The sequence below is a fragment of the Stakelama flava genome (genome assembly GCF_019351405.1).
Lineage (GTDB): Bacteria > Pseudomonadota > Alphaproteobacteria > Sphingomonadales > Sphingomonadaceae > Sphingomonas > Sphingomonas flava_A.
Genome location: NZ_JAHWZX010000003.1, coordinates 284,238 through 329,687 on the forward strand (window position 1 = coordinate 284,238; position 45,450 = coordinate 329,687).

The window sequence follows — 45,450 nt, forward strand, 5'->3', positions numbered from 1 at the left end:
GAATTGGGATAGCAATGCAGATGGCGGGATAAGCCTTGCGGCGGCGATTGTTAACCGACGGCGCTGGGCTGGCGCTATCGCCGGAGAATATAGAGTGTCGAGGAACAGGCCCACCCGGACGCGCCAAGTCATTCCCGGTTGTGTGAAAGGCAGTCGTCATGACGAAATTTCCCCGCGTCGAAGCATATCGCGCACGGATACGCCAAAGGGACTTCACACCGCTGACCGATGACGAATTGCGCGCAATGGTGCAGGCGGACCGGTCCGCGCGCCACAATGCGGCGATCGAGGGCTTGGCAATGGGCAGGGAAGACAGCGCGTTCAGCGATATGCTGCTCGCCGAGCGGGTTCCCGCCGCGCTCGCCTCGGAATTGATGCTGCATTTCGTGAAGGACGGCCTCGCCGGTTGACGCCGGAGCAGGCAGCGTCGTGTTTTCACCCACGCCGCCGCTACCGTTCCGTGCGCTATTGCGGGCACTCGCAGCATTGCCGGTCCTTGCGGATCACCGGGGCGAGCAGCTTATGGTCATATGCCTCCACCCGCTCGATGATTTCATCGCCGCTGCGCACCGTTTCCAGCTTGTAGATATGCGGCGTGAACGAATAGCCGATTTCGGGCAATCGCGCCGGATCGTCGGTGCCGCTTTGAAGCACGGTATAGGTCCGGCATCCTTCGTAGCGGATCATCTTCAGCCCGCGGCCATAGCCGGGGATCGTGACCGGCCGGGTGATGCGGCGGGGCGTGCCGTCGACATTCCACACCCGGCCATCGACGAACTTGCCATCGGACGAATATTCGAAACGGCGCAGCAGCCGTCCGTTCGTCTTGCTCCACAGCGCCTGTATGCCGACCCGTTTGCCCATGGCGTAGCGTTTGATGCTGAACGCCTTTCCCGAGGGGAGATATTCGATCACCGGGCCGTCGGCATATCCCGCGCGATACCGGCCGCGCTCGATCATGTGCCCGGCCTTGTCATAATCGGCATAGTCGCCGTCGCGCTTGCCGTCGCGCCAATGGGCGATGGCCGCGGGGCGTCCGTTGGGATGATAGACGCGATAAACGCCCTCAAGCCCATGCGGGCCATAGGTCCATGCTTCCTTGAGCGTTCCGTCGGGATACCAGCTGCGATAGCGGCCGCTCAGTGCACCCGCTTTCCAGTGGCGTTCCATGGCGAGCGTGCCGTTGCGGTGAAACTGGCGGTCGCGCCCGTCCTTTTCCCCGTCGACGCATGCCACCTGCCGCATCAGCGTGCGATCGTCGCGGCGAAGCTCGACCATGCCGGTATAGCCGGGCCTGCCGGGCACATGGCACAGATCGCTTTCCGCCACCTGTTCGTGATTTTTGATCTCGACGCTTTGCGACGCGGCCGAAGTGGCGAGGAGCGCGCCCAGCGTGGCGATCGGCAGCGTCATGGCGATCAGCGCCGGCGTTCGCGCACGAAGAAGCTAGCGATCATCAGCACCAGGCTCACCCCGCCCACGGTTCCGCCCAGCGACCACAGGGTGCGGGCGTCATCGGGCGTCATGCTGGCGAAGAAGAATGGTGCAGCGAAACACGCCGCCGCGATCACCAGCCCGATGATACCGAAATAGCGAAAGAGGAATTTTCTGAGGTTTCGAACCATGCGAGCGGCTCTACGCACGCGCGGTAAGCCGAAGCAACCGCGCGATCCCACTCCGACGCGGCATCGGCACGGGATATCGCGGGGGTGGGGTGAGGTTGGCCCGCGCCATCACGGGCGGCATTCAGACGGTGAACGCTAGGATGCGGCGCCTGATCCGGATACAGCGATGGGTGATCGGGATCGTCGCGATTGAACTGCTCGTCATCGAAATCGCCCGCATCGCACCGCTGTTTCGATAGACGCCGAAAGCGTGGCGGATTTTGCACGGTGCAAAATCTGCCAGCCCCGATCATGCCGCTTTGAGCATGAAATCGACATGGACGGCATCATAGGGGAAGACGATGCCATCGTCGGTGCGATCAATCACCCCAGCCTGGATCAGCGCCTGAACGTCGCCATGCACCGCCTTCACGTCGCGGCCGACGCGGCGCGCGGCCTCGCGGATCGACATGGCGTCTTGCCCCGTCATCGCATGCAGCAGTTCCCAGCGCTTGCGGGTGAGCGTCTGCCAGAGCAGCTCGGCCGAGGCGAACGAGATATGCGCGCCCTGGTCCTTGCCGTCGAAAGCAGCCAGCGCGCGAGCGGTCAGATCGTCGCGTGAGGCGACGGAAAGCGTCACCGTGGTCATTCAGGCCTCCATTGGTCCACATCGTTCCAGAAGTCCGCCAGCAACCTCTCTGGGGTCGAGAAGGTATAATCCGTCTCGATCGTGCCCAGGTGCCGGTGATCGCCCTTGCCGGCCTCGTTGTCGTAGCGCAGCACGCAGACGCCGGCGACGACATAGGCGAGGGCGTATTTGAGATCATGGCCTGATCCCCGCACCGGCTCGGGCACCCGCCATATTCGCATCTCGACAAACGCATCGACCGCGAGCTGGTGACGTTCGTGAAGCAGCAGGCTCGCCTTCATGGTGGAGTATATGCCAACATGACGCGCTGTTGTCAATCAGTCCAACAATCCCCGCGCAATCTTTGCATGGTGTAAAGGTTCGGCCACCATAATAAATAACGCCTTAAAAATTATAGGGGGGCCCTGTCCCCACCTCTCAATCGTTCTGAACCGCTTGTCGAAAATTCGCCGCCGCATCCACCCACCTCGCGTCCAGAAAAGGACGCGACATGACCACACCAGCAGGAGTGAACAATGCGAACATCGGACGGTTACCCATGATGAAGCGTAAGGCAAGATAAAAGGAGTGGCTCCCCCTATGGGTTAACCCCTTGTCTGCACGTCGAAATTTAGGGAGGCAGACGGCACTGGTGGGGAGACTCATGGTGCCGTTAGCGTATCAAGCTCTTGATCTTATTGGCGAACCACCGGTGCCATGTGTCTCGCGGGTACAATCTGGCTTGGGCTTCGCGGTAGCAGCGGCCGAGCCGCCAGTGGCGACGGCGCAGGCGATATCGGGCACAGGCGGCACGCCAGATCAGCAACTCTCCGCGCACCCGCATGGCGATCGTGACATGGCCGTTGAGCGCGCGGCCGATGCCGAACAGAGCGTCGGCGAGGCGCAGCTGAACCTCGGCAGTATCGATGCCGCAGCGCCAAGCGATATCTGCATAAGCCAGGTCATCGACGCGGGAGAGCAGGAACACCGCGCGCGTAAGGGGCGGCAGCAGGTCGAGGGCGTTATTGTAGCGCCGGTTGAGATCGTCATCCACGGCGTGTTGCCCGGCGCTGCCACATGGCACGTTCGCGGCGGCCGAGCGGCGCGTCGCGCTTGGCGCGGTAGAGGGTGATGCCGGCTTCGAGGCGATCGAGGATGTAGGTGTCGCGCGTCGCCCTGGCGGTGCGGATATCCTGGCGAGAATAGACCGTCAGCGAGACCGCGCAGCGGCGACCGACTTCGCGCGCGATGAACGCCTCGACCGGCTCCCACAGCGCTGTGTCGGTGAACAGCGGGTGGTTGACGACGATCCAGAACTCGTAATCGGCGTGATCGAGCGTGTCGCGGTCCTCGATCCAGCTGCGCCGCGCATAGGGCCCGATCAGCACGATCCGGATGATCCTCGCCGGCTCGGGCGCGAGCGCGCCGGTGCCGGTGAAGGCGGCGCGGATGATGCGGGTGATCTTCTCGATCTCTTGCTGCTTGCGCCGGATGAGATGGCCGACCCGGGCCATCACCACTTCGCGGGCGTAAATATCGTCGTAGAGCGTGTCGTCCATGATCGCCTCCATCGCTTGGCAAGCGGGAGACGGCAGGTCCGAACTCCCGCGCGCTGGGCGCGGGAGCCGCCGGAGCTGGTAACATGCCAGTGACATGCGCCGCCATCTTTAGCCCGAAGGCCTGGACATGCACGACGGCACCCCGGAGCCCCGAGGGGCATCCGAGTTCTTCACTGGCGGGATTACCAGTCCCGGCGCTGCCGTTTGCGCAGCGCGGGGCAATATTATCACGGGGGAAGTCGACCGCCAAGCAGAGGGCCTTGAGGGGCCGCGGCGCGGACACGGAAATCTGGATAGAGAGCTGCTGAAACGCTGCCCCCAAGGAAGCGGCTGCGGCCGTCCTCGATCAGGTGGTGACGATGGTCTTCGCCGATGCGGCGGCGCGGGTCAGTCGGCGTGTTGCGGACGATTTGGGCATTGGACTGTCGACGTTGACCCGCTGGGTGAGTTTATATCGCAGGAGGGATTTGCCCGCCAGCGCCGATACCGATCTGGCACGCGAGAAGAGTAGCTTCGCCGGGAGAACCGTATCCTCAAGGAGGAGAGGAATATTCTAAAAACGGTCGCGGGTTTGGCCCGCCTGTGCGCGGTAAAAACGGGACGTGACCGGGAAAGGCATGCCCCGGATCGGCAGCGAACTCCTTCACCCATTTGTGCAGCACGTTCTCGTGTAAATCCAGGTCCCGGGTTGCCTGGGCGATCGTTACGCTGCGCTCCCGGACCAATCGCACCGCCTCAAGCTTGAACTCGCGAGCGAACTTCCTTCTTTGCATTGATGACCTCCGATAGGTGAAAACACCTTATCTCGGTGTCCATAAACTGGCAGCAGGCCACGCCTCGGTCAGGCTGGCGCGGCTATCGGTATAGAGCGCGACGGTTGAGGCTTGATATATTCGGCCTCCCATCGCGTGTGGCCTCAACCTTTGTTCATCGCTGAAGAAACACGGGGCGGGCCACCTCAACCACCGCACATTCCCCGCATACGCGCCAGTTCGCGGTAGACGGTGGAGCGGCCCAGCCCGAGTTGCTTCGCCACTTGCGCCGGACGAACGCCTGCTTCGACCAGCTTGAGCGCTGATGCGCGGGTTTCTGCGTCCAGTGGCGGCCGTCCCGGGACCTTGCCACGGGCGCGTGCCGCCGCGATGCCGTCCTGTGTGCGCTCGACGATCAGGCGACGCTCAAAATGTGCAATCGCACCGAAGACATGGAAAACCAGCTCGCCCGCCGCCGATCCGGTATCGAGCCCCTCCTCAAGCGACCGAAACCCCAGACCGCGCGATTTGAACAGGTCGATCGTCTCGAGCAACTCCTTGAGCGAGCGGCCGAGGCGATCGAGCCGAACGACGCAAATCGTATCCCCCGCCCGGCTGAATTCGAGCAACCCTGCCAGCCCGGGCCGGTCGAAGCGTTTGCCGGAGATGGTGTCCTCAAACACCCGGATCGCTCCGCCCTCCTGCACAAGCCGCCGCCGCTGCGCTTCCAGATCCTGATCGCGGGTCGATACCCGGGCATAGCCAAGCATGTCGGGCATTCATGGTCTCCGTCCATAATCCGTTCGGTTTATGGACGAACCGGGAGCGAGCGTCAAAATTGCAGGTCACCCGTCTATAAATAGTGTCCACGAATTACTCGCGTCCCAATATGCCTTGCGATATTTTCTGGACGAATTTTGGGTCGCAACGGATCACAATGCCATTACGCCGTAATGTCCGCCGAACCATCGGAAGAAAATCGAACAGAAAGCTGCGTGGATTATGCGGTGTCGGAAGCGTCCTGCCTTCCGTGGCAAGCGCAAGCATGCCCTGCTGTGAGGGCGGTGCAGTGGCGTCTGACCGTCCAAGCCGGCATGCGGACGCATATGATAGAATTTGGCAATAGCGACGGCCAGCCAGCGCCCGGCTCTGCGAGCGTGAGGCACGAAGCCTTGTCGCTGTCATAATGCTCGCGCTGCAGCACGTTGGAAAAGCTGGTGCTAAGGAGGGCATGAACCAGTCCATCAACGTCCCGATCACTCGTTCCACGACGCCGCCGACCTGCGGTCGTCCGAGCGGCTGCTATTGGATGGCAATGTCGTGCTGTGCGCATCCTCGCTCCAGCACTTCGGAATGAAATTCGGCTGCGTTGTCCACCCCGATGCGGCGGGGAAGTCCCATCACCGGCCATTCTGCGTCAACGCCGATGCTGCCGAGCCAGCCTTGCTGACCGGCACTCGTCGCGACCGGCCAAGTCTCGCGCAAGCCCTCGCTGCCGTTCGCGCTGGCGACACACTGGTGACACCCAAAACTCGACCGATTGGCAAGGTCGGTCCCTGACGCTCGCGCGATTGCGGCTGAGCTGGAGGAGCGGGGCGTCAGTCTTGCGCTTGGCCGACAGATTCACGACCCCGGCGATCCTATGGGCAAGATGTTCTTCAACATCCTCGCCACCTTCGCGGAATTCGAAGCCGACCTGATCGGGATGCGGACGCGGGAAGGAATGAAGATCGCGAAGGCAAAGGGAAAGCTGAAAGGCAAGCCTCCGAAACTGACGGTCCGTCAGCAACGTCACCTCTACGACCTTCATCAGGCCGGCGAGCATTCTATCAGAGAATTGGGCGAACTGTTTTCGGTTTCGCGACCGACGGTCTATCGAACGATCGCGCGCATGGAGCGGGTTCAGCATGTTCAGGAAGGGGGCGGAACAAGCCAACAGCCACATAAAATCGGTTGAAAACCGTACATATTGACGCTATATACCGTCATTAATGATGGAGTTCGGGCAATGACGGTATCCACATATGCAGAGCAGGGCCTGTTCGCACCGCGCAAGATGACGGCCGCACTACGCACCACCAGCGACGAGCTGGCGCGCTCGCTCGGGCTCGGCAAAGACGCGATCCAGCGCAAGGACCGAATCGCCTCGGATCGGACGCAGCGCCGCCTGCGTCAAATGGCCGAGGTGCTGAACAAGGTGGAGCCGCGCTTCGGTTCGGCACTGCTTGCCTATGCCTGGTATCGGTCGGAACCGCTCCCCGGTTTCTCGGGACAGACAGCCATGCAGCTCGTTCAGGCCAACCGAGCCGATGATGTGCTGACCTATATCGATGCGATCGATGCCGGGGTTTACGCCTGATCCATGCGCTTTACGGGGCTGCTATATCGGGCCCTGAACCCGGTTTATGCGCGTGAGCCGCTGTCGGGCGAGGGCGCCGCGCGCTTCGGCGGTCGCTTCAACCGGATCGGGCGGCCAGCGCTGTATACGTCGCTCGATGCGGATACCGCGCTGCGTGAGGCAAATCAGGTCGGCACGCTGCAGCCGACAACGCTGGTTGCGTATCGGGCAGATATCGGCCCGCTTCTCAACGGATGTGATCCCGATGCGCTCGAACTATTCGCGATGACGCTCGCAGCCTTGGCCGATTCCTGCTGGCGAGATCATATGCTTGCGCGCGCGTCGGTTCCGACGCAGGAACTGGCTGAGAAAGCGGTCGCCAAAGGGTTTGCGGGTATTCTCGTTTCCAGCTTTGCGCGAGGTGCGGCAGCAGATGCGCGCAACCTCGTGCTCTGGCAGTGGAACGATGCGCTTATGGTGGTCGACGACGATAATCGGCTAGGATTACGGCCGTCCTGACCGGGCATCGTTATCGGGTGACGCATCAGATGTTGAATAGCGAAATCTATATTCTGCTAATTTCTGACTGACATGATTTCCAGCGGTTGCTCAAACAAGGATTGTTCGGTGCCTGAGGGCGATGCTTACGCGCAGCGTGAAAGGGCCGTATGGCACGGATTCTGGTTACAGGAGGGGCCGGGTTTATCGGCTCGGCCCTGGTCCGCCACCTTGTCGCGGCGGCGGGCATGATGAGCTCATTTCGATGCGCTGACCTATGCAGGCACGCGCTGCCATCGAGGATGGTCTGGGCGCGAGCGCTGTCCGAGATGTCTGCAGGCGTCAGGTTGATCATCAGTAGCCGCCCATCGGTATCGACGACGATGTGTCGCTTGCGGCCGGCAATCTTCTTTACTGCGTCAAACCCGCGCTTTTCTGCCGATGGCGCCTTGACCGACTGACCATCGATAACTGCAGCGCTCGGACCGGCTTCCCGCCCCCGGGGCTCGCGATCGAGCATCAGTTGGATGTCGTGGATTGTCTGGAACAGGAACCGGCGCGCCAGTTCCCGGAACCAGCCATAGACCGTCTGCCATGCCCCGAAATGGATGGGCAGCATGCGCCCAATCACAGCCAAACGCCGCCCTTTGCGCAACCCCGTTCGCCGATTTTCCAAACAGCCTCTAAGAATTTTGTACCAAAGCAAAAACCGGGTATTCACTCGATAAAAGATTGGCCGAATTGTTCAGTATTTCGTGGCCCCGGCATAATCGAGTTCTGAAGGAGACCGAATGATGCGCAGCAAAATTGCAATGGGCTTTCTGCTGGCAACGACTGCGTGCAGCGGCGGCAATGATGATGGTGGCGTGGTGGTTCCGTCCCCAACCCCGACCCCAACCAACGCTGCGCCGGTATTTTCGTCGTCTTCCGCGGCCAGCATTGCCGAAAACAGCAACGCTGTCTTTTATACTGCCGCGGCTTCCGATCCTGAGGGCGCTGCAGTAACATATTCGCTGGTCGGCGGCGCGGATGAAGCGCAGTTTGAGATCGCGTCCGATGGCGCGTTACGGTTCATTTCTCCGCCCGATTTCCGCGATCCCACCGATGCCGATGCGAACAATGTGTACGAGGTTGCAATTGGCGCCAGCGACGGGGCCGGCACCACCGCGCTGCAACTGAACGTCACCGTCACCATGGGTAATGACGTACCGCCACCGACGCTGCGGGCGTCCGGTTTTACCGAACCAGTTCAGGTTATCACTGACGGTGACGGTCGCGGAGACTACGACATTGTTTTCGAACGTAATGGACGGGTTACCAGAGTTTATTCTCCCGCAGGGTTCCCCGCCCCCCGGGAGACGATACTTGATATTTCTTCTACCATATCGACCGAAGGTGAGGGCGGACTGCTTGGCGCGGCCGTAGGCGAGTACGCGCAGGTGATCGTCAATGGCCGACCAACAACGTGCCATCCCTTTTACCTCTTCGTGACCAACCTCGACGGCGATATTGAGATCCGCCGCTATTGCCCTTTTGCAGATCCCTCCAATCGCTCGCTAAATACCGTACTTCTGCGCATTCCCCATCGCGGAAGCAATGTGAACTATGGAGGCTGGATCCAACTAAGGGATAAACAAATTAATCACGATGTACTTTATATTGGCACTGGCGATGGCAGCAGTGCGGGAAACCCGGCAACAGTAGCGCAGGATCCGTCGTCGCTGCTGGGCAAAATCTTGCGTATCGACGTGGGACGTGATGATTTCCCTGACGATCCGGATCGGAACTATGGTATTCCCGCAGGCAATCCTTTTGCGCAATCGGGAGGTGCTCCGGAAGTCTGGGCGCTCGGCCTGCGCAATCCTGCGCAGGGCAGCTTAGGCCCATATAGGGATTCCTCTGATTTGAACGGGGATGGCTTCGTGGCCGATCATGGCGAAGCGCGCGAAGAGTTGAATTTCGTGCTGAATGACCGGCCGGGCGTGAATTATGGCTGGCCGCTGTTCGACGGGACCCGGCCCTATCGCGGAAATGATGCGACGGGCCTGATGCCACCGGCGACGGAATATGCGCATGGGACAGGCCGGCGCGAGGGAGCGTATGTCATCCCGGGCGTCCCTTACCGCTATCTTGAAAACCAATTCGTTTTTGCGGATGCGCAAACGGGGGCATTCTGGACGATCCCGACAGCCAGATTCGTGCCCGGACAGACGGTGCCCAGTACGGATTACATCCTGCGCCGCACCGATTTCATACCATACAGCGGAACGTTGAACGGCGCTGTCTCGTTCTTCCAGATTTATTACGGCGGCCTAAAAATCCTCGATCGCGACGGGGATCTTTATGAGATGCCAAGCTGACGCGTCGGGTTCAGGCCCGCGCGCCGTTCGCCACGCGCAGCGTGTCCGAAGCGCTGGCGTCAAGAAATGCGGCATAGGCATCGGCCAGTCCGTCGCGTAGCGATATCGATGGCTTCCATCCAAGAGCGTTGAGACGCGCCGAATCCATCAGCTTGCGCGGCGTGCCGTCGGGTTTGCTCTGGTCGAGTTCGATCGCGCCTTCGAAGCCCACCACTTCGCAGACCATCTGCGCCGCCTCGAAAATGGTGACGTCGCTGCCAAAGCCGACATTGACATGAGGGGCGTCTGAATAACGCTGAAGGAGAAACACCGAAGCGTCGGCCATATCGTCGACATGCAGGAATTCTCGCCGCGGCGTTCCGCTGCCCCAGAGCGTAATCGCATCCGCACCGGCAAGCTTCGCCTCATGTGTCTTGCGGATCAGTGCAGGCAACACGTGACTGCCGTTCAGATCATAATTGTCGCCCGGACCGTAAAGGTTAGTCGGCATGGCGGAGATATAGTCGCGACCATATTGTCGGCGGAACGCTTCGGCCAGCTTGATGCCGGCGATCTTGGCGATCGCATACCATTCGTTGGTGGGTTCCAGCGGGCCGGTTAGCAGCGCATCCTCGGGTATCGGCTGCGGTGCGAATTTGGGATAAATGCAACTCGATCCCAGAAACAGCAGGCGATCGACGTCGGCGCTATGCGCACCACCGATGATCGCGGTTTCAATCAACAGATTATCGTACAGAAAATCTGCCGGATAGGTGGCATTGGCCAAGATCCCGCCGACTTTCGCCGCTGCCAGGACTATCGCATCGGGGCAATTGTCGCTGATCCAGCGTGCAACCGCCGCACCGTCGCGCAGATCGAGCGAGGAACGGTCCACTGTCAATACGGTGCAATCTTCGCGTGCGAGGCGTCGGACGATTGCCGAGCCCACCATTCCCCGGTGCCCGGCAACCCAGATGCGTTTTCCCGACAACGTAAACATCAGGCCCCCTTGCCGATCGGCGCAGTGCGCATCGTTTCGAGGTCCGCCTGAACCATTTCGCGTGCGAGGTCGCGGGGCGACGTTTCGTACTTCCAGCCCAGCTTTTCCTGCGCCTTTGTCGGGTCACCGATCAGCAGTTCGACTTCGGTCGGGCGGAAATAGCGCGGATCGACTGCCACCAGCAGTTTACCGGTTTCGCGGCAATAGCCCTTTTCATCAACGCCTTCGCCTTCCCAGCGTAGCGGAATGCCAGCGTCTTCGAACGCCCATTCGACGAAGGTGCGTACTGGCGTCGTTTCGCCGGTGGCGAGGACATAATCATCGGGCTCGTCGGCCTGCAGCATCAGCCACATGCCGCGCACATATTCACGCGCATGACCCCAGTCGCGCCGGGCATCGAGATTGCCAAGGTACAACATGTCCTGACGTCCCAATGCGATCGCAGCTGCGGCGCGGGTGATCTTGCGCGTGACGAAGGTTTCTCCGCGCAGCGGACTTTCATGGTTGAACAGAATGCCGTTCGACGCATGCATGCCATAGGCTTCGCGATAATTGACTACGATCCAATAGGCATAGAGCTTGGCGGCGGCATAGGGGCTGCGTGGATAGAAGGGAGTAGTTTCCTTCTGCGGAACCTCTTGTACCAATCCATAAAGTTCGGATGTCGAGGCCTGATAGAAACGCGTGGTCTTCTCCATACCGAGGATGCGCATTGCCTCCAGCAGCCTGAGCGTGCCGATGCCGTCGGCGTTGGCGGTATATTCGGGGGTTTCGAAACTCACCTGCACATGGCTTTGCGCGGCGAGATTGTAGATTTCGTCGGGCTGGGTTTCCTGCACCAGACGGATCAGGTTGGTGCTGTCGGTCATGTCGCCATAATGCAGCGAGAAGCGAGGATCATCGACATGGGGGTCTTCATAGATATTCTCGATCCGCCCCGTGTTGAACGAGGATGAACGGCGTTTCAGGCCGTGAACGCGATACCCCTTGTCCAGCAGCAATTGCGCCAGATAGGCACCATCCTGCCCGGTAACTCCCGTAATCAGTGCCGTCTTAGTCATTCCGTTCCTCAGTAAACTGCAAATCTATGCCCGTCGCGATGCGTTTGGGCGTCCATAACGCGATCGCCTATCATGAAAACGGGTTATCTGCGCGGCAATAGCGGTGAGCGCCTACAAAAAGCGCGGTAAGGCTGGACAATTCCGACGATGCTGTCGGATAGGGTGCGAATGCAAAGCGTCCGAACCGGATTTGATATACGCGCCTGCGCGCGGCAGCTTAGAGCGGTTTTGCCGCAACCGCGAATAGAAACTGACTGGGTGGTAGAGCGGTGAAGGTCGCGCACGTTATCACTGGCTTTTCGCTCGGCGGGGCTGAGCAGGTGGCCGAGGATTTGTCGCTGCGTTTCCGTGCGCGGGGCATCAATGTCCACATGGTCGGGCTCGTGAAGCCCGATCCAGCGCTGATCGATTTTTCTGCTGGCATGAAGCAGCGCTTGGCGGATGCCGGTGTTCCCTGTCATGAGCTGGGTGCGACGGATAAACGAATTGGACTGATCCGCAGACTGCCGGCGCTGGCCGCACTGCTTCGACGCGAACGATTTGATCTGGTCCATGCGCATGTCGACCATGCCGAATTCGCCGTTTCGATGGTGCGCCGAACGCACCGCCTCACCCTGGCGCGCACCATTCACAATGTTGTGCTCTGGCCGGGACATCGCTTGCTGGGAAAGATCAGCGAACGGGGCTGGAACGACGATCTGGTGATCGCGGTGTCCCCTGCTGCGATGGATGCGCACGTCGAATTGCGACGCTCGCTGGGGCTTGAGCTCAGCGAACACCGGCAGACGATCCTGAATGGCGTTCCCTTTCGTGGCGACGATAGCGCGAAGGTGCGGACGGGGTTGTTGCAGGCAGCGTTCTTCGGAAGATCCACTCCGCAAAAGGGTCTTGATGTGCTGATCGCAGCATTGCGTGCGCTGCAGGATAGCGCGGCAGCTTTCCACCTGACGATCTACTCCGATGCAGTGCACGACGACGGTTTCCGACAGGCGGTTGCTGATATGACCAACGTTACGCTGTTGCCCCCGGTGACGGACGCGCGCCAGCGAATTTCCGATTTCGATCTTCTCATCATGCCCTCTCGTTTCGAAGGGCTCCCTTTGGTTGCACTTGAGGCATTTGCATCCGGCACGCCGGTACTCGCTACAGACGCGCCGGGACTGCGCGCAGTGTTGCCGCCGGACTGGCCGCTGCGCGCCCCCAACGAGGATGCCCCGGCACTTGCCTGCAAACTTGCCGAAGCGGCCGCTGACGTCGACGGTACGCGCCGCCTGCGAGCGGTAGCCGCTGAACACGGCCGGCAATTTTCGGTCGACCGGATGTGCGAGCGCTATCTCGATGCCTATGACGCCTATCTCAGCACGGCGTCCTCACATCGCCGAAACGGGTAGCGCTTCAGCGCCTTCTCAGCTTCCAGGATTCGCGAGCGACCCGGATGACGAACTGCGGCGCCATGATAAGATAGCGCCGCCACAGCCGGCGCGGCTCGCTTGCCAGGCGATGTGCCCATTCCAGTCCTCGGGCACGCATCCACACCGGCGCACGGTTGATCATACCCGCGTGGAAGTCAAACGCCGCACCCACGCCGAGCAGCGTGACCCCCGGTAGTTTCGTGACATGGTCGCGCATCCAGAGCTCCTGCTTGGGCGTGCTGATGCCGACCCAGACGATCTTGGCCCCGCTTTCCCTGATCTGCGCGGTGATCATGGCATCCTCTTCGGGCGTCAGCGGGCGGAAGGGCGGGCAATAGTGGCCCGCCACGGTCATCCCCGGAAACCGCTGCGTCAATGCGGCGATGAGGGCTTCCGCGACACCTTCGCGTCCACCGTAGAAGAAATGCCCGATGCCGGTGTGCCGGGTTGCCTCGCACAGCGCTTCCATCAGATCGGCTCCGCATACCCGGTCAATGTCATCATAGCCCCGCGCTCTGGCCACCCAGACAAGCGGCATCCCATCGGGCGTCACCAGTCCTGCCTCGCGCTGAATTTCCATCATCTCGGGGTCTCTGAGCGCGTGCATCACGCCATGAACGTCACGCACGCAGATATATTGCGATTGTTCATTGTCGATCGCACCGCGGATCAGGGCGATAGCGCGCGGGATCGTGATGCGGCTAACCGGTACGCCCAGGATGTCGGCGATCGGCGCCAGCTGCCGCGCGGGCGCGCGCACGTTAGAGCTGTTCCTGTTTCGGGGAGCTTGAATCTCGCTTGTCATATTTTCGCGCTCGTTTTTGCGTACTTGCTGGTTTGCGGCCCTAAGTCCGAACTGTTTACCCGGGGTAACGTAGCAATTTTCGTTTCGTCCGAGGTCCTCCACGACGTTCCCGTAGCCTAAACGGAATTTTCGCTAGTTTCTCGCAAGAGGTGTGGCAAGAGCGCGATTCATGCTTGGTGCTTTCCAAAGCTGCCCTTACCGATTAAAGGGCGGTGTGTTGCGCTGCATGGGAAATGCGCGATACGGACGCACATGGTTGCGACGGTTGCTTGCTTGCGCCAATAGACTGGAATGCCGGCTGCCTTCGGTTGGCGATTTTTGCGGCGACCGATTCCGGAATGGCTACGACATTGAACTCTTCTTCTCGCAGCGCGGAAAGATCCGCCCTTCCGGTCGAAATCCAGATCGGCTGCTTTGCCGTATCGTTCCTTTACGCGATCTTCTTCCAAGAGACCCGTGCACTGGGTGCCCCCGGCTTGGCCATCGCTTTCGCCTGCATTATTGTTATATGGCTGCCAATGATGCGCTGGTATGTGCAGCGGCCGCTGTGGTGGCTGACGGCATTGGCCGCGTTGTACACGCTCATTTCGATGATCGGGTGGCTGCATTGGAACACGTTGCTGTTCGACCGCAGCGTGATCATCCAGCAGGCCAGTTATGCGTTTCTGTTACCTGTCATGGTTCCGATTTTTGCTTATTACCATGAGCGGGTCGACAGGGGGGACACCGCCTTTCTGGCGTTTGAGAAATTCCTGATTTTGATATGCCTCATCGGGAAAGCTTATTACGCTTATATGATCGGATCGATTTCCGGTCTGGGCGTGATACAGCTTTTCAATATCGAGAGTATTTTCGCGTTTCTGATCGTTCGTCAGATATATGGGGGAGGCTATTGTTCCAAAGGAATGCGCGCGCTGGTCGTTCTGCTTTTCGTTGCGACAGCAGGCTCTTTCCAATCGCAACTCGTGGCCATGTTCCTGCTCGGTGGTCTGATCGTGCCCCGTCTGGCGCGGGCAGGTTTGCTGGTTTTCATATTCGGTCTTGTCGCGATTTCGATTGCGGCGGTGCCGTTCGCTGATGCGATCTGGCAGCTGGATCCCAACACGGGCATTCGCCTTTTTTTCTGGCATGATGCAATCGAACGGATAATCGCATCCTATGGCGTGGGGCAGGGCTTCGGAACGGAAACGATACGGCCGCTTTACCAACTTTCGTCGACTGACGTGTCGATCGCGGGTATTGAACAGGCCGATTTCATCCTTGTGGGATCCCATAATGCATTCGTTGATGCAGGCTATCGCATGGGACTTCTCGGCGGCGGAATCCTGATTTGGTATATTGCAGGACTGTTTAAAAAGACGGCCGCCATCGCGTCGGAGGGGCGTACGTTTGATTATTTTGTCTGCGCCATGCTGTTTGTTGTGCTGATGGTAAATGTGGGCTTGGCGAGCATTAACTTCCTGTTTGGAGCTGCTTTCCTGATCGGATGGTTGGCCTATCGGGCCGCGGCCGGATTTCCCGGGGCCGAAGATGCAATTGTGCATAGCGGCTCCGTTGCCGCACCATTTATGGGTTCGGCGTCCGTCAGCTAGCGGTGCGTATCTTTCCGGTGCCCGGATTGCGAACGAGCTGGCTATGGACGCAGTACGATAAATCTCTATCAGGTCTGCGCATATGCCTGTTGTTACGCTCAATAATGAACGATCCTTCTTAGCAGGTGCCGGCATTTCGATTTTGGATGCGGCGCGCATCCAGGGGGTGACGCTGGAATATAGCTGCCGGACGGGACGCTGCGGCATCTGCAAGGCTTCCGTCGTTTCTGGCGATACCGATCCGCTGCGCCCTGAAGACGAGAGCCTTTCGCCTGAAGAGGCGGCGCGAGGTATTATCCTCACCTGTTGCCGGACCGCGATAAGCGATGTCACCTTGGACGTCGAGCCGCTCGATCGTCTGGCGGGGATGGAAATCAAGACCATGCCGAGCCGGATCGTATCGATCGAGCGCGTCGCGCCGGCAATTGTCCGCGTGGTGCTGAAAACGCCGCCGACCTCGACCATGCGTTTTCTGCCCGGCCAGTATATCGACGTGATCGCGCGCGATGTACGGCGCAGCTATTCGCTGGCCAATGCGCCGCGCGAGGACGGGTTGCTCGAACTGTTCATCAAACAATATCCGGGCGGCGTCCTGAGTCAGTACTGGTTCGAGGAGGCGAAGCCCAACGATTTGTTGCGGATCGAAGGGCCTTTCGGCACATTCTTTTTGCGCGATCAAGCGCCCGTCAACATTCTATTCCTGGCTACCGGCACCGGCATCGCGCCGGTCAAGGCGCTGCTTGAGGAGCTGGCGCGCGATCCGGAACGTGCCCGGCAGCACCGGCTCAGCGTATTCTGGGGCAATCGCGAGGCGGAAAATTTCTGCTGGGATCCTGTCGACCTGGGGCTTGACATCGGCTTTCACCATCTGCTTTCGGGCCCCGACGCCAGTTGGGGCGGCGCGCGCGGCTATGTCCAGCAGGCGGCTATTCATCATGGGGTCGATCCGGCCGATACGGTCGTCTATGCGTGCGGTTCGAACGCGATGATTGGTTCCGCGCGTGAGGCCCTCCTTGCGCTTGGCTTACCGGCGAAGCGCTTCTTTTCAGACGCTTTTGTAAGCTCTAACTGAGGATAGGACAGAAATGAAGGCAGTCATTCTGGCCGGCGGGCTGGGCACGCGTTTCGCCGAGGAAACCAGCCTGCGCCCCAAGCCGATGATCGAGATCGGCGGGCGTCCCATACTTTGGCATATCATGAAAATCTATTCCGCCCATGGCGTGAACGATTTCGTGATCTGCTGCGGATATAAGGGCTATGTGATCAAGGAGTATTTTGCCAACTACTTCCTGCACATGTCCGACGTTACCTTCGACATGCGCGGCAATGACATGATCGTTCACGAAAAGCGCGCCGAACCTTGGAAGGTCACGCTGGTCGATACCGGCGACGAGTCGATGACCGGCGGGCGGTTGAAGCGCGTAGCGGACCATGTTCGTGATGAAGAAGCGTTTTTCTTCACCTATGGCGACGGTGTTGGCGATATCGATATTACCAAGTCGCTTGAATTTCACCGCGCGCATGGCAAGGCGGCGACGCTGACCGCCACCTATCCGCCGGGCCGCTTCGGTGCGCTCGATATTGTCGATGATCAGGTTACCGACTTTCTGGAAAAGCCCAAGGGCGATGGCGGCATGATCAACGGCGGTTTCTTCGTGCTGAGTCCCAAGGTTCTTGATTATATCAGCAGCGACGCCACCATCTGGGAGCAGGAGCCGCTGCGCTCGCTTGCCACAGACGGCGAGCTGATGGCGTTCGAACATCACGGCTATTGGCAGCCGATGGATACACTGCGCGACAAGCAGCAGCTCGAAGCCCTTTGGGATAGCGGAAAGGCGCCGTGGCGACTGTGGTAAGATTATCGACACAGGACGCGGTCGACCCCGCCTTCTGGGCTGGCAAGCGTGTTTTCCTGACTGGGCATACCGGGTTCAAGGGCAGCTGGCTGTCATTGTGGCTTCAGAAAATGGGCGCCGAACTGACGGGGTTTGCGCTGGCACCACCCACCGAGCCGGCATTGTTCGACGTGGCCAGGGTTGCCGACGCGATGACCTCGATCATCGGCGACATCCGTGACCGCGAGATGCTGGAGAACGCGCTGGTCGAGGCGCGACCCGACATCGTCATCCACATGGCGGCGCAGCCTTTGGTACGCGCTTCCTATGACGATCCGGTCGGTACCTATGCCACCAACGTGATGGGCACGGTGCATTTGATGGAGGCCGCGCGCCGTGTGCCTTCGGTTCGTGCGATCTGCATCGTCACCACCGATAAATGCTACGAAAACCGCGAATGGGATTGGGGCTATCGCGAGAATGAAGCGATGGGCGGCTATGATCCCTACAGCAATTCCAAGGGGTGCGCCGAACTCGTCACTTCGGCCTATCGCCAGTCCTTTTTTTCGAACGCGCAAGGTGGTCATGGGGCCGCAGTCGGTTCGGGACGTGCGGGCAATGTGATCGGCGGCGGCGACTGGGCTGTGGATCGTCTGATTCCCGACATTCTGCGCGCGATCGCCGAGGAGCGCCCGGTGCTGATTCGCAACCCGCTGGCGATCCGCCCGTGGCAGCATGTGCTCGAACCGCTATCGGGTTATCTGATGCTGTGTCAGGCGTTGTGGAACGATCCCGGCACGGCGGCACAAGCGTTCAATTTCGGCCCGTCCGATACCGATGCCCGCCCGGTCCAGTGGATCGTCGAGCGCATGTGCGCGCTTTGGGGCGAAGTTGCCGAATGGACGCATGATGAAAGTGTGCAGCCGCACGAGGCGCGCTACCTCAAGCTCGATATTTCGAAGGCACGCGCCGAGCTTGGTTGGTCGCCACGCTGGCCGCTTTCGCGCGCGCTTGATAGTATCGTTACCTGGCATCGCGCCTGGCTTTCGGGCGCCGATATGCATTCTCACTGTCTCGCCGAGCTGGATGGTTTCACTGCCACACCGCTCCTGCAAGCCGCATAGGATCCGACTATATGAACGCTGACGATCTTCGCCGCGAAATTCGTACGCTTGTTGGCCGCTACGCCGAAGCGCAATTTGCTCCCAAGCCGTTCGTTCCGGGCGAAACCATGATCCCCCCCGCCGGCAAGGTTATCGGCGCGCCTGAAATCGAAATGATGGTCGAAGCTTCACTCGATGGCTGGCTGACCACCGGCCGGTTCAACACCGAATTCGAGGCGGGGCTTGCCAAGCTGCTGGGCGCACCCTTTGTGCTCACCACCACTTCGGGCTCATCGGCGAACCTGCTTGCGCTGTCGAGCCTTACCAGCCACAAGCTGGGCGATCGCCGGCTGAAGCCGGGTGACGAGGTTATCACCGTGGCGGCGGGTTTTCCCACCACGGTCAACCCCTCGATTCAGCACGGCCTGGTGCCGGTATTCGTCGATGTCGACGTGCCGACCTATAATATCGACGCCAGCCTGATCGAAGCGGCGATCACCGAAAAGACCGGCGCGATCATGCTGGCGCACACGCTGGGCAATCCGTTCAACTTGGCCGAGGTTCGCCGCATCTGCGACGAGCATGATCTGTGGCTGGTCGAGGATTGCTGCGACGCGCTGGGCGCCACCTATGACGGCAAGAAGGTCGGCCTGTGGGGCGATGTGGCCACGGTCAGCTTCTATCCCGCCCACCACATAACGATGGGCGAAGGCGGCGCGGTCTTCACGCAATCCGCTGAACTGCGGCCGATCATCGAAAGCATCCGTGACTGGGGCCGCGACTGCTATTGCGCGCCGGGCTGTGACAATACCTGCGGTGAGCGTTTCTCGCAGCAGCACGGGACGCTGCCCTTCGGCTATGACCACAAATATGTGTATTCGCACCTTGGCTACAATCTGAAGATAACCGACATGCAGGCGGCGTGCGGCCTTGCGCAGCTCGATCGCGCCGAAGGGTTCGTCGAAGCGCGCCGGCGCAACTTCGCGCTGCTTACCGAGCGACTGAAGAGCCTTGAGGAGATATTCATCCTGCCAGAGGCGACGCCCAATTCGGACCCGTCCTGGTTCGGCTTCCCGCTGATGCTACGTGATGGCGTCGATGCCAAGCGCGTCGACGTGACTCGCTTCCTCGACCAGAACAAGATCGGCACCCGCCTGCTGTTCGCTGGCAATCTGACGCGCCAGCCCTATTTCCAGCATGTCGACTATCGCGTGGTCGGCGACCTGACCCGCACCGACCAGATCATGAACAACACCTTCTGGCTGGGTCTCTTCCCCGCGCTGGACGCTGAACATTTCGACTATGTCGGCGACAAGCTGGAAGAGTTTTTCGGACTGAATTTCTAATGCAAGCGAAGGATCGCGTCGATGGAGATCGAAACGACCGGAATTCCTGGATGCTATGTTCTGCAGGCACGGTTGCTGCGTGATAGGCGCGGCAGTTTCATCAAGACGTTCCATACGCCGCGATTCGAGGAACTGGGGCTGCGCACCGACTGGCGCGAGGAATATTTTTCTGCCTCTGCAAAAGGGGTGGTACGCGGGATGCATTTTCAGCTTCCGCCCGTCGATCACGCCAAAATGGTGTTTTGCCTGACCGGCGAAGTACTTGATGTAGTAGTCGATTTGCGGCGCGGTTCACCTGCGTTTGGTACCGCGCTCGGCTTCACATTGAGCGCAGAAAACGGTCGCGGTCTTTATTTACCGACCGGTTGCGCACATGGTTTCGTATCGAAGGCCGAAGATAGCGGCATGTATTATAAGGTAACCAGCGTCCATGCGCCCGAACAGGACGCGGGCATCGCATGGGACAGTATAGCGTTCGACTGGCCGGTTTCCGATCCGGAGCTCTCCGACCGTGATCGGCGTCACCCCCGCTTTGCTGACTTCGAGACGCCGTTCGTGTTTGATGCGGCGAAGGCGGCGCAATGAGCCGGCGCGCACTGGTTACGGGAATCACCGGCTTTATCGGCGGTGTGCTGGCACGGCGGCTGATCGCTGATGGATGGATGGTGGACGCACTGGTACGGCCCGGCAGCGATACGGCAAGCCTGTCTTTTGCTGACACGATCACATTTCATATCGTTGAAGACGGGCAAGATCTGACGCCAGTTCTGCGTCGCGCCGCCCCCGATGTCGTGTTTCATCTCGCATCGCTGTATCTGGCCGAGCATCGCCCAGAGCAGGTGGAGGGGCTGGTCCGTTCGAACATCCTGTTTCCTGCGCTGCTTGCCGAAGCGATGCATGGAGCAGGCGTGCGCCACCTGATCAACACTGGCACCGCGTGGCAGCAGTTTCACGGCGAACCGTATCTGCCGGTCAATCTCTACGCCGCGACTAAGCAGGCGGCGGAGGATCTGCTGGCCTATTATGCCGATGCACGCGATTTGTCGGTCGTGACGCTGCGTTTGTTCGATACCTATGGTCGCGGAGACAAACGGCGAAAATTGATCCAGATCCTGATCGACGCTGCGCGTACGGGCGAAAACCTAGCAATGTCACCCGGCGACCAGATTGTCGATCTTACTCATGTCGACGATGTCGTGAATGGGTTTGTAATCGCGGCAGAGCGGATGCTTGCTGCCCCCGCGCCGCTTCCAGAAAGTTATCTTCTATCCGGTGAGCGCCATTCGGTGAAATCGCTGGCGGGGCTGGTCGCTGAAGCGCTGGGACGGCCATTGCAGCCGGAATTCGCTGGACGACCCTATCGCGCGCGGGAGGTTATGGAACCTGTCGCTGTAACCGAGGAGACATTGTTGCCGGGCTGGAAGCGGCAGAATACGCTGTTTGATTATGTTGCCGGTCACGCCGACGTTCCATGAAAATCTGGATGCGGGCGCGGCGCAGCGGTGCCATGATCGCCGGCTTCGCCGCACAGGCGGCACAATATGGCTCCGCACTCCTCCTGCTACCGATGCTCTTCACTCGGTTATCGTCGGAAGAAATCGGGATTTGGTACCTGTTCATCACGATTCAGGGGCTGGTGCTGATTGCCGACTTCGGATTTCAGCCTACCTTTGCCCGTAACATTGCCCTTGCGCATTCGGGGGCATCCGACCTTCATACAGAGGGAATTTCGGAAGCCGTTCATGATGAACCGAACTGGGGGCTGCTTAACGAACTATTACTGGTCGCTCGCCGCATCTATTTCGGATTGGCAGCGCTGCTTTTCCTGATTCTGGCGACCTTTGGTCTTTGGTATGTATCATCGATCGCCGCAAAATCCGGGCTAGACGTCGGATATGTATCGCGCAGCTGGCTGATTTTCTCGTTCGGAGCCTGTCTTGGCATCTATTTTCAGTGGATTAGTCCGCTGCTGATCGGCACTGATCGCGTTCAGACGAACTATATCTATTTGATCATTGCTCGGGGTGGTTTTGCTCTGACGGGCATCATTGCACTCTATTTTGGCGGGCGCCTGACCGCGTTGGCGGTAGCACTGGTCGGAGCCGATCTGTTGGGGCGGCTGAGCGTATATCCTGTGGTACGTTCGATCTTGTCGCGGTTGCACGGATTTACGATCAGCCCCGGCGCGTTTCGACATCTGTTCGCACGCGTTTGGCCGAATGCGAGTCGCCAAGGCATTGTGGGAATCGCCTCCTTTCTGATCCTGCGATACAGTAGTTTCGTGGTGGCCACTTTCTTCGGACTCGAAATGATGGCCAGCTATGGCGTGAGTCTCCAACTAATGTCTGCCTTGCAGCAGATAGCGCTGCTACCGATTACAATCCTTTTGCCGCAGTTGGTTGCCGCGCAGGTGCGACGTGATCGGCAGACACTGCGTCGGCGCTGGTACAACAGTATGGTCGCCTACGCGCTGCTCTATTGTGCCGGCGGGCTGGTGCTTGTTATCGCTGGCGGCCCGATTATTTCGGCGATCGGCGCCAATGTCGCGCCGCTGCCAAGGTCGCTGCTGCTGTTGCTCTGCGTGACTATGGGCCTAGAAGGCAATCATACGCTTGCAGCATCGATCATCGTGTCTGGCAACCGCGTTCCTTTCACGGTGCCTGCGGTCGTATCAGGAATTGCGGTGGCCGTGCTGGCAACAAGCGCGGCATGGGCGGGATTGGGTGTAGCGGGCGTGTTGTTTGCACAGGGGCTGGTGCAGCTTGCGTATAATAATTGGAAGTGGCCGCTACTAGTGTATCGAGAGACGCGGCCATAACGCTGAACAGCCGGACTGATTTCAGAAGGACGTTTAATGTCAAATGGCTCCGTTGATATTCCGCAGGACGGGGTATCGGATGCACCGAAAGCAGTTTCCGTTACGCGTTCGGACAGCGAAATTCCCTTTCGCGATGCGATCGGCGATTATGCACATGTTTCTTCGCGCTGCGTGTTTGAACATGGCGTAGCCGAGCCGTTTGTCATCATTGCCATTCCAACCTTTCAGCGACCCGAACTGCTTGCCGAAGCAGTGCGTAGTGCGATTGCACAGGAATTCGACAAACCGGTGGGGATCGTTATCGTCGACAATGATCCGAATGGGACCGCCGATGATCTGCTTGCGCGCGTTCCTGAGGCGCGAACAGCCAATCTGCGCTATTTCGTCAATGACGAAAACATCGGGATGTTCGGTAACTGGAACCGCTGTATCGAACTTGCGCATGGCGAATGGATGACACTCTTAAACGACGACGATCTGATCGACGCCGGTTTTCTGTCACAGATGTTTGCGGCCATACGACGAGATACTCGCATCGACGGTATTCTTTGTCGAAAACGCTATCTGGATCAGCGGCCGGACGCTGTCTCGCGTGATCATTCGGGACTAAAGAAGATCGCGGCCAAGAGTTGGTCCGCATTGCGCTTCCAAGGCAAGAGCGTACGGCGCATCGGCTTTGAAAAGCTGTTCTGGGGTGGCATGTTAGGCAATAGCGCCGGATTCTTATTCCGTCCGCAAGATGCGCGGCGCATCGGCGGCTTCTACCCGGAAGAATATCCGGCGGCGGATTACTGGTTCTACATCCGCTTTAACAAACTTTTTGCACTATGGCAGCATCGGGCCATAGCGGCCAGTATTCGCTTTGCCGCCAATGAATCGGCGAAACGAATGACGTTGGAAAGTTTCATGCGTGATTTTCGACTGACTCAGGAAATGCTCGCCGGAACGGAAGTGCCGCGTTGGTGGCTTCGTTTCTCGCCGCTGATGATTGCGCGCCATCGCGTTGAGATTCAAAAGTTTTGGGGTCAGGAATTCACCTCCGAGGAAGTGGAGCAGATTGTCGGAGTGAAGCCCGGGAAAGACCGGCCCTGGTTATTGTGGTCGATCCGAGCGCTGCTGCGTGGCTTCTGACGCATCTCCTCTTTCCCCGCGTGCTGCATTGGGTGCGCAGTCTGGGACGGTGTCGCGTCTTGTGAGCGATGCGGGCAGTCATGCCACCCCGCTGCTCAGCATCGCCATACCCACCTTCCGACGGCAAAAGTTGCTGAAAGAGGCGCTTGCATCGGCGCTAGGGCAGGATTTAGAGCAGCAAATCGAGGTTGTGGTAATCGACAACGACCCTGCTTCCACCGGCGCGGCGGCAGACGACATAACCCTGAATCCAGATAATCGCCGACTGCGCTATTTCGTCAATGCCGAGAATATCGGCATGTTCGGAAACTGGAACCGCGGCATTGAGCTTGCACGTGGAGAATGGTTCGCGATCCTTAACGATGACGATTTGCTGGATCCTGATTTCGCGCGTCGTATGCTCGCGGTGCTGACTGGACGTGGCGCCCCCGACGCGCTGATATGCCGCAAGCGGATGCTCGACGAGCGCGCCGAAGGCTCTTTCACCGGCAAGGAAGATGCTCTGACCGCGCTGCTCCGGCAGGCGATGTTCCGTGGACGTCGCTGGCGTCCCATCACTGCGCGTCATCTTTTCTGGGGAAATGTGATCGGCAATAGTGTCGGGCTAGTATGCCGCACCGCCGATCTGCGCACGATCGGTGGGTTTGATCCGGATGATTATCCTTCGGCGGATTATTACGTCCATGCACGATTAGCGACGAGCTATCGGTTGGGACAGGTGTCTAAAGTGCTCGCCTCTATCCGAGTGGCAGAAAATGAATCGATGAAGCAGGAGACACTGTACGGCTTTCTTCGTACCGGGTACCGCATGCAGCAAGCGCTTGCGGGCGAGTATCTGCCGGCATGGTGGCGGCATATATCACCCCCGCTGATTGCCCGACATGTGAACGAATGTTCGGACGCCTGGGTGCCGGTCGACCGCAGGGCGGTCGAACGCGAACTGGGGCTGCGTCTTCCACCCGACCGACCGAGGCTGGTAAAGTTGATGCGCCTGGCGTTGGGCGGGCTTTGATGCATTACCGCATGCCGTCATCTTTGCGGAACGCCTGCCGCACGCGCCATGCTGATGTATAATGTTCGGCGTTCAGATTTTTCTCATGATTATCCGGGCAGATAGTCAGCGGTGATGCGTTTTCTTTCAATCTTGCTGACGGCGCTGTTGTCTATCGTCCCCGGAGGGGTAATCGCACGCGCCCGAGCGCAGCAAGCCGTCTATGTATCGCCACAGGGTGACGATTCGGCGAGCGGTCGGACCCCGCAGACAGCCTTTCGTTCGCTGGAACGCGCGGGCGCAGCGGTCCGTAGCGGCAATGCAAGCACAGTTTATCTTATGGAAGGCATCTTCCGCCGTAGCAGCCCTTTTGTCATTGCGCCGTCGCCTCGGCCCCAGCGCTGGATTGCCGCGCCGGGGGCGCAACCTGTCCTCGATGGCGGTAACAAGACTGGTCAGGCACTTATGGTAACCGGCCATGATGTTACGGTTCAAGGCCTGCGCATTGTCAACTTCACCGACAATGGAATTGTTGTAAGCGACGCCGATGGCGTGACGATACGCGACAATGTGGTACGGCATATTGCCAGTCCGGGCTGGACACGGGCAGCGATACTTGTTGTTCAGGTTGCCAAGAATGTTACTGTCGAAGCCAATGACGTGGCGGATACCGGATATGTCGGGATCGGTTATTTCGCTTCGGCGGGCGGCAATCTGCGTGGTGTGCGGATCACCGATAATCGCTTGGCGCGCACCTGCCTTCGCGTAGCTGATTGCGGTGCCATCTATGTAAGCGGTCGGACCCCCACTGCGAATGGTGCAATCATCCGCGGCAATCGAATTAGGGACTATGGACCTTCCGGCGGTGAAGCCAAGGCGATCTATCTCGACGATGGGCTGTCAGGTGCTGAGGTTTCGCGAAACGTGATTTCGGGGCAAGGCACTTATGCGTTGCAGATTCACGGGGGCAGCGACAATCTTATCGTCGGTAACGTCATCAATCTGCCGCTTGGACAGCCTGTCCTGTTCTACCAGCAGAAGGAAGACGGCTCGTCTCAGGCAATGGCAAACAACCGAATGAGCGGCAATGTGGTGCGCGCGCCAGGGCAACCCAAGCTGAATGTGAAGTTCGGGGGGCGGGGGAGCGGCCTAATACTTGGGCAGAACCGAATCGAGGTGCCCTGAAGCGCGCGCGGCGCAATCGCTGGACCACATAGCGAGAGAATGCGAAGCCGGCCCATATACAACAGGAGTGAAGCGACCACCATGCGCATCTTGATCGTCCATAATCGCTACCAGCATGCGGGCGGCGAGGATACGGTTTGTGATGCCGAGTTCGAGTTGTTACGTAGCGCAGGTCATGATGTCGAAAGACTGATTTTCGACAACCACGAAATCAGCGGCCGGATGCAGGCGGCGCGCACCGCGCTGCTCACTCCTTATAACCCCCGGTCGCGGCGGCTGCTCGCACGCAGCATAGCAGGGTTCGCGCCCGACATCGTCCATGTGCACAACTGGTTTCCCCTTGCCAGCCCTGCCATCTTCGACGCTTGCGCAGCGCACGGGGTGCCGGTGGTCTGGACGCTGCACAATTTCCGTGTAACCTGCGTTAACGCACTGCTGTTTCGCAATGGGCGCATATGCGAAGACTGTTTGGGGCGTTCGCCAGTCGCTGGAATTCTTCACCGCTGCTATCGCGGATCGCTCGGGGGCTCCGCGATCGTAGCCGCAACCGAGATGCTGCACGCGGCGCTGGGAACCTGGGCACACAAGGTGGACCGGTTCATCGCGCTGAACAGCTTTGCGCGCGACAAGTTCATCCAGGCGGGACTCCCGCGCGAACGCATTGTGGTAAAGCCCAATTTTCTGCCCGATCCCGGCCCTCCGAGGGACGAGCCGCGCGCGGGCGCGCTGTATATCGGGCGGTTGAGTGTGGAAAAGGGCGTAGATACGTTGATCCAAGCCTGGCAGCGAATGCCGATGGCGTTGACAATCGTTGGCACCGGTCCGGAAGAACCGAAACTGCGCAAGATGGCGGGAAAGAACCCTAACATTCATTTTGCTGGTCATTGCACGCACGATGCGATCGCCAGCATGCTGCTTCGCGCGCAACTGCTGGTCGTCCCTTCGCTCTGGTACGAGAATTTCCCGATGGTTATCGTCGAGGCCTTGGCGCACGGCGTTCCCGCGCTGGTTTCATCCGGCGGCGCGCTAGCTCAGATCGTCACCGATGGAGTTGACGGATGGCATTTTGCCATGGGCGATGCAGCGGATCTCGCGCGCGTTGTGCGGCGGCTTCTGGAGACGCCGTCGCTACTGTCGGCCGCGTCGACCCAGGCGCGGCGTCGTTACGAGCAGGATCTAACGCCCGTGGCCAGCCTGCGGCAACTTGAGGCGATCTATGCTGCGGCTCGCCCTCATGTGCAGATGAGGTGATTACATGGATGGCTAAGAAGCAGGATTGATCGTTATCTTGTTTACCTGCGACTGGCTGGTGAACCGATCTACCGGATTGGCAATTACTTGAATTCGTTGATCGGCGCATTCCTTCGGAATGGTAAATGAGCCGCTATGGCTTTCTGTCTGCGTGTGTGGGCGTGCACGAAGTTCGATTAGGGCATCAGCCTGCACGGAGCACCGAAGGACGACGGAAATATCGCCACCTTCATCGCCAGATGTATCGAACTGGACGTTGAGTCGATACTCGCCGGGCTGGAGCAAAAGACGTTGCTCCGCAGCAAGGCCAGCGGCACTGTCCTCAGTATATACAAACAATGCATTATGGTTACCATCCTTTTGGATCGTGCCGGTGACACCGTTTGCGTCAAGCAATTGCCAATCGAATGGAGGTAATCCGTCGCTGTTTTCAAAGGCACCATTGCGTATCAAGGCAGGTAAAGCAGGTGAACTATCGTAAAACCCATGATAGACATGATATGCTATTTTTCCGTGTCCAGCATCGATAAGCCTGCTGATGGCTGCGGAAAGTATTGGACGTTCCATCATATTGGCAGGATTAAGCTGCAGGCTATCAAGAAGAATAGGAAAGCTGGCTGCGGGATCAGCTTTTGTTTCAACCATCGTTCTTGCAAACGCCATTCGCCATATTGGTTTCTTTTTTAAAAGTTCTGCTAAAGGCTTTGCAATCGTCGGATCAGCTGAGGCTGTGACGAGAGTGGGCAGTAGCAATGGCGCTACAGAACGGGAATGGCTTAGAGCAGCATTATAGTGGTGTAGAGCACCTTCAATATTATTTTTCGAAACTGCTAACTCGATCAAATACAGCTGGGTCAAGGTATCGTGGCGAGACATGTGATCTGCTTGTTTGAATAGCAGTTGAGCAAGACCTTTGTGTCCCTGAGCGTCGTTTTCTGCAGCAAGGACTGTTACCGCATCCACGTTTGCTGGCGATCGCATCAAAGCTTTTCGACCGTAAACTGAGATATCGTTCCAGTTGGGAGTGGGCAAACCTGTCGCAAGCAAATCCCTAGCCCTGTTGCCATTGGCTTCGGCATTGCCCGGCGCTAAGCGAAGCGCAAGTTCAGGATGGTCTTTGGAGAATACCAAGCCAGCAGTCGCTGTCGCCGTGAACCAAGCCGCCCAGAGTGAAGCGACGGCTAAGATGATTATTTTCGCATGATGCAGACTAAGCGAGGGCATGTTGGTCAAGTGAAGGTAGAGGGTTCTTGTGCCAGATTATCACCATAGCCGTAACCATAGCCGTAGCCGTAGCCATAACCGTAGTTAGCTTGGCGAGCATCGAACTTCGTTACAATGATACCTGTCACCGACGCTCTGCTGTCGAAAAGGCGGTCCAGAGCGATCTGGGCCATTCGCTTTTGCGTTCCACGGAATTCCACAACATAGACCGTGCTTTCGACTTTGCTGCCAATGATCGGAGCATCAGCAAGGCCCATGACTGGCGGTGCATCAATCACTACATGATCATATTCAGCCAAGGCTTCACGCAAAAGAGTATCGAACCGCTCGCCCCCTAGCAATTCCGGCGAACTTGGCGGACTTGGACCGGTGACTAGCACATCGAGCCCCTCGAAGCGCGACGCGCGTACAAGGGTTTGAAGTTGTACGCTGCCGGAGAGATAATTGCTGAGCCCCGCCTCGTTCGACAAATCCATCAACTGATGAACTGACGGCGAACGCATGTCGGCGTCGACTAGTAATACCCGTCCTCTGGTTCGCGCGAGCGACAGCGCAAGCGCATAGGCGGAGGTCGATTTGCCTTCTGCAGCACGCGTACTCGTTACGGCCAAAGAACGCGGGATTCCATGGGCGGTTGCGAAGGAAAGCCGGGTCTGGATAGACAGATAGGCTTCGCTGGCATGGGATTTTCGATCTTGCAGCGATTCCAATAGTGAATCGTTGTCGGTTTTGGGAATAACCCCAAGCAAGGGTCTGCGAAGTTCCTTTTCGACCTCGGTGGGGTCGGTGATGCCGTTGTCCATCTGTTCAAGCACCCACGCTACGCCACCACCAAGCATTATCCCGGCAAGTAGTGAGAGGATGATATTGAGGGGTATATTAGGACTGGAAGGAGAGCCTGGAATCTGGGCTTCGTCGACGATTGAGATATTGTTTTCGGCGACGCCTCCAGCAACTCCGATCTCTTTATAGCGCTGAAGCAGCGCATCGTAGAGTTCCCGATTGGTGTCAGCATCACGCAAATAGATATTGTACTGGATGCTGCGACGGCGCGCATCGAGAATTTTCGAACTCAATGTTTTCACACGCTCCCGCAGATTTTCCTCGCGAAGTCGTGCGGCCTGTGCGTCTTCCTGCAGCGATTGAGAGACACGAGTCTCCTCACGTGAAATCGATCGGTCCAGTTGGCTTATCTGATTCTCAAGTGCCTTTGCTGGCGGATAGTCCGGTGCGAACTGTGCCATAAGCTTGGAGTATTCAGCGGAAAGCTGCGCGCGCTGTTGACGTAAACTGCTGAGTGTCGTGTTCTGCACCGAATCTGCTGACGAACCGTTTGCGCGCAGGCGGCTTTCCGCTTCAATTCGGTCTGCGGTGGCGCTGGCAAGCTGTGTGTTAAATGAGGCAAGCTCATCTGCTAGAAGCGAACGCTCCGCCTGCCCGGGAGTGTTTTCGGTCCCGGAACTTGCTGGCAGATTGATCAAATTCTCTCGCGACGCGTAATCGACCACCCGTCGTTCGGACTCGTCAATCCGCGAACGCAGCTGTTGGAGGCGCTGTTGGAGAAATTTGCGTGCAAAAGACGAAGCGTTGTACCGCTGATCCAGAGAAAGCTGGATGAATTCCGAAGCCCAAGCGTCGGCTACTTGTTTCGACAATGCAGGATTGGGGCCGGTGAATTTCAGGTCAAACAATCGGGACAACCGATCGTGCTCGACCGACATATGATTTAACAGAATACTTGTCGCCGCGTCGATCCGGTCACTGCGCTCGGATGCACCCGAAACTAGTTTGCCATCTTTGAACCAAGTGTCTCCAGCATTAAACGCTTCAAAAAAACTGGCATTGTCATAAAGTTTAAGACGCGTGACAATGCGCGTTGCGAGTGTGCGAGCCTTGAGCAACCCATCTTGAGTTTCGTAGAATTCCTGATCGGTAAGGGCGGCTTGGGTTTCATTACCGCCAACGTGGACTAGGCCGGTATCCTCTCGGCGGATGTCAATCGTGGCAGTCGCCGTATACATTGGTGTCATTAGTACTGTGATCAGAATGCCGATTATCAGGCAGACCGCAATGATCGACCCTATCAGCCAACGCCGACGCATCAGGACTGAAATAACGGCTTCAACGAACGGAGTTACTTGGGCGCGATCATTACTCTTGGAGAGACCTGCCAGCCTCGCATTATCAAGTGCTTCTCGGTCTTGGTGGCGAGTTGCGGTGTCGTCGTAAATTGTAGTCACGCCAGATACTCAGTTCAGAATTGCCACGAGAGGCGCAACGAGCAGACCTGCCCCCTGGACCGCAAGCGCAAAGGTGCGCTTGCTAGCGGACTCCCCAACGGAAACTACATCGCCTGCGTAAATGGGCGGATCCTCATAGATTCCTTGGCGGATTGCCCTCAGGTCGTATAGCGCAGCCATTTTTTTACCATCGACTTCGCGGAAAACGACAACAAAATTCTCATCGCTGTATTGCGACATGCCTTTTGCTTCAGCAATTGCGCGGATCAAAGTCATTCTTCCCATGACTGGATATGACCCTGGTTGCGCTACCTCTCCGTCGACCGTGACGAATTGGTTTATCTCATCGGTGTTGACCGTCACTTGCGGGTCGCGAACATATTTCCGCAGATTAGCAGCGATGGCGTTGGCCAACTGTGACGGGGTCTTGCCTGACGCAGGAACCGTGCCCGCCAAAGGGAGAGACATTGAGCCGCCAGCGTCGACCTGAACCGTCATGCTTAGTTCCGGTACCCCGTACACATTGATATCAAGCTTGTCGAAAGGACCGATAATATAAGGTTGCTGCGCCGCAGTCAGGTCCTGACGCGTAGGCGGGGGCAGCGCTCCATATTTGACGGTCGTAAGATCGGGGCGTCCTACGAAATGATTGCTCGCGCACGACGTTAGGGCGAGCAGTCCGACCAAGGCCGGAGAGACGATGATTTTCATACTGTGCTTGCTTCGCCTTACTCAGACCCGGTTTTGCTCGGCCTAGCAGAATAGGTGAAAAAAACGCAACTCATGCTTTGAAGGCACTTTCTCTCGCCGTTCCCCTTGGCATAGCGGACCCGCGTTGCCCATCCACCAACCAAACGACCAAAATCGCAATCAAGCAGGCAATCAGCGGTGTTCGGACCGGGTAGTCGACCAAGCTGCCCAGCGCAATAAGGAGAAGAGACAATGCCGCTGCTCTGCCAAGCGTTCTATCCCAGTTGTGATTTCTCACCAGCAATACGCGAAGCGTTGCACGCATCCACCACGCAATGCCAAGGACGAGTATAAGGGCTGCAGGCAGACCACCTACGATAAGTAATTCTAGAAAATCATTATGGGCATGGTTGAAATAGCCATAATGCAGCAGGCTATCTGGCTCGAATATCCGGAAAACTGTGTCGAAAGTGCCATATCCGCTTCCGAACGGGAGCAACTGCTGTACCATGTCTATCATAACAGGAAGTGATCGGTAGCGTTGGTCACCGGTGACGCTTAAGGATGTCAAACGATCGAACGAAAGGGCCCGCCCCGCAATAATCATGGCTATGACCAGTAGTGGGGTGATGACCCAAGCCCAGCGAATTATCCAATCAAGAGGACTCGGAAGTCGCAAACGCATTTCTTTCACAACGTTGGAGCGCAGCACGACCACATAACTGAAAACCGTAGCTACGGCGGCGAGTAAGCTACCGGTGCGGGAGCCGGTGGTCACAACCGCCGCCAGAAACAAAATTGCCAGACCCCCTCCTGCCGCGAGTCGCCTTGTTTGAACATTGGGATTTCGGCGGTGTGGAGAGGAATTCGTTATCCAAGGGCCAAGCAGCGCAAGCCCGACGGTCAGGAAAAGCGCATGGTGATTACGGTTAGCGAACACGCCATCGGCAACGCCTGCAGAGCGCGCTTCCCAAAAATATAGCGGCGAATTCGCTCCTCCGGCGAACTGCGCGAGACCTAGCACTGCGCTGAACGCCATGCCGATTAAGAGCCACGTCATCAGGTCTCTACGTACATGCGGCGGCATCGCGGCGGCTGCAGACAAAGTGGCGATCGGGGGCAACAGCGCGAAGAGGCTGTTCAATGTCAGATCGGGTGCAATCGAAATCGGACGCCAAAGTTCGTCCAAGCCAACGGCCTTCAGTGTCACATTGAAATCTGCACTGAGCGGCAATTGCTGCCAAAGGCCGGGGGGTAAGGGCACAAGCTGCATGATCATGGTGAGGGCGAGAAGCCCCAGGATAAGTAGGGGAGCGCGATAGGGAGCAAAAATACGGGCCGGGGCAAGTGCGATCACCAGTGCTAGCAACAAGACAGCAAAGGGGCGAATGGCGATTAGCGGCTCGTCAGTGACGCGCGAAGCGCCGCCGCCCAATAAGCAGAGGAGCAGGAACAAGTAGGTCGCAATCAAGAGCCCCTGCGCCTTAAGCGACGCACTGCGACTAAACCCGACTTTACGGTAAGGGGGCCCCCTCTCACCGGAATTTTTCATTCTTGAAACCCATTTATTCAAAGCTGGTTACTGTGCCGATGCGCTTTATCAGATGCACCATGTTTGCAGCCGGATCTTAAATTTTGCTGCTGCGCGAGATGTAAAGTGCGCCTAGCGCCATATCCACGGTCAGGAAAGGCTTGACGCTGAATATTTGGGTGCCCGCCTGCGACGAAAGGTGATCTAACTGCATTGCCTGTCCTGCTGCAGAAGTGTCAAAACGCGTTACGGTGCAACAGCACACGTAGCGTGAGGAAGATCAGCACGATGTCGTGCCACAGCGACCAGTTATCCAGATATTCCAGATCCGCCTGCAGCCGGTTGGTTAGATCAGCCTCGACCATCGTCGCACCACGATAGCCGCGGATCTGCGCGAGGCCAGTCAGTCCCGGCTTGGCGGCATGGCGGTGCCAGTAGCGCGAGTCGATTTCCCAGAACAGCTTGTCGGCGGCTCGGCTGCTGAGCGCATGCGGTCGCGGACCGACGATGCTCATATGGCCGCGCAAAACGTTGAACAGCTGGGGCAACTCGTCGATGCTGGTCGATCGGATAAAGCGGCCGACGCGGGTGATGCGGTCGTCGCCGCGGGTGGCGGAGCGGTGACCTGCGGCATCGGCTTCCTCGACGCGCATGCTACGAAATTTGAGGATTTCAAAAATCTCGTTTCCGCGACCGATCCGCGGTTGCCGGAACAGGACTGGCCCGCGGCTGTCGAGCCGGATCGCGATGGGCACGATGATCAGCACCGGCAGGAAGATCAGGATGAGAATACTGGCCGTCATCAGGTCGAACGCGCGTTTCGCGATGAGGTCGCCCAGTTCGAGCGGGCCAGCAGAGACGATTACAGTCGTGTCGGGCCCGTGCCGGTCGATCGCGATGGGAGCAAGCGCGGCGAGCTCTGGAACAAGGATTTCGCTTTGGATGTTGGCTCCCTTGAGTACATGTGCCCAAGCAGTGCGCCGCTCCGGCCGGCAGGCGACTACCACGCGGTCAGCGAACTGAAGCCTCTTTGCGAGACGGTCGTACATCATCGGATCATGATAGTCGGGATCAATGCCGATTTCCTCGGGCGTGAGCACCACGCTGGCGGTCGCGGTATAGGCAACCCCGCTTTCGCGAATGACAAGTGTGACGAAAGGCGCGTCGAGAAACGCAGTGAAGTGCCGCAAGAAAAGATAGCGGCCCAGCGCCATTGCCATGCCGGTGAAAACAAAACCGCCTATCGTCACCCATCGCGAGATGTCTTCGCTGGCTTTCAACGAAAAAGCGGTGAACAGAGTCAACGCATCGGCGACGACAAGGGCTTTCAGTCCGAGCTTGGCGCCGGTAAACGGTGCCTTGATCATGCGTTTGAGCGAATAGGCATGCCAGCTTGCCGCCGTAATGAGATACATCGGAACCACCGTCACCAGCAACAACCCAGAATTGGGACTGCCAAGAAAGACGTGGCGCAATATGATGGCGATGCCGATTCCCAAGCCGATGCTCACTAGATCGATCGCAACCAGACATATTACAATGCGTAGGCGCAGCCATGTTGGCTTTGTCTGGGACTGTGCGAGGGGGGGGGTGTGGGCGCGTTCGATCCAACGGAAAGGCCTATCCGACATTCCCATTTCCAAATTTCCCGAACCAGTTTGAAATCAACAGGGGCATGAGCATACCTTATCTCAAAGCAGGCTTATGGATACAGCGCGATATAAAAACACTTAATTTCATCATTTTATCGCAACTAGTCCGCTCATAAGCTGTATCTCGTTTAAGCCGCAGTCGAGAGGAACACGGCGCTTCTCCACAACGAGCTCTCTTTGTCACACGCGCCTTTGAGTAAAAAGGGCATGACGAAATTCCAAGCCGAAGCGGAGGGCATAGCGTGGAGAACACGCTGAACAACGCTAATACTGAGTGCCCGGTCGGAACCCGTCCATCGCGAAAACCTGGTATCGAGCCGGTCCGCTACGCGCTTTGATCGCCGCTGATCTTGGTGCGAGCGCCCACATCAAGCCCAATCTCAGCCGCACTGCAAAACCACCCATCGACTGGCGGCTCTACAAAGAGCGTCATCAGGTCGAATGTTTCTCCAACAAGCTCAAGCGCTTCCGCCGTATCGCTCTGCGCTGCGAGAAGACAATCTCTGCTTTCATGGGTTTTGTCGACCTCGCATGCGCCATGATCTGGCTTCGCTAAATGCGGACGCCGCCTAGAACTCCTTGCGAATCCTAAATAATGTCACGGCCTGCCAATCAGTAGGTGCCAAGCCTGATGACCACCAACTTGCCCGATTGAACGATTTGTGCAAATTATTGCGCATCAAAGCTTCAATCGGTGCGCTGGGGTGAATAATGCATTCAGATATGGACCGGATCGGCGATCTTGCTGAAGCGGGCGAGAAGATGATCGAGCGGCTTCGGCGCAAGGCGTTTCTGCCCGAAAGCCGCAAGGGGCTGAACGTCCGGTTCGGCATTGCAGAAGCGGCGCAGTTGCTCGGTTGTTCGACCAACCGCATTCGCATGGCCGAGGACGATGGCCGGTTGCCGCCGCCGCCCGCGTCCGAAAATGGCCGTCGGGCGGGATATACGGTCGAACAGTTGCTGCGTATGCGCGGCGTGCTGGGCGCCTCCCCTGCCCGCGCCGATGCCGACGAACCGGCGATTATCGCGGTGCAGAATTTCAAGGGCGGGGTCGGCAAATCGACCGTGACCACGCATCTTGCCCATTATCTCGCAGTGCAGGGCTATCGCGTGCTCGTCGTCGATTGCGACAGTCAGGCGACGACGACGACGCTGTTCGGCTTCAACCCGCATTTCAACGTCACGCGCGAAGAAACGCTGTACCCCTATCTGTCGATCGACCCGACGCAGAGCGATCTTGGCTATGCGGTCAAGCGAACCCCCTGGCCCAATGTCGATTTGATCCCGTCGAACCTGGAACTGTTCGACGTTGAATATGAACTGGCGGCGGCGGGCGCCGATGGCGGGTCGGTGCTGGCCGCGCGGTTTCGCAAGCTGCGTGCCGGGCTGGCCGATCTGGCGCGCGACTATGACATGGTGATCCTCGACCCGCCCCCTGCCCTTGGCACGATCAGCCTGGCGGTGATGCAGGCGGCCAATTCGCTGCTGGTGCCGCTCGCCGCGACAACGCCCGATTTCTGTTCGACGGTGCAGTTCCTGTCGATGATGGATCAGGTGCTGCGCCAGCTCGGTGAAGCGGGCATCGCGGTCGGCTATGATTTCGTCCGGCTGATCTGTTCCAAATTCGACGGCAACGATCCCAGCCATGCGATGGTGCGCCAGATCATGGAGCAGACCTTTGGCTCTGCCCTGCTGCCGGTTTCGATCCTGGAATCGGCGGAGATCAGCCATGCCGCGATGCGGATGATGACGGTGTACGAGCTCGAACGCCCGATCGGCACCACGCGCACGCATAAGCGCTGCCGCGCCAATATGGACGAAGCGCTTGGCCAGGTCGAACAGTTGATCCGCCGGGGATGGGGCCGGGTCGCGCCGGCGAGCGAGGAGGCGGTGGTCAATGAAGCGGCCTGAACCGGTAACCGGGTGCGCCAGTGCCCGCGACGCAAGGGAGGCGCGTCGTGGCGCGTAAGCAAAAGGACTATCTGGCCGATCTGCTCGCCGATGAAGCCGACGCGGCGGACGCATCCCCCTCCCCTGCCCCCACCGAACCGCCGCCCGAAGCGCGTGCGGCGCGTGCGCGGGGCACGACGCTGTTGGGTCGCGAAAGCGCGCTGGCGCGGGTCGCATCGGGCGAGGTGCGGCAAGTGACGCAATTGCTGCTCGACCCTGCCCGGGTGCGGGTATGGGACGGCAATGCGCGCGTCTATGGCGACGTTAGCGAAGCCAATAGCCGCGAACTGATCGATTCGATCATCGCCGAGGGCGGGCAGAAGGTGCCGGTGGTGGTCCGCCGGGTCACCGGCGATGATGCGCATGATTATGAAGTGATCGCGGGCACGCGGCGGCATTTCGCGATTTCGTGGCTGCGCGCCCACAGCTATCCCGACATGAAGCTGCTCGCCCAGGTTGCCGATCTGGATGATGAAGCGGCGTTCCGCCTCGCCGATATCGAAAATCGCGCGCGCAAGGATGTCTCCGACCTCGAACGCGCGCGCAACTATGCCGCGGCGCTCGCCACCCATTATGACGGCCACCTGACCCGCATGGCCGAGCGGTTGAAACTGTCCAAGGGCTGGCTGTCGAAGATGATCCGGGTGGCGGCGATCCCCGACCGCGTGATCGCCGCCTTCGCTACACCGTCCGAGGTGCAGCTAAAGCCCGCCTACCCCCTCGCCCAGGCGCTCGACGACCCGGCCAGGGCAAAAGTGATCGCGGCGGAGGCGGGCGCGATCGCGAAGGAACAGGCGAAGCGCGCCAAAGCGGGCGAAGGCGCAATCGCCGCGTCCGAGGTGCTCCGCCGCCTGCTCGATACGCCGAGCGAAACCCCGCCCGCCCCCGCCAATTTCGTGTGGACCACGCCGCAGGGCAAAAAGGCGCTGAGCGTGCAATCGGTCAGTCGGTCCGGCGTGACGATCCGCCTGCACGCTGGTTCGGGTGCTGGCCGGCACGAACTCGCCGACGCGCTGCGTCATGCGCTCGACGATCTCGAACGCCAGGGGCGCGGGTTGAAATAGCGATGCGTTTCCCCGGGGAAACAGTGCGCAGGATTGGCGTCGCCGGTGATGCGTGTTTCCCCGGGGAAACGAATTCCTACCCGAAAGCACGAACTCCCGCCGGGGACAGGCGCGCGCGGCGGTGATAGGCTGTCCTTCTTCGAACCGACTTCGTGCTTTCGAGTAGGAAATAACCGATCATGCCGAACGCCCCCGCGCGCACCCGGTCGATCCATGCCAAGCGGCGCAGGAACGACGCGGCGGTTCAGGGCAGCCTGATGCTGCTCGACAGCCCGCTGCATGGTGAGGTTCGCGGCGAACGCTCGCTTGCCGCCTTTCCCTTCTTCGCGCTGTCGAAGAACAAATGGATGAAGCCGCTCACCTATGACAACGGTCAGGTCATGATCGAGGTGCGGCCCAGTTCGAACGGCGTCGCGACGATCTATGACAAGGAAATCGTGCTGTATATCGCCAGCCTGATGGCGGCGAAGCTCGATGCGGGCGAGACGGTCGAGCAGGATTTCACCTTCACCGCGCACGACCTGTTTTCGGTGACGGGATCGAACCATTCGGCGCGCTCCTATTCGCGGCTTTCCGAAGCGCTCGAACGGCTGCAGGGCACGCAGATCAAGACCAATATCGAAGCGGGCGGCGAGGGTGAGGAGGGCTTCTTTTCCTGGCTTTCCGAGGCGCGGCTCCATTATGCGCGCAACCGCAAGGGTGACCGGCGGCTGAAGGCGGTCAAGGTGCGGCTGTGCGACTGGCTGTTCCGCGCGATCCTGCTCGATCGCAAGGTGCTCGATTACGCCAATACCTATTTCCAGCTCGGCCCGATCGAACGGCGGATCTACGAGGTCGCGCGATCGACCTGCGACGAAGGCGGGCTGGATATCGATCTAGCCACCTTCCGGCTGCAGATCGGCTATCAGAACCCGCTCGCCAATTTCCGCTACGCGCTCAAGCAGATCGCGGAGGACGATGCGATCCCCGATTATCACCTGAAGCTGGTCGAACTGGTCGATGCCGAACCGCGTCCCTCGCGCGGGCGCGGACGGCGCGCGACGCCGTGCCGGGTGGTCATCACCCGGCGGTGCCGAAAGCCCGAGCGCCGCATCCTGTCGGCCTGAAGCCAAAGTTCGGCAAACGTAACTCACGGATTACCGCGTCATCGCGAGGAGCGCAGCGACGCGGCGATCCCGCAACCCTCGATTTATGGCGCGCATCTGGATTGCCGCGCCCCTTACGGGGCTCGCAATGACGATATTGCCCTGGGTTCGGATCAACGCAGCTTGGTATAAACGCCGGTCTCGACTGAGCGATGCCGAAGCGCACACCTTGCGCATCGCCGCGCTTTGGCATGAGTCGCGCGGTTTCGTATTTCCTATCCGAAAGCACGAGGATCGAGCGGGTATTTGATACCCGAAGGCACGAACTTTTGCGCCGATTTGCTACCCGAAAGCACGAAGTTTGCTGCGACCTGATATCCGAAAGCACGAATGGCGCGGATAATTGCTATTCGAAAGCACGAACATTTCCCGCTTTCCTACTCAAAAGCACGAACCGTAAACGGTTTCGTCGCCTTCGCTTAGCTGCGACAGTCGGCGATCGGGCGCCAAGGCGGCGCCGTGTGTTTCGAGGAAGGGAAATGGCCGTGATCACATAAAGGAAACCCGGCACGAAGGCCGGGCATCCGATATCTGCAAAACGATGCGCCAACATCGTTGAAAGGCAAGCACTGCGCCTTCGCAGATAGACCAAATCCTACACCGGTTCAAGGATGCGCGTTTCGCGCCACGGAGAGCCTTTGTCTGGTCCGGCCCCGCAGCAAGGGGAGCGGAACGATGACGATGCATGCGATGAGCGAGGCGGCGATCCTCGCCATGGGAAGTTTCGGCCGGGTGCGCGAGCCCGGCCGATCGGGCGCGGTGCATCGCACCGGCGCGCCCGTGCGTCGCGACAGTATCGAGGCGGGGACGTTCGAAGAGGCGTTTTTCGCGGTGCCCGGCAAGGGCGAAACCGACCGGTTGCTGCGCATCGCGCGGCGCGGGCTCGACGCCGGGCGGCGGCTGAAGCGCGAGGCGCGGGCGGGAACGCGCGTCCTTACCCGCTATGAAGCGCTGATGACGCGGCTGACCGCGGCCGCCGTGCGCATTTATGAGGAATTGCTGACGCTTGCCCGGCTCAACCGCGGGCGCGTCTATCCCAGCTATGACCATCTGTCGGAAGCGACCGGCCTTGCCCGCGCCACGGTCGCGCGCTGCCTGCCGGTGCTCGAAGCGCTGGGCCTGCTGGTGCGCCAGCGCCGTTTCCGCCGCGTCGAAGGGGAGGGGGCGGGGCCGCGCTATGCCCAGACCTCCAACGCCTATCGCCCGACGCTCGCCGAACGAATGCTCGGCTATCTCCCGCGCTGGATGCGCCCCACGCCGGTTCCCGACGATCATTGCTGGATGCGCGAGAGCCAGGCGGGCGAGGCGCAGGCGATGCTCGACGCGCTGCCCGCTGCCGAGCGGGCGGGCGCGCTGGTCGGTGGGCAACTCGGCAAGCTTCTCGCCAAGCTGGGCGCGAGTATTGATGCTGCTGAGTGCGAGTCTCAAAAAGAGGCTGAACCGCTCCTCCAGTTTAATTTAAAAAGCTGATTGCTGGGTTGGCCTATACCGGCCAACGCGTTCTCCAAGCGGAAAAGCAAAACGAACCAATCAAAATTCATCGCCCAGCGACACTCCGCAGAAGCGTCGACTTCGTCGCCGCAATGCTCCCCAAGGGGCGCAAGGATTTTATGATGCGCGAACGAACTGGCGTTCAGCAAAAGCGCTGCGGAAATCGGCGATGGTCTACACGCTTTGAATAAAGACAAGGCGGGGAGTATTTCTTCGGGGAAAGGTCAAAACATGCGCATTCTCGTCACCGGCGGGGCCGGGTTTATCGGATCGGCGCTGGTGCGCCACCTCGTCGCGCATGGGCATGAGGTGTGCAATCTCGATGCGCTGACCTATGCCGGCACGCTGACATCGCTTGCGCCGGTGGCCGACAATCCGCGCTATCGCTTCGTGCGCGCGAATATTTGCGATGGCGAGGCGGTGCGCGCGGCGTTGCAGGATTTCCGCCCCGACGTCATCACGCATCTGGCCGCCGAAAGCCATGTCGACCGCTCGCTCGACGGCCCCGGTGCGTTCATCCAGACCAATCTGGTCGGCACCTATACGATGCTGGCCGAGGCGCTTGACTATTGGCGAACGCTCGATGCGCGGGCGCACGCGGCGTTCCGCTTCCATCACATTTCGACGGACGAGGTGTTCGGATCGCTGGGGCCGGAAGGCTATTTCACCGAAACCACGCCGTACGATCCGCGCTCGCCCTATTCGGCGTCGAAGGCAGGGTCGGACCATCTCGTTTCGGCCTGGCACCACAGCTATGGCCTGCCGGTGCTGATCACCAATTGTTCGAACAATTACGGCCCCTGCCAATTTCCCGAAAAGATGATCCCGCTGATGATCGTAAAGGCGCTCGCAGGCGAACTGTTGCCGGTTTATGGCGGCGGCGAGAATGTGCGCGATTGGTTATATGTCGAGGACCATGTCCGCGCGCTGGTGCGCGTGTTCGAAGCGGGCGTGCCGGGGCGGCGCTATGCCGTTGGCGGCGGGGCGCAGCGGCGCAATATCGATGTGGTGCGCGGCCTGTGCGCGATCCTCGACCGGCTGCACCCGCGCGCCGACGGACGCGATCATGCGCGGGCGATCACCTTTGTCGAGGACCGGCCGGGGCATGATCTGCGCTATGCCATCGATGCGCGCCGGATCCAGGGCGAACTTGGCTGGACCCCGCGCGAGGTATTCGAAACCGGGCTGGAAAAGACGGTGCGCTGGTATCTCGACAATGAAGCCTGGTGGCGTCCGTTGCTGGAGCGGGGGGCGGATCGCCGCCGGGGGCTTGCCTAACCGCTTGTTCACGATCCGCTGCTATCGCTGCCGGCATGAAGGGCATCATTCTGGCAGGCGGCAACGGCACGCGGCTTCACCCGGCGACGTTGGTGGTGAACAAGCAATTGCTGCCGGTCTATGACAAGCCGATGATCTATTACCCGCTCTCTGCGCTGATGCTGGCGGGAATCCGCGATGTCCTGATCATTTCGAGCCCCGATCATCTGTCGCACTATCGCCGGTTGTTCGGAACGGGTGCACATCTGGGGCTTACCATCGCCTATGCCGAGCAGCCGCGGCCCGAAGGGTTGCCCCAGGCGTTCACGATCGGGCGCGACTGGATTGCGGGAGAGCCGGTCGCGCTGGCGCTGGGCGACAATATCTTTTTCGGCAACGGCCTGACCGACATGCTGCGCCGCGCCGCCGCGCGGACCGAGGGGGCGAGCGTATTCTCCTACCGGGTCGAAGATTCGATGCGCTATGGCGTGATCGAATTCGACGAGAGCGGGCGCGCGATTTCGATTGAGGAAAAGCCCGTCGCGCCGCGCAGCAACCATGCGCTGACCGGGCTGTATTTCTTCGACGCCAATGTCTGCGACCTTGCCGCGCATCTTCGCCCTTCGGCGCGCGGCGAGCTGGAAATCACCGATCTTGCCCGCTTGTACATGAATGCCGGGCTGCTGCGCGTCGAAGCGCTGGGGCGCGGCTATGCCTGGCTCGACACCGGCACGCATGACAGCCTGCTCGAAGCGGGCGAGTTCGTCCGCACCATCCAGCACCGCCAAGGCATCCAGATCGCCTGTCTTGAGGAAATCGCCTTTCATCAGGGCTGGATCAGCACGGAGCAGGCGCGCGAGGCCGGACAGCGCTTCGCGAAAACCGCCTATGGCCGGGCGATATTGGCGGCGGTGGAGGAGGGCGCCGGCGGTCCGGATCCGATGCGCCTGCGCGCGTGAAGCGTTGCTGCCCCCGCGTGCTTGCTTGCAATGCACGAAATATGAGTGCATATTATGCACAAGGAGTGCACTCATGCTTGCTGCGTTTCTCGATGACATTCGCGACCATGACCTGATCGCGCCGAAGCGGATGGCCGATCGCCTCCGCCTGCCGGTTTCGCGCCTGGCGAAGCTCGCACATCTCAACCGCAACACGATGACCGCCCGCCCTGAAAGCCCGGCGGTTCAGGCAAAACTGGGCGAAATCGCGCGGATCATCACACGCGCGGCGGAAATGACGGGTGATGAAGGCCGCGCGATCATCTGGTTCCGGCATCAGCCGATCGCGGGGTTCGGAAAAACCGCCGAACAGCTGGTCGAACAAGGCCATGCCGACGCCGTGATGGGGACGTTGGAATCGATGGAGCAGGGCGTTTACGCGTAATCGCGGCGTGACGCGGATATGAACCATGCGCTTGCCCCGCTATCGGATCGATATTGGCGGATGCTGGGCGTTCGCTGGCAGCATCGCCCGTTCGAAAGCGGATCGCATCTGACCGGCGGTCGCTGGAACCCGGTCGGGACGCCGGCGCTGTACCTTTCGCAAAGCCATCATACCGCGATCGTTGAAATGCATCAGAATCTGGTACGCCCCGGCACGCTGGTCGCCTTTGACGTCGAAGCGGACGCGATCGCCGATCTTCGCGGCGAAGACGCGTCGCTCACCCATGGCCTGTGGCGCGATCAGGCGATGCTGCGCGGCGAGGTGCCCGAAAGCTGGCGACTTGCCGAACGCCTGATCGCCGAGGGAGCGCAAGGCGCGCTGATCCCTTCCGTACTCGATCCCGCCGGCACCAATCTGGTGCTGTGGTGCTGGTACCGCGAAGGCGAAGCGGGCGAGGGCGCGTCGCTAACGCTGATCGATCCCGAAGCGGTGCTGAGCGATGACAAGCGCTGATTTGTTTAATTGAACGTCGAGAGTTTGCACCTATTTTACGGCTTGAGGCAGATGGCGGGATAAGCCTTGCGGCGGCGATTGTTAACCGATGGCGCTGGGCTGGCGCTATCGCCGGAGAATATAGAGTGTCGAGGAACAGGCCCACCCGGACGCGCCAAGTCATTCCCGGTTGTGTGAAAGGCAGTCGTCATGACGAAATTTCCCCGCGTCGAAGCATATCGCGCACGGATACGCCAAAGGGACTTCACACCGCTGACCGATGACGAATTGCGCGCAATGGTGCAGGCGGACCGGTCCGCGCGCCACAATGCGGCGATCGAGGGCTTGGCAATGGGCAGGGAAGACAGCGCGTTCAGCGATATGCTGCTCGCCGAGCGGGTTCCCGCCGCGCTCGCCTCGGAATTGATGCTGCATTTCGTGAAGGACGGCCTCGCCGGTTGACGCCGGAGCAGGCAGCGTCGTGTTTTCACCCACGCCGCCGCTACCGTTCCGTGCGCTATTGCGGGCACTCGCAGCATTGCCGGTCCTTGCGGATCACCGGGGCGAGCAGCTTATGGTCATATGCCTCCACCCGCTCGATGATTTCATCGCCGCTGCGCACCGTTTCCAGCTTGTAGATATGCGGCGTGAACGAATAGCCGATTTCGGGCAATCGCGCCGGATCGTCGGTGCCGCTTTGAAGCACGGTATAGGTCCGGCATCCTTCGTAGCGGATCATCTTCAGCCCGCGGCCATAGCCGGGGATCGTGACCGGCCGGGTGATGCGGCGGGGCGTGCCGTCGACATTCCACACCCGGCCATCGACGAACTTGCCATCGGACGAATATTCGAAACGGCGCAGCAGCCGTCCGTTCGTCTTGCTCCACAGCGCCTGTATGCCGACCCGTTTGCCCATGGCGTAGCGTTTGATGCTGAACGCCTTTCCCGAGGGGAGATATTCGATCACCGGGCCGTCGGCATATCCCGCGCGATACCGGCCGCGCTCGATCATGTGCCCGGCCTTGTCATAATCGGCATAGTCGCCGTCGCGCTTGCCGTCGCGCCAATGGGCGATGGCCGCGGGGCGTCCGTTGGGATGATAGACGCGATAAACGCCCTCAAGCCCATGCGGGCCATAGGTCCATGCTTCCTTGAGCGTTCCGTCGGGATACCAGCTGCGATAGCGGCCGCTCAGTGCACCCGCTTTCCAGTGGCGTTCCATGGCGAGCGTGCCGTTGCGGTGAAACTGGCGGTCGCGCCCGTCCTTTTCCCCGTCGACGCATGCCACCTGCCGCATCAGCGTGCGATCGTCGCGGCGAAGCTCGACCATGCCGGTATAGCCGGGCCTGCCGGGCACATGGCACAGATCGCTTTCCGCCACCTGTTCGTGATTTTTGATCTCGACGCTTTGCGACGCGGCCGAAGTGGCGAGGAGCGCGCCCAGCGTGGCGATCGGCAGCGTCATGGCGATCAGCGCCGGCGTTCGCGCACGAAGAAGCTAGCGATCATCAGCACCAGGCTCACCCCGCCCACGGTTCCGCCCAGCGACCACAGGGTGCGGGCGTCATCGGGCGTCATGCTGGCGAAGAAGAATGGTGCAGCGAAACACGCCGCCGCGATCACCAGCCCGATGATACCGAAATAGCGAAAGAGGAATTTTCTGAGGTTTCGAACCATGCGAGCGGCTCTACGCACGCGCGGTAAGCCGAAGCAACCGCGCGATCCCACTCCGACGCGGCATCGGCACGGGATATCGCGGGGGTGGGGTGAGGTTGGCCCGCGCCATCACGGGCGGCATTCAGACGGTGAACGCTAGGATGCGGCGCCTGATCCGGATACAGCGATGGGTGATCGGGATCGTCGCGATTGAACTGCTCGTCATCGAAATCGCCCGCATCGCACCGCTGTTTCGATAGACGCCGAAAGCGTGGCGGATTTTGCACGGTGCAAAATCTGCCAGCCCCGATCATGCCGCTTTGAGCATGAAATCGACATGGACGGCATCATAGGGGAAGACGATGCCATCGTCGGTGCGATCAATCACCCCAGCCTGGATCAGCGCCTGAACGTCGCCATGCACCGC

The 45,450-nt window shown here is 59.6% G+C and carries 44 protein-coding genes and 4 pseudogenes; 29 read left to right on the forward strand and 19 right to left on the reverse strand.

Annotated features, from left to right (window positions below; all coding sequences use genetic code 11):
- Positions 1 to 158 precede the first annotated feature (158 nt).
- Positions 159 to 410: a hypothetical protein gene (locus KY084_RS05070; RefSeq protein WP_219237342.1), complete on the forward strand. Its 252-nt coding sequence runs from the start codon at positions 159 to 161 to the stop codon at positions 408 to 410.
- Between the two features lie 55 nt (positions 411 to 465).
- Here the strand turns inward: KY084_RS05070 and KY084_RS05075 are convergent, their stop codons facing one another.
- The 8 genes and pseudogenes from KY084_RS05075 to KY084_RS05110 all read right to left on the reverse strand — a co-directional run bounded on the left by KY084_RS05075 (position 466) and on the right by KY084_RS05110 (position 5,322).
- Positions 466 to 1,413 (reverse strand): toxin-antitoxin system YwqK family antitoxin, encoded by a 948-nt coding sequence (locus KY084_RS05075; protein ID WP_219237343.1) that lies wholly within the window; start codon positions 1,411 to 1,413, stop codon positions 466 to 468.
- A 5-nt stretch (positions 1,414 to 1,418) separates the two neighbouring features.
- Complete coding sequence (locus KY084_RS05080) at positions 1,419 to 1,625, reverse strand: hypothetical protein (RefSeq protein ID WP_219237344.1); 207 nt, start codon at positions 1,623 to 1,625, stop codon at positions 1,419 to 1,421.
- Between the two features lie 289 nt (positions 1,626 to 1,914).
- Positions 1,915 to 2,253: an HVO_A0114 family putative DNA-binding protein gene (locus KY084_RS05085; RefSeq protein WP_219237345.1), complete on the reverse strand. Its 339-nt coding sequence runs from the start codon at positions 2,251 to 2,253 to the stop codon at positions 1,915 to 1,917.
- Positions 2,250 to 2,534, reverse strand: a complete 285-nt coding sequence (locus KY084_RS05090; RefSeq protein ID WP_219237346.1) for a toxin-antitoxin system TumE family protein — start codon at positions 2,532 to 2,534, stop codon at positions 2,250 to 2,252. Before KY084_RS05090 ends, KY084_RS05085 begins: the two co-directional genes overlap by 4 nt.
- A 371-nt stretch (positions 2,535 to 2,905) precedes the next feature.
- Entirely contained in the window at positions 2,906 to 3,286 is a 381-nt protein-coding gene (locus tag KY084_RS05095; RefSeq protein WP_219237347.1) for a sigma factor-like helix-turn-helix DNA-binding protein, read from the reverse strand.
- A complete protein-coding gene (locus tag KY084_RS05100; RefSeq protein ID WP_246586880.1) occupies positions 3,279 to 3,791 on the reverse strand; it encodes a hypothetical protein in 513 nt (170 codons plus the stop codon). The genes KY084_RS05095 and KY084_RS05100 overlap by 8 nt, the downstream gene beginning before the upstream one ends.
- A gap of 587 nt (positions 3,792 to 4,378) precedes the next feature.
- Positions 4,379 to 4,564: pseudogene (locus KY084_RS05105) on the reverse strand (transposase); the annotation flags it as partial.
- Positions 4,565 to 4,749: 185 nt separating this feature from the next.
- Positions 4,750 to 5,322: a recombinase family protein gene (locus tag KY084_RS05110; protein WP_219237348.1), complete on the reverse strand. Its 573-nt coding sequence runs from the start codon at positions 5,320 to 5,322 to the stop codon at positions 4,750 to 4,752.
- A gap of 761 nt (positions 5,323 to 6,083) precedes the next feature.
- Here KY084_RS05110 and KY084_RS05115 point away from each other — a divergent pair.
- The 4 genes and pseudogenes from KY084_RS05115 to KY084_RS16760 all read left to right on the forward strand — a co-directional run.
- Positions 6,084 to 6,500 carry a recombinase family protein gene (locus KY084_RS05115; RefSeq protein WP_246586881.1) on the forward strand — a complete coding sequence of 139 codons (417 nt, stop codon included), beginning with the start codon at positions 6,084 to 6,086 and terminating at the stop codon, positions 6,498 to 6,500.
- Positions 6,501 to 6,551: 51 nt separating this feature from the next.
- Positions 6,552 to 6,902, forward strand: coding sequence for an antitoxin Xre/MbcA/ParS toxin-binding domain-containing protein (locus KY084_RS05120; RefSeq protein ID WP_219237349.1), 351 nt, complete (start codon positions 6,552 to 6,554; stop codon positions 6,900 to 6,902).
- Between the two features lie 3 nt (positions 6,903 to 6,905).
- Complete coding sequence (locus KY084_RS05125) at positions 6,906 to 7,400, forward strand: RES family NAD+ phosphorylase (RefSeq protein WP_219237350.1); 495 nt, start codon at positions 6,906 to 6,908, stop codon at positions 7,398 to 7,400.
- A 149-nt stretch (positions 7,401 to 7,549) separates the two neighbouring features.
- Positions 7,550 to 7,664 (forward strand): annotated as a pseudogene (locus tag KY084_RS16760) (NAD-dependent epimerase/dehydratase family protein); the annotation flags it as partial.
- A gap of 10 nt (positions 7,665 to 7,674) precedes the next feature.
- Here the strand turns inward: KY084_RS16760 and KY084_RS05130 are convergent.
- A pseudogene (locus KY084_RS05130) lies at positions 7,675 to 8,014 on the reverse strand (transposase); the annotation flags it as partial.
- Positions 8,015 to 8,170: 156 nt separating this feature from the next.
- On the opposite strand from KY084_RS05130, the gene KY084_RS05135 reads away from it, so the two are divergent.
- Positions 8,171 to 9,739 (forward strand): PQQ-dependent sugar dehydrogenase, encoded by a 1,569-nt coding sequence (locus KY084_RS05135; RefSeq protein WP_219237351.1) that lies wholly within the window; start codon positions 8,171 to 8,173, stop codon positions 9,737 to 9,739.
- 10 nt (positions 9,740 to 9,749) lie between these two features.
- Here the strand turns inward: KY084_RS05135 and fcl are convergent, their stop codons facing one another.
- Both fcl and gmd read right to left on the reverse strand, forming a co-directional pair.
- Positions 9,750 to 10,718, reverse strand: a complete 969-nt coding sequence (gene fcl, locus KY084_RS05140; protein WP_281421880.1) for a GDP-L-fucose synthase — start codon at positions 10,716 to 10,718, stop codon at positions 9,750 to 9,752.
- Positions 10,718 to 11,779, reverse strand: a complete 1,062-nt coding sequence (gene gmd, locus KY084_RS05145) for a GDP-mannose 4,6-dehydratase (RefSeq protein ID WP_219237352.1) — start codon at positions 11,777 to 11,779, stop codon at positions 10,718 to 10,720. The genes fcl and gmd overlap by 1 nt, the downstream gene beginning before the upstream one ends.
- A gap of 269 nt (positions 11,780 to 12,048) precedes the next feature.
- Between gmd and KY084_RS05150 the strand changes: the two genes are divergently transcribed.
- Positions 12,049 to 13,170, forward strand: a complete 1,122-nt coding sequence (locus KY084_RS05150) for a glycosyltransferase family 4 protein (RefSeq protein WP_219237353.1) — start codon at positions 12,049 to 12,051, stop codon at positions 13,168 to 13,170.
- Between the two features lie 4 nt (positions 13,171 to 13,174).
- On the opposite strand, the gene KY084_RS05155 is transcribed toward KY084_RS05150, so the two are convergent.
- Complete coding sequence (locus tag KY084_RS05155; RefSeq protein ID WP_219237354.1) at positions 13,175 to 13,996, reverse strand: WecB/TagA/CpsF family glycosyltransferase; 822 nt, start codon at positions 13,994 to 13,996, stop codon at positions 13,175 to 13,177.
- A gap of 233 nt (positions 13,997 to 14,229) precedes the next feature.
- Here KY084_RS05155 and KY084_RS05160 point away from each other — a divergent pair, with 233 nt between their 5' ends.
- The 12 genes from KY084_RS05160 to KY084_RS05215 all read left to right on the forward strand — a co-directional run bounded on the left by KY084_RS05160 (position 14,230) and on the right by KY084_RS05215 (position 27,248).
- Positions 14,230 to 15,588 carry a hypothetical protein gene (locus tag KY084_RS05160; protein ID WP_219237355.1) on the forward strand — a complete coding sequence of 453 codons (1,359 nt, stop codon included), beginning with the start codon at positions 14,230 to 14,232 and terminating at the stop codon, positions 15,586 to 15,588.
- Positions 15,589 to 15,670: 82 nt separating this feature from the next.
- Positions 15,671 to 16,660: an FAD-binding oxidoreductase gene (locus tag KY084_RS05165; protein ID WP_219237356.1), complete on the forward strand. Its 990-nt coding sequence runs from the start codon at positions 15,671 to 15,673 to the stop codon at positions 16,658 to 16,660.
- 13 nt (positions 16,661 to 16,673) lie between these two features.
- Positions 16,674 to 17,444: a glucose-1-phosphate cytidylyltransferase gene (rfbF, locus tag KY084_RS05170; RefSeq protein WP_219237357.1), complete on the forward strand. Its 771-nt coding sequence runs from the start codon at positions 16,674 to 16,676 to the stop codon at positions 17,442 to 17,444.
- Positions 17,429 to 18,547: a CDP-glucose 4,6-dehydratase gene (gene rfbG, locus KY084_RS05175; protein WP_343227955.1), complete on the forward strand. Its 1,119-nt coding sequence runs from the start codon at positions 17,429 to 17,431 to the stop codon at positions 18,545 to 18,547. Before rfbF ends, rfbG begins: the two co-directional genes overlap by 16 nt.
- Before the next feature lie 11 nt (positions 18,548 to 18,558).
- The gene (rfbH, locus tag KY084_RS05180) at positions 18,559 to 19,872 is read left to right on the forward strand and encodes a lipopolysaccharide biosynthesis protein RfbH (protein WP_219237358.1); all 1,314 of its coding nucleotides are present in this window, start codon (positions 18,559 to 18,561) and stop codon (positions 19,870 to 19,872) included.
- Between the two features lie 21 nt (positions 19,873 to 19,893).
- A complete protein-coding gene (gene rfbC, locus KY084_RS05185; RefSeq protein ID WP_219237359.1) occupies positions 19,894 to 20,457 on the forward strand; it encodes a dTDP-4-dehydrorhamnose 3,5-epimerase in 564 nt (187 codons plus the stop codon).
- Positions 20,454 to 21,347, forward strand: coding sequence for an NAD-dependent epimerase/dehydratase family protein (locus KY084_RS05190; RefSeq protein ID WP_219237360.1), 894 nt, complete (start codon positions 20,454 to 20,456; stop codon positions 21,345 to 21,347). Before rfbC ends, KY084_RS05190 begins: the two co-directional genes overlap by 4 nt.
- The gene (wzx, locus tag KY084_RS05195) at positions 21,344 to 22,690 is read left to right on the forward strand and encodes an O-unit flippase-like protein (RefSeq protein WP_219237361.1); all 1,347 of its coding nucleotides are present in this window, start codon (positions 21,344 to 21,346) and stop codon (positions 22,688 to 22,690) included. The genes KY084_RS05190 and wzx overlap by 4 nt, the downstream gene beginning before the upstream one ends.
- 36 nt (positions 22,691 to 22,726) lie before the next feature.
- Positions 22,727 to 23,821: a glycosyltransferase family 2 protein gene (locus KY084_RS05200; RefSeq protein ID WP_219237362.1), complete on the forward strand. Its 1,095-nt coding sequence runs from the start codon at positions 22,727 to 22,729 to the stop codon at positions 23,819 to 23,821.
- A gap of 61 nt (positions 23,822 to 23,882) precedes the next feature.
- Positions 23,883 to 24,833 (forward strand): glycosyltransferase family 2 protein, encoded by a 951-nt coding sequence (locus tag KY084_RS05205; RefSeq protein WP_219237363.1) that lies wholly within the window; start codon positions 23,883 to 23,885, stop codon positions 24,831 to 24,833.
- Positions 24,834 to 24,947: 114 nt separating this feature from the next.
- Entirely contained in the window at positions 24,948 to 25,997 is a 1,050-nt protein-coding gene (locus KY084_RS05210) for a right-handed parallel beta-helix repeat-containing protein (RefSeq protein WP_219237364.1), read from the forward strand.
- Positions 25,998 to 26,078: 81 nt separating this feature from the next.
- Positions 26,079 to 27,248: a glycosyltransferase gene (locus KY084_RS05215; RefSeq protein ID WP_219237365.1), complete on the forward strand. Its 1,170-nt coding sequence runs from the start codon at positions 26,079 to 26,081 to the stop codon at positions 27,246 to 27,248.
- Positions 27,249 to 27,260: 12 nt separating this feature from the next.
- Here the strand turns inward: KY084_RS05215 and KY084_RS05220 are convergent, their stop codons facing one another.
- From KY084_RS05220 to KY084_RS16300, 5 genes are all read right to left on the reverse strand, one after another.
- Positions 27,261 to 28,481 (reverse strand): tetratricopeptide repeat protein, encoded by a 1,221-nt coding sequence (locus KY084_RS05220; protein ID WP_219237366.1) that lies wholly within the window; start codon positions 28,479 to 28,481, stop codon positions 27,261 to 27,263.
- Positions 28,478 to 30,712: a GumC family protein gene (locus KY084_RS05225; RefSeq protein ID WP_219237367.1), complete on the reverse strand. Its 2,235-nt coding sequence runs from the start codon at positions 30,710 to 30,712 to the stop codon at positions 28,478 to 28,480. The genes KY084_RS05220 and KY084_RS05225 overlap by 4 nt, the downstream gene beginning before the upstream one ends.
- A gap of 9 nt (positions 30,713 to 30,721) precedes the next feature.
- A complete protein-coding gene (locus KY084_RS05230; RefSeq protein WP_246586882.1) occupies positions 30,722 to 31,423 on the reverse strand; it encodes a polysaccharide biosynthesis/export family protein in 702 nt (233 codons plus the stop codon).
- Positions 31,424 to 31,493: 70 nt separating this feature from the next.
- A complete protein-coding gene (locus KY084_RS05235) occupies positions 31,494 to 32,873 on the reverse strand; it encodes an O-antigen ligase family protein (protein ID WP_219237368.1) in 1,380 nt (459 codons plus the stop codon).
- Between the two features lie 296 nt (positions 32,874 to 33,169).
- Complete coding sequence (locus tag KY084_RS16300) at positions 33,170 to 34,432, reverse strand: sugar transferase (protein ID WP_246586883.1); 1,263 nt, start codon at positions 34,430 to 34,432, stop codon at positions 33,170 to 33,172.
- Between the two features lie 448 nt (positions 34,433 to 34,880).
- Between KY084_RS16300 and KY084_RS16765 the strand changes: the two are divergent.
- From KY084_RS16765 to KY084_RS05290, 10 genes and pseudogenes are all read left to right on the forward strand, one after another.
- Positions 34,881 to 35,141: pseudogene (locus KY084_RS16765) on the forward strand (IS5-like element IS711 family transposase); the annotation flags it as partial.
- Between the two features lie 155 nt (positions 35,142 to 35,296).
- On the forward strand, positions 35,297 to 36,496 hold the full coding sequence (locus tag KY084_RS05250; RefSeq protein ID WP_219237370.1) for an AAA family ATPase: 1,200 nt from the start codon (positions 35,297 to 35,299) through the stop codon (positions 36,494 to 36,496).
- A gap of 47 nt (positions 36,497 to 36,543) precedes the next feature.
- Positions 36,544 to 37,599 carry a ParB/RepB/Spo0J family partition protein gene (locus KY084_RS05255; protein WP_219237371.1) on the forward strand — a complete coding sequence of 352 codons (1,056 nt, stop codon included), beginning with the start codon at positions 36,544 to 36,546 and terminating at the stop codon, positions 37,597 to 37,599.
- 179 nt (positions 37,600 to 37,778) lie between these two features.
- The gene (locus KY084_RS05260; RefSeq protein ID WP_219237372.1) at positions 37,779 to 38,705 is read left to right on the forward strand and encodes a replication initiator protein A; all 927 of its coding nucleotides are present in this window, start codon (positions 37,779 to 37,781) and stop codon (positions 38,703 to 38,705) included.
- Between the two features lie 714 nt (positions 38,706 to 39,419).
- Positions 39,420 to 40,214: a helix-turn-helix domain-containing protein gene (locus KY084_RS05265; protein WP_219237373.1), complete on the forward strand. Its 795-nt coding sequence runs from the start codon at positions 39,420 to 39,422 to the stop codon at positions 40,212 to 40,214.
- A 252-nt stretch (positions 40,215 to 40,466) separates the two neighbouring features.
- Positions 40,467 to 41,513, forward strand: coding sequence for a dTDP-glucose 4,6-dehydratase (rfbB, locus tag KY084_RS05270; protein ID WP_219237374.1), 1,047 nt, complete (start codon positions 40,467 to 40,469; stop codon positions 41,511 to 41,513).
- 35 nt (positions 41,514 to 41,548) lie between these two features.
- Positions 41,549 to 42,451: a glucose-1-phosphate thymidylyltransferase RfbA gene (gene rfbA / locus KY084_RS05275; RefSeq protein ID WP_219237375.1), complete on the forward strand. Its 903-nt coding sequence runs from the start codon at positions 41,549 to 41,551 to the stop codon at positions 42,449 to 42,451.
- A gap of 73 nt (positions 42,452 to 42,524) precedes the next feature.
- On the forward strand, positions 42,525 to 42,875 hold the full coding sequence (locus tag KY084_RS05280) for a hypothetical protein (protein WP_219237376.1): 351 nt from the start codon (positions 42,525 to 42,527) through the stop codon (positions 42,873 to 42,875).
- Between the two features lie 18 nt (positions 42,876 to 42,893).
- Positions 42,894 to 43,388 carry an RES family NAD+ phosphorylase gene (locus KY084_RS05285; protein ID WP_219237377.1) on the forward strand — a complete coding sequence of 165 codons (495 nt, stop codon included), beginning with the start codon at positions 42,894 to 42,896 and terminating at the stop codon, positions 43,386 to 43,388.
- Positions 43,389 to 43,577: 189 nt separating this feature from the next.
- Positions 43,578 to 43,829, forward strand: coding sequence for a hypothetical protein (locus KY084_RS05290; RefSeq protein WP_219237342.1), 252 nt, complete (start codon positions 43,578 to 43,580; stop codon positions 43,827 to 43,829).
- A 55-nt stretch (positions 43,830 to 43,884) separates the two neighbouring features.
- On the opposite strand, the gene KY084_RS05295 is transcribed toward KY084_RS05290, so the two are convergent.
- Both KY084_RS05295 and KY084_RS05300 read right to left on the reverse strand, forming a co-directional pair.
- Complete coding sequence (locus KY084_RS05295; RefSeq protein WP_219237343.1) at positions 43,885 to 44,832, reverse strand: toxin-antitoxin system YwqK family antitoxin; 948 nt, start codon at positions 44,830 to 44,832, stop codon at positions 43,885 to 43,887.
- Positions 44,833 to 44,837: 5 nt separating this feature from the next.
- Positions 44,838 to 45,044, reverse strand: coding sequence for a hypothetical protein (locus KY084_RS05300; protein ID WP_219237344.1), 207 nt, complete (start codon positions 45,042 to 45,044; stop codon positions 44,838 to 44,840).
- Between the last annotated feature and the right edge of the window lie 406 nt (positions 45,045 to 45,450).

What these genes read in the sequence shown, in the direction of transcription:
- KY084_RS05070 (WP_219237342.1), top strand. Translation starts at nt 159, where the DNA reads ATGACGAAATTTCCCCGCGTCGAAGCATATCGCGCACGGATACGCCAA.
- KY084_RS05075 (WP_219237343.1), bottom strand. Translation starts at nt 1,413, where the DNA reads ATGACGCTGCCGATCGCCACGCTGGGCGCGCTCCTCGCCACTTCGGCC.
- KY084_RS05080 (WP_219237344.1), bottom strand. Translation starts at nt 1,625, where the DNA reads ATGGTTCGAAACCTCAGAAAATTCCTCTTTCGCTATTTCGGTATCATC.
- KY084_RS05085 (WP_219237345.1), bottom strand. Translation starts at nt 2,253, where the DNA reads ATGACCACGGTGACGCTTTCCGTCGCCTCACGCGACGATCTGACCGCT.
- KY084_RS05090 (WP_219237346.1), bottom strand. Translation starts at nt 2,534, where the DNA reads ATGAAGGCGAGCCTGCTGCTTCACGAACGTCACCAGCTCGCGGTCGAT.
- KY084_RS05100 (WP_246586880.1), bottom strand. Translation starts at nt 3,791, where the DNA reads ATGGACGACACGCTCTACGACGATATTTACGCCCGCGAAGTGGTGATG.
- KY084_RS05110 (WP_219237348.1), bottom strand. Translation starts at nt 5,322, where the DNA reads ATGCCCGACATGCTTGGCTATGCCCGGGTATCGACCCGCGATCAGGAT.
- KY084_RS05120 (WP_219237349.1), top strand. Translation starts at nt 6,552, where the DNA reads ATGACGGTATCCACATATGCAGAGCAGGGCCTGTTCGCACCGCGCAAG.
- KY084_RS05125 (WP_219237350.1), top strand. Translation starts at nt 6,906, where the DNA reads ATGCGCTTTACGGGGCTGCTATATCGGGCCCTGAACCCGGTTTATGCG.
- KY084_RS05135 (WP_219237351.1), top strand. Translation starts at nt 8,171, where the DNA reads ATGATGCGCAGCAAAATTGCAATGGGCTTTCTGCTGGCAACGACTGCG.
- fcl (WP_281421880.1), bottom strand. Translation starts at nt 10,718, where the DNA reads ATGTTTACGTTGTCGGGAAAACGCATCTGGGTTGCCGGGCACCGGGGA.
- gmd (WP_219237352.1), bottom strand. Translation starts at nt 11,779, where the DNA reads ATGACTAAGACGGCACTGATTACGGGAGTTACCGGGCAGGATGGTGCC.
- KY084_RS05155 (WP_219237354.1), bottom strand. Translation starts at nt 13,996, where the DNA reads ATGACAAGCGAGATTCAAGCTCCCCGAAACAGGAACAGCTCTAACGTG.
- KY084_RS05160 (WP_219237355.1), top strand. Translation starts at nt 14,230, where the DNA reads ATGCGCGATACGGACGCACATGGTTGCGACGGTTGCTTGCTTGCGCCA.
- KY084_RS05165 (WP_219237356.1), top strand. Translation starts at nt 15,671, where the DNA reads ATGCCTGTTGTTACGCTCAATAATGAACGATCCTTCTTAGCAGGTGCC.
- rfbF (WP_219237357.1), top strand. Translation starts at nt 16,674, where the DNA reads ATGAAGGCAGTCATTCTGGCCGGCGGGCTGGGCACGCGTTTCGCCGAG.
- rfbH (WP_219237358.1), top strand. Translation starts at nt 18,559, where the DNA reads ATGAACGCTGACGATCTTCGCCGCGAAATTCGTACGCTTGTTGGCCGC.
- rfbC (WP_219237359.1), top strand. Translation starts at nt 19,894, where the DNA reads ATGGAGATCGAAACGACCGGAATTCCTGGATGCTATGTTCTGCAGGCA.
- KY084_RS05190 (WP_219237360.1), top strand. Translation starts at nt 20,454, where the DNA reads ATGAGCCGGCGCGCACTGGTTACGGGAATCACCGGCTTTATCGGCGGT.
- wzx (WP_219237361.1), top strand. Translation starts at nt 21,344, where the DNA reads ATGAAAATCTGGATGCGGGCGCGGCGCAGCGGTGCCATGATCGCCGGC.
- KY084_RS05200 (WP_219237362.1), top strand. Translation starts at nt 22,727, where the DNA reads ATGTCAAATGGCTCCGTTGATATTCCGCAGGACGGGGTATCGGATGCA.
- KY084_RS05210 (WP_219237364.1), top strand. Translation starts at nt 24,948, where the DNA reads ATGCGTTTTCTTTCAATCTTGCTGACGGCGCTGTTGTCTATCGTCCCC.
- KY084_RS05215 (WP_219237365.1), top strand. Translation starts at nt 26,079, where the DNA reads ATGCGCATCTTGATCGTCCATAATCGCTACCAGCATGCGGGCGGCGAG.
- KY084_RS05230 (WP_246586882.1), bottom strand. Translation starts at nt 31,423, where the DNA reads ATGAAAATCATCGTCTCTCCGGCCTTGGTCGGACTGCTCGCCCTAACG.
- KY084_RS05250 (WP_219237370.1), top strand. Translation starts at nt 35,297, where the DNA reads ATGCATTCAGATATGGACCGGATCGGCGATCTTGCTGAAGCGGGCGAG.
- KY084_RS05260 (WP_219237372.1), top strand. Translation starts at nt 37,779, where the DNA reads ATGCCGAACGCCCCCGCGCGCACCCGGTCGATCCATGCCAAGCGGCGC.
- KY084_RS05265 (WP_219237373.1), top strand. Translation starts at nt 39,420, where the DNA reads ATGACGATGCATGCGATGAGCGAGGCGGCGATCCTCGCCATGGGAAGT.
- rfbB (WP_219237374.1), top strand. Translation starts at nt 40,467, where the DNA reads ATGCGCATTCTCGTCACCGGCGGGGCCGGGTTTATCGGATCGGCGCTG.
- rfbA (WP_219237375.1), top strand. Translation starts at nt 41,549, where the DNA reads ATGAAGGGCATCATTCTGGCAGGCGGCAACGGCACGCGGCTTCACCCG.
- KY084_RS05280 (WP_219237376.1), top strand. Translation starts at nt 42,525, where the DNA reads ATGCTTGCTGCGTTTCTCGATGACATTCGCGACCATGACCTGATCGCG.
- KY084_RS05285 (WP_219237377.1), top strand. Translation starts at nt 42,894, where the DNA reads ATGAACCATGCGCTTGCCCCGCTATCGGATCGATATTGGCGGATGCTG.
- KY084_RS05290 (WP_219237342.1), top strand. Translation starts at nt 43,578, where the DNA reads ATGACGAAATTTCCCCGCGTCGAAGCATATCGCGCACGGATACGCCAA.
- KY084_RS05295 (WP_219237343.1), bottom strand. Translation starts at nt 44,832, where the DNA reads ATGACGCTGCCGATCGCCACGCTGGGCGCGCTCCTCGCCACTTCGGCC.
- KY084_RS05300 (WP_219237344.1), bottom strand. Translation starts at nt 45,044, where the DNA reads ATGGTTCGAAACCTCAGAAAATTCCTCTTTCGCTATTTCGGTATCATC.